Source organism: Micromonospora mangrovicola (assembly GCF_047200535.1).
In the GTDB taxonomy this organism is placed as follows: domain Bacteria; phylum Actinomycetota; class Actinomycetes; order Mycobacteriales; family Micromonosporaceae; genus Micromonospora.
Genome location: NZ_JBJZOG010000057.1, coordinates 1 through 46,023, shown reverse-complemented (window position 1 = coordinate 46,023; position 46,023 = coordinate 1). Strand labels below are relative to the sequence as shown.

39 protein-coding genes and 3 tRNA genes are annotated in these 46,023 nt (G+C 73.2%); 13 read left to right on the top strand and 29 right to left on the bottom strand.

Features of this window, described 5'->3' with window-relative positions; genetic code table 11:
• The 3 genes from ACL02O_RS21730 to leuC form a co-directional block, all read right to left on the bottom strand.
• A partial coding sequence (locus ACL02O_RS21730; RefSeq protein ID WP_412819955.1) for an HU family DNA-binding protein occupies positions 1–399 on the bottom strand: 399 nt, incomplete at its 3' end.
• A gap of 160 nt (positions 400–559) precedes the next feature.
• Positions 560–1,147: a 3-isopropylmalate dehydratase small subunit gene (leuD, locus tag ACL02O_RS21725; protein ID WP_412819951.1), complete on the bottom strand. Its 588-nt coding sequence runs from the start codon at positions 1,145–1,147 to the stop codon at positions 560–562.
• Positions 1,148–1,164: 17 nt separating this feature from the next.
• Entirely contained in the window at positions 1,165–2,607 is a 1,443-nt protein-coding gene (gene leuC / locus ACL02O_RS21720) for a 3-isopropylmalate dehydratase large subunit (RefSeq protein ID WP_412819950.1), read from the bottom strand.
• A 49-nt stretch (positions 2,608–2,656) separates the two neighbouring features.
• On the opposite strand from leuC, the gene ACL02O_RS21715 reads away from it, so the two are divergent.
• Entirely contained in the window at positions 2,657–3,343 is a 687-nt protein-coding gene (locus ACL02O_RS21715) for an IclR family transcriptional regulator (RefSeq protein ID WP_222953191.1), read from the top strand.
• Positions 3,344–3,478: 135 nt separating this feature from the next.
• Here ACL02O_RS21715 and ACL02O_RS21710 read toward each other — a convergent pair.
• The 4 genes from ACL02O_RS21710 to ACL02O_RS21695 form a co-directional block, all read right to left on the bottom strand.
• Positions 3,479–3,554 (bottom strand) — tRNA-Glu (locus tag ACL02O_RS21710).
• 176 nt (positions 3,555–3,730) lie between these two features.
• Positions 3,731–3,803 (bottom strand) — tRNA-Glu (locus ACL02O_RS21705).
• Positions 3,804–3,942: 139 nt separating this feature from the next.
• Positions 3,943–4,014 (bottom strand) — tRNA-Gln (locus tag ACL02O_RS21700).
• Positions 4,015–4,120: 106 nt separating this feature from the next.
• Positions 4,121–4,924, bottom strand: a complete 804-nt coding sequence (locus ACL02O_RS21695) for a fumarylacetoacetate hydrolase family protein (protein WP_412819949.1) — start codon at positions 4,922–4,924, stop codon at positions 4,121–4,123.
• Between the two features lie 177 nt (positions 4,925–5,101).
• Between ACL02O_RS21695 and ACL02O_RS21690 the strand changes: the two genes are divergently transcribed.
• Both ACL02O_RS21690 and ACL02O_RS21685 read left to right on the top strand, forming a co-directional pair.
• A complete protein-coding gene (locus ACL02O_RS21690; protein WP_412819948.1) occupies positions 5,102–6,481 on the top strand; it encodes a hypothetical protein in 1,380 nt (459 codons plus the stop codon).
• Between the two features lie 33 nt (positions 6,482–6,514).
• A complete protein-coding gene (locus ACL02O_RS21685) occupies positions 6,515–7,408 on the top strand; it encodes a 3-methyladenine DNA glycosylase (RefSeq protein WP_412819947.1) in 894 nt (297 codons plus the stop codon).
• 213 nt (positions 7,409–7,621) lie between these two features.
• On the opposite strand, the gene ACL02O_RS21680 is transcribed toward ACL02O_RS21685, so the two are convergent.
• Positions 7,622–8,755, bottom strand: coding sequence for a cellulose binding domain-containing protein (locus ACL02O_RS21680; protein WP_412819946.1), 1,134 nt, complete (start codon positions 8,753–8,755; stop codon positions 7,622–7,624).
• Between the two features lie 109 nt (positions 8,756–8,864).
• Entirely contained in the window at positions 8,865–9,440 is a 576-nt protein-coding gene (locus ACL02O_RS21675) for a GNAT family N-acetyltransferase (RefSeq protein ID WP_412819945.1), read from the bottom strand.
• Positions 9,441–9,552: 112 nt separating this feature from the next.
• On the opposite strand from ACL02O_RS21675, the gene ACL02O_RS21670 reads away from it, so the two are divergent.
• Positions 9,553–11,979, top strand: a complete 2,427-nt coding sequence (locus ACL02O_RS21670) for a low temperature requirement protein A (RefSeq protein ID WP_412819944.1) — start codon at positions 9,553–9,555, stop codon at positions 11,977–11,979.
• Between the two features lie 6 nt (positions 11,980–11,985).
• Here ACL02O_RS21670 and arfB read toward each other — a convergent pair whose 3' ends face one another.
• The 6 genes from arfB to ACL02O_RS21640 all read right to left on the bottom strand — a co-directional run bounded on the left by arfB (position 11,986) and on the right by ACL02O_RS21640 (position 16,748).
• Positions 11,986–12,411, bottom strand: coding sequence for an alternative ribosome rescue aminoacyl-tRNA hydrolase ArfB (gene arfB, locus ACL02O_RS21665; RefSeq protein WP_412819943.1), 426 nt, complete (start codon positions 12,409–12,411; stop codon positions 11,986–11,988).
• A 9-nt stretch (positions 12,412–12,420) separates the two neighbouring features.
• Positions 12,421–12,723 (bottom strand): hypothetical protein, encoded by a 303-nt coding sequence (locus ACL02O_RS21660; RefSeq protein WP_412819942.1) that lies wholly within the window; start codon positions 12,721–12,723, stop codon positions 12,421–12,423.
• 128 nt (positions 12,724–12,851) lie between these two features.
• On the bottom strand, positions 12,852–13,712 hold the full coding sequence (locus ACL02O_RS21655; RefSeq protein ID WP_412819941.1) for a S1C family serine protease: 861 nt from the start codon (positions 13,710–13,712) through the stop codon (positions 12,852–12,854).
• A 44-nt stretch (positions 13,713–13,756) separates the two neighbouring features.
• The gene (locus tag ACL02O_RS21650) at positions 13,757–14,716 is read right to left on the bottom strand and encodes a VWA domain-containing protein (protein WP_412819940.1); all 960 of its coding nucleotides are present in this window, start codon (positions 14,714–14,716) and stop codon (positions 13,757–13,759) included.
• Positions 14,713–15,702, bottom strand: a complete 990-nt coding sequence (locus tag ACL02O_RS21645) for a DUF58 domain-containing protein (protein ID WP_412819939.1) — start codon at positions 15,700–15,702, stop codon at positions 14,713–14,715. The genes ACL02O_RS21650 and ACL02O_RS21645 overlap by 4 nt, the downstream gene beginning before the upstream one ends.
• On the bottom strand, positions 15,699–16,748 hold the full coding sequence (locus ACL02O_RS21640) for an AAA family ATPase (protein ID WP_412819938.1): 1,050 nt from the start codon (positions 16,746–16,748) through the stop codon (positions 15,699–15,701). The genes ACL02O_RS21645 and ACL02O_RS21640 overlap by 4 nt, the downstream gene beginning before the upstream one ends.
• A 579-nt stretch (positions 16,749–17,327) precedes the next feature.
• Between ACL02O_RS21640 and ACL02O_RS21635 the strand changes: the two genes are divergently transcribed.
• Positions 17,328–18,314 carry an endonuclease/exonuclease/phosphatase family protein gene (locus ACL02O_RS21635; protein ID WP_412819937.1) on the top strand — a complete coding sequence of 329 codons (987 nt, stop codon included), beginning with the start codon at positions 17,328–17,330 and terminating at the stop codon, positions 18,312–18,314.
• Positions 18,315–18,342: 28 nt separating this feature from the next.
• Here ACL02O_RS21635 and cimA read toward each other — a convergent pair whose 3' ends face one another.
• A complete protein-coding gene (gene cimA / locus ACL02O_RS21630; protein ID WP_412819936.1) occupies positions 18,343–19,923 on the bottom strand; it encodes a citramalate synthase in 1,581 nt (526 codons plus the stop codon).
• Between the two features lie 356 nt (positions 19,924–20,279).
• Between cimA and ACL02O_RS21625 the strand changes: the two genes are divergently transcribed.
• The 4 genes from ACL02O_RS21625 (at position 20,280) to ACL02O_RS21610 (ending at position 22,791) form a co-directional block, all read left to right on the top strand.
• Positions 20,280–20,840, top strand: a complete 561-nt coding sequence (locus ACL02O_RS21625; RefSeq protein ID WP_412819935.1) for a peroxiredoxin — start codon at positions 20,280–20,282, stop codon at positions 20,838–20,840.
• A 2-nt stretch (positions 20,841–20,842) separates the two neighbouring features.
• The gene (locus tag ACL02O_RS21620) at positions 20,843–21,373 is read left to right on the top strand and encodes a carboxymuconolactone decarboxylase family protein (RefSeq protein ID WP_412819934.1); all 531 of its coding nucleotides are present in this window, start codon (positions 20,843–20,845) and stop codon (positions 21,371–21,373) included.
• Positions 21,374–21,527: 154 nt separating this feature from the next.
• The gene (locus tag ACL02O_RS21615) at positions 21,528–21,992 is read left to right on the top strand and encodes a PRC-barrel domain-containing protein (protein ID WP_412819933.1); all 465 of its coding nucleotides are present in this window, start codon (positions 21,528–21,530) and stop codon (positions 21,990–21,992) included.
• Between the two features lie 49 nt (positions 21,993–22,041).
• Positions 22,042–22,791, top strand: a complete 750-nt coding sequence (locus ACL02O_RS21610) for a tyrosine-protein phosphatase (RefSeq protein WP_412819932.1) — start codon at positions 22,042–22,044, stop codon at positions 22,789–22,791.
• 83 nt (positions 22,792–22,874) lie between these two features.
• On the opposite strand, the gene ACL02O_RS21605 is transcribed toward ACL02O_RS21610, so the two are convergent.
• The 3 genes from ACL02O_RS21605 to ACL02O_RS21595 all read right to left on the bottom strand — a co-directional run bounded on the left by ACL02O_RS21605 (position 22,875) and on the right by ACL02O_RS21595 (position 26,326).
• Positions 22,875–23,888 (bottom strand): DUF7405 family protein, encoded by a 1,014-nt coding sequence (locus tag ACL02O_RS21605; protein WP_412819931.1) that lies wholly within the window; start codon positions 23,886–23,888, stop codon positions 22,875–22,877.
• 108 nt (positions 23,889–23,996) lie between these two features.
• Complete coding sequence (locus ACL02O_RS21600; protein ID WP_412819930.1) at positions 23,997–25,094, bottom strand: branched-chain amino acid aminotransferase; 1,098 nt, start codon at positions 25,092–25,094, stop codon at positions 23,997–23,999.
• 200 nt (positions 25,095–25,294) lie between these two features.
• A complete protein-coding gene (locus tag ACL02O_RS21595) occupies positions 25,295–26,326 on the bottom strand; it encodes a 3-isopropylmalate dehydrogenase (RefSeq protein WP_412819929.1) in 1,032 nt (343 codons plus the stop codon).
• Between the two features lie 221 nt (positions 26,327–26,547).
• Here ACL02O_RS21595 and ACL02O_RS21590 point away from each other — a divergent pair, with 221 nt between their 5' ends.
• Entirely contained in the window at positions 26,548–27,420 is an 873-nt protein-coding gene (locus tag ACL02O_RS21590; RefSeq protein WP_412819928.1) for an FAD:protein FMN transferase, read from the top strand.
• Positions 27,421–27,763: 343 nt separating this feature from the next.
• A complete protein-coding gene (locus ACL02O_RS21585) occupies positions 27,764–28,120 on the top strand; it encodes a hypothetical protein (protein ID WP_412819927.1) in 357 nt (118 codons plus the stop codon).
• Positions 28,121–28,183: 63 nt separating this feature from the next.
• On the opposite strand, the gene serA is transcribed toward ACL02O_RS21585, so the two are convergent.
• From serA to ACL02O_RS21560, 5 genes are all read right to left on the bottom strand, one after another.
• Positions 28,184–29,782, bottom strand: coding sequence for a phosphoglycerate dehydrogenase (gene serA / locus ACL02O_RS21580; protein ID WP_412819926.1), 1,599 nt, complete (start codon positions 29,780–29,782; stop codon positions 28,184–28,186).
• A 505-nt stretch (positions 29,783–30,287) separates the two neighbouring features.
• Entirely contained in the window at positions 30,288–31,301 is a 1,014-nt protein-coding gene (gene ilvC / locus ACL02O_RS21575; RefSeq protein ID WP_412819925.1) for a ketol-acid reductoisomerase, read from the bottom strand.
• A gap of 93 nt (positions 31,302–31,394) precedes the next feature.
• Positions 31,395–31,910, bottom strand: coding sequence for an acetolactate synthase small subunit (gene ilvN, locus ACL02O_RS21570; protein WP_412819924.1), 516 nt, complete (start codon positions 31,908–31,910; stop codon positions 31,395–31,397).
• Positions 31,911–32,030: 120 nt separating this feature from the next.
• Positions 32,031–33,908: an acetolactate synthase large subunit gene (locus tag ACL02O_RS21565; RefSeq protein ID WP_412819923.1), complete on the bottom strand. Its 1,878-nt coding sequence runs from the start codon at positions 33,906–33,908 to the stop codon at positions 32,031–32,033.
• Positions 33,909–34,089: 181 nt separating this feature from the next.
• Positions 34,090–36,552 carry a putative bifunctional diguanylate cyclase/phosphodiesterase gene (locus ACL02O_RS21560; RefSeq protein ID WP_412819954.1) on the bottom strand — a complete coding sequence of 821 codons (2,463 nt, stop codon included), beginning with the start codon at positions 36,550–36,552 and terminating at the stop codon, positions 34,090–34,092.
• Between the two features lie 129 nt (positions 36,553–36,681).
• On the opposite strand from ACL02O_RS21560, the gene ilvD reads away from it, so the two are divergent.
• Both ilvD and ACL02O_RS21550 read left to right on the top strand, forming a co-directional pair.
• On the top strand, positions 36,682–38,529 hold the full coding sequence (gene ilvD, locus ACL02O_RS21555; protein ID WP_412819922.1) for a dihydroxy-acid dehydratase: 1,848 nt from the start codon (positions 36,682–36,684) through the stop codon (positions 38,527–38,529).
• A gap of 61 nt (positions 38,530–38,590) precedes the next feature.
• Positions 38,591–39,313, top strand: a complete 723-nt coding sequence (locus ACL02O_RS21550; protein ID WP_412819921.1) for a hypothetical protein — start codon at positions 38,591–38,593, stop codon at positions 39,311–39,313.
• Between the two features lie 64 nt (positions 39,314–39,377).
• On the opposite strand, the gene ACL02O_RS21545 is transcribed toward ACL02O_RS21550, so the two are convergent.
• From ACL02O_RS21545 to ACL02O_RS21525, 5 genes are all read right to left on the bottom strand, one after another.
• Complete coding sequence (locus ACL02O_RS21545; RefSeq protein ID WP_412819920.1) at positions 39,378–41,111, bottom strand: SulP family inorganic anion transporter; 1,734 nt, start codon at positions 41,109–41,111, stop codon at positions 39,378–39,380.
• Positions 41,108–41,446, bottom strand: a complete 339-nt coding sequence (locus ACL02O_RS21540; protein ID WP_412819919.1) for an ArsR/SmtB family transcription factor — start codon at positions 41,444–41,446, stop codon at positions 41,108–41,110. Before ACL02O_RS21540 ends, ACL02O_RS21545 begins: the two co-directional genes overlap by 4 nt.
• A gap of 219 nt (positions 41,447–41,665) precedes the next feature.
• Positions 41,666–44,122, bottom strand: a complete 2,457-nt coding sequence (locus ACL02O_RS21535; protein ID WP_412819918.1) for a glycoside hydrolase family 2 protein — start codon at positions 44,120–44,122, stop codon at positions 41,666–41,668.
• Positions 44,119–44,961, bottom strand: coding sequence for a carbohydrate ABC transporter permease (locus ACL02O_RS21530; protein WP_412819953.1), 843 nt, complete (start codon positions 44,959–44,961; stop codon positions 44,119–44,121). The genes ACL02O_RS21535 and ACL02O_RS21530 overlap by 4 nt, the downstream gene beginning before the upstream one ends.
• A 32-nt stretch (positions 44,962–44,993) precedes the next feature.
• Positions 44,994–46,007, bottom strand: a complete 1,014-nt coding sequence (locus ACL02O_RS21525; protein WP_412819952.1) for a carbohydrate ABC transporter permease — start codon at positions 46,005–46,007, stop codon at positions 44,994–44,996.
• Positions 46,008–46,023 lie beyond the last annotated feature (16 nt).

The window sequence follows — 46,023 nt, the reverse complement described above, 5'->3', positions numbered from 1 at the left end:
CGCCGGCGCGGCCTTCTTGGCGGCGGCGGCCGTGGTGGTCTTCTTCGCCGCGGCCGCCTTGGCCCCGGTGGTCCTGGCCGCCGCGGCGGCGGTCTTCTTGGCGGCGGCCGTGGCCTTCGGCACCTTGCCGCTGGCCACCATCTCCTTGAAACCGGCACCCGGGCGGAACGTCGGGACGGAGGTCTTCTTGACCTTCACCGCCTCGCCGGTCCGCGGATTACGCGCTGTTCGGGCACCTCGGACGCGCTTTTCGAACGCTCCGAATCCGGTGATTGCCACCTTCTCGCCCTTGGTGACCGCCCCCTGGACCTCGGCGAGGACCGCGTCGAGCGCGGCCGTCGCCGTCTTCCGGTCCCCCAGGCGAACAGCGAGCGCCTCGATGAGCTCGGCCTTGTTCACGACTTCCTCCCGATTGTGCAACTGACTCGACGCGAGCCATTCTGCGCGCACGGTATGCCCTGTGCTGCCTGGACACAAACATTCGGTGGAAAAAAGCCCTTGTGTCGTAACGGATTCGCCCCCACCAGCGGGGCCGGTGGGGGCGAAAAGCTATCTGCGGTCAGGCGACCGAGGGCAGGAACGACGGCCGGGACGCCTCGTACGCGCCGATCTCGGCCTCGTGGCGAAGGGTGAGTCCAATGTCATCCAAGCCTTCCAACAGCCGCCAGCGGCTGTGCTCGTCCAGCGGGAAGGCCCAGGTGGCGTCCCCGGCATGGACCTGGCGGGCCGTGAGGTCGACCGTGATCGGGGTGGTTGGCTCGGATTCCACCAGATCCCAGAGTTCTTCCACGGCTTTCAATTCGAGCTCCACCGGAAGGAGCCCTTCCTTGAGTGCGTTGCCCCGGAAGATGTCACCGAAGCGGGGAGAGATCACGGCCCGGAAGCCCCAGTCCCGCAGCGCCCAGACGGCGTGCTCCCGCGAGGAGCCGGTGCCGAACTCGGGACCGGCGATGAGAATCGACGCACCCGAATGGGCGGGATCGTTCAGAACGAATGACGGATCCTCCCGCCACGCGTTGAAGAGCCCGTCGGCGAAACCGGTCCGGGTCACCCGCTTGAGGTACACGGCCGGGATGATCTGATCGGTGTCCACGTTGGATCGGCGCAGCGGCACGGCGGTGCCGGTGTGGGTGGTGAACTTGTCCATCGGAATCGGCTGCCCTTCTACAGGTCGGCGGGGGCGGCCAGCCGGCCGGCCACGGCGGTGGCGGCGGCGACCGGCGGGGACACCAGGTGGGTGCGCCCACCCCGGCCCTGGCGGCCCTCGAAGTTGCGGTTGGAGGTCGAGGCCGAGCGCTGGCCCGGCTTCAGCGTGTCGGGGTTCATCCCGAGACACATGGAGCAGCCGGCGAAGCGCCACTCGGCGCCGGCGTCGGTGAAGACCTTGTCCAGGCCCTCCGCCTCGGCGGACTCGCGAACCGCCGCCGAGCCGGGAACCACCAGCATGCGTACGCCGTCGGCCACCTGGTGCCCGCGCAGCACGTCGGCGGCGGCCCGCAGGTCCTCCAGCCGGCCGTTGGTGCAGGAACCCACGAAGACCACGTCCACGGCGAGGTCGCGCAGCGGGGTGCCGGCCTTCAGGTCCATGTACTCCAGGGCCCGGCGGGCGGCGACCCGCTCCGGCTCGGTGACGAACTCCTCCGGGTCCGGCACGGCCGCGCCGAGCGGCACGCCCTGACCGGGGTTGGTGCCCCAGGTGACGAAGGGGGTGATCCGGCCGGCGTCCAGGGTCACCTCGGTGTCGAAGGTGGCGCCCTCATCGGTGGGCAGCGTCTTCCAGTAGGCCACCGCGGCGTCCCAGTCGGCCCCCTGCGGCGCGTTCGGCCGCCCCTTCAGGTACGCGAAGGTGGTCTCGTCCGGCGCGATCATGCCGGCCTTGGCGCCCCACTCGATGGACATGTTGGCGATGGTCATCCGGCCCTCCATGGAGAGGTCGCGGATAGCCTCGCCCCGGTACTCCACGACGTGCCCGCGCCCGCCGCCGGTGCCCATCTGGGCGATCAGCGCCAGCACCAGGTCCTTGGCGGTGACACCCGGGGCGAGCCGGCCGCTGACGTTCACCGCCATGGTCTTCGGCCGGGCCTGCGGCAACGTCTGGGTGGCCAGCACGTGCTCGACCTCGCTGGTGCCGATGCCGAAGGCGAGCGCGCCGAACGCGCCGTGGGTGGCGGTGTGCGAGTCGCCGCAGACGATCGTCATGCCCGGTTGGGTGAGCCCCAGCTGCGGGCCGATCACGTGCACGATGCCCTGGTTCTCGTCGCCGAGCGGGTGCAGCCGTACGCCGAACTCGGCGCAGTTGCGGCGCAGCGTCTCGATCTGGGTGCGGGAGGTGGGGTCCGCGATGGTGAGCAGGTCGCCGCGCCGGGACCGGAACGCCGGGTCGTCGTATCCGGTCGGGGTGTTGTGGTCCTCGGTCGCGATCGTCAGGTCGGTGCGCCGCACCGGGCGGCCGGCGAGGCGCAGGCCGTCGAACGCCTGCGGGCTGGTGACCTCGTGCAGCAGGTGCAGGTCGATGAAGAGCAGATCCGGCTCGCCGTCGGCGGAGCGGACGACGTGCGCGTCCCAGACCTTCTCGGCCAGGGTCCTCGGTTGAGTGACTCCCACCATCTGGACATCCTAAATTCTGGGAGGTAAATTTCGGCTTGTGGGACACAGTATGAGCGGTGTCGGCGTTCTCGACAAGGCGGTGGTCATCCTGGCCGCCTGTGTCGACGGCGCCAGCCTGGCCGAACTCGTTGAACGCACCAAGCTGCCCCGGGCCACCGCGCACCGGCTGGCACAGGCGCTGGAGATCCACCGGATGCTGGTCCGGGACACCCAGGGCCGCTGGCGCCCGGGCCCCCGGCTCGGCGAACTGGCCAACGCCGCGCCGGACGTGCTGCTGACCGCGGCCGAACCGCTGCTCGCCGCGCTGCGCGACGCCACCGGGGAGAGCGCCCAGCTCTACCTGCGCCGGGCCGACGAGCGCATCTGCGTGGCCGCGGCCGAACGGGCCAGCGGCCTGCGGGACACCGTCCCGGTCGGCTCGGTGCTGCCGATGACGGCCGGCTCCGCGGCGCAGATCCTGCTGGCCTGGGAGCCGCCGGAGGCGGTCATGCCGCTGCTGCCCCGCTCCAAGTTCACCGGCCGTACCCTCGCCGAGGTGCGCCGTCGCGGCTGGGCGCAGAGCGTTGCCGAGCGGGAGGCCGGGGTGGCGAGCGTCTCCGCCCCGATCCGCGACCGGACCGGCCGGGTCATCGCCGCGATCAGTGTCTCCGGCCCGATCGAGCGCCTCGGCCGCCGCCCCGGCGAACGCCACGCCATGGCGGTCGTCCGGGCCGGCCAACGCCTCTCCGGCCTCTGATACCGCCCGGCTGATCGGCTCGACCTGCCGGGGGCCGGTGCGTCCGCCACCCCACGGGCCCGCCGGCATGCCGCAGGCCGAGTCGACCGACCAGCACGAACGGCCCGTCTCGCTGAGCGAGACGGGCCGTCGGTGTGGTAGCCCCGACCGGATTCGAACCGGCGCTACCGCCTTGAGAGGGCGGCGTCCTGGGCCGCTAGACGACGGGGCCAGGCACTTTTCCTGCTTCAGCACCCTGACGAGCGGTGCGGCAGTAGTCTATCGGCACCGCCACGGGCCGGCCGAGGGGGGTCACCCTTGTCCGGGTGACTGGCGACCGGACGCCGGAGCGGGCGGCGCGGACACGAAACAACCCGCCCCACCAGGTGGGACGGGCTGTCAGCGCTGTAGCCCCGACCGGATTCGAACCGGCGCTACCGCCTTGAGAGGGCGGCGTCCTGGGCCGCTAGACGACGGGGCCAGAACTTCCTGCTCCCCCGCCCGATCCGGGGCGAGGAAGCTGCACTCTATCAGAGATCATCCGCCGCCCCTCTCGCGAGGAGCGGAGCGGAACTCCGCCAGAATCCAGCGTCCGGGATTCTCGCGAATCCGCGGCTGCGCTGGGGTACCAGGACTCGAACCTAGACTAACTGAACCAGAATCAGTCGGGCTGCCAATTACCCCATACCCCATTGGCCCCTTGCGGCGCCGGGAATGAACTTTACCCTCCCCGTGCCGACAGGCCAAATCCAACCCCTCGAACCGCACCTGAACTGCGGAAACGAGGCGTCGGACGCATCAGGCGACCGGCACCACCGGGTTGGTGAGCTCACCGATCCCCTCGATCCGCACGGTGACCGTATCCCCGTCCGTGAGCGGGCTAACCCCCGCCGGGGTGCCCGTCAGCACCACGTCACCGGGGAGCAACGTCATCACGTGGGAGATGTACGACACCAGGGCCGGAACGTCGAAGACCATGTCCTTGGTCCGGCCGAGCTGGCGGACCTCCATCTCCTCCGGGTTGCGACCCACCTCACAGCGGATCTCCAGGTCGGAGACGTCCAGGCCGGTGGTGATCCACGGACCGATCGGGCAGAACGAGTCGAAGCCCTTGGCCCGGGTCCACTGCCCGTCGGAGCGCTGGAGATCCCGCGCGGTGACGTCGTTGGCGCAGGTGTAGCCGAAGATGGCCCGCTCGGCGGCGGCCCGGTCGGCCCGGCGCGCCCCGGGAGCGCCGATGACCACGGCCAACTCCGCCTCGTGTTCCACGTGCTTGGAGAAGACCGGCAGGCGGATCGCGTCCCGGGGGCCGATGACGGAGGTGGAGGGCTTGAGGAAGAGCAACGGCTCCTTGGGCACCTCGCTGCCGTGCTCGGCGGCATGCTCGGCGTAGTTGCGGCCCACGCAGACCACCTTGCTCGGCAGGATCGGCGAGAGCAGCCGGACGTCGGAGAGCGCCCAACGGGCACCGGAGAACTGGATCTGGCCGAACGGGTGCCCGTCGATCTCGGCGATGGTCAGGCCCTGCGGCCCGGCCTCCGGCTCGCCCTCGACGACCCCGAACGACATTCCCTTGGCATGAGCGAAACGAGCGATACGCACGCCGCCAATCTATCCCCGGCGACCCGCCCGGCCACGCCGGACGCGGCCGGGCCCGCCGCAGCCGGGTCGGCGGGCCCGCCACGATACGCCGACCCGCGCCGACCGGGGCGGGATTGGCGGCTTCGTACCCGCCCGGCGGGCCCCGGCCCATAGCTTCGGGTCCGGAGGTTCGTTCGTATGCCTGCATCGAGACGACACCACAGGGCCCTGGCCGTGATCGTGAACTGCCTCGGCGTCCTCGCCGCCGTACCGGCGCTACCGGCGACGGCACCCCGGGCGGTGGCCGCGCCCGCGCACCCGGCGCCCGCGGCACCAGCGCAACGCGCCACCCCGATCCCGACCGGCGTGCCGGCGGCCCCGCCCGCGGTGGCCCCGACGAAGGCGGCACCGATCCAGCTGTCGACGCCGCCGGTCACCGTGGCGGTGACCGCGGCCGGCACCCCGGCGCCGGGATACCGGATCCAGGTGCGCAACGCCGGGAACAGCATGGTGGAGACGACCGTGCGGCAGGAGCTGCCCACCGGCGCGCGGGCGACCACGGTGACCGGCGGCGGCCGGGCCACCACCCCGATCGGATCGACCGGGGCCAACGAGGTGACCTGGCGACTGCGGCTGCCGGCCCAGAGCACCACGACGCTGCACACCGCGCTCAGCACCACCACCCAGGGCCGGTCGGTGACCGCGCCCGCCTGCGTGTACGGCACCGACGGCACCCGGCCGTACGACTGCGCCACGGCGACCTGGACGGGCCCGGGGGTGATCCCGGCGGCGAAGGTGGCGGCGGCGCCCGCCTGGCGACGCCCGCCGGTGCTGCTGGCCGCCCTGACCGCGGCCCTGGTGGTGGTGGTCGGTGGGCTCTGGTGGTGGTGGCGCCGACGCCGGCAGCGGGCCGGCCTGGCGCCGGGCGGCCCGGCGGCGGCGAGCGCCGGCAGCCCGGCCGTCGCGGGCGGGGCGGGTGGCCCGGCGGATCGCGGCACCGTGTACCCGCGCCCGGCAATGCCCGCAGTGGCGGGACGACGGCGCACCCCACCGGTCTGGCTGATGGTCGGGGTCGCGGCGGCGGTGCTGGCCGGCGTGGTCGGCGCGGCGGCGTGGACGGCCACCCAGCGGGTCTCCGCGATCGACACCGCCAAACAGCCGACCAGCGGCGCGTGGATGGGCAGGAGCGTCTCCGGAGCGCTCGGGGTCCCGCTGCGCGAGGCGGCGTTCGAGTTCACCGTCTACCGGGTGGCCTGCGGCGCCGCGAACCTGCCGATGGCCAGGCCGGGTAGCCGGCAGTGCCTGGCCACGGTCGGGGTGCGCAACCTCACCCCGGCCGAGCAGACCTGGCACGGCCAGTTGCAGCGCGCCTACCTGCCGGGCGGCGACTGGGTGTCCACCGACGAGGACGCCACCCAGGTGGCCAACCTCGGCCGGGACGTCTTCGCCAAGCCGGTCGCCGCGGGCAGCCGGGTGCTCCTGCCGCTGGTCTTCACCCTGCACGGCGACGACCCGCCGAAGCAGTTGGAGCTGCGCAGCGGGGTGTTCTCGGCCGGGGTCCGGGTGGACGTGCCCTGATCGGGGGCGGGCGGCGGTCGTACCCTTGGCTCCGTGACCGCCGCCCTCGCCCCCGCCGCCGCCCTCGACGCGGCCGACTGGCAGGTCCGGCGTCGGGCCCACGAGGAGCGGGTCGACGCCTGGCTGGCGCCGCACCTGGCCCGCCGGCGGACCGGGGTGAAGCATCCGGTGGAGGACTTCCTCTTCACCTACTACTCGCACCGCCCCGCCCAGTTGCGCCGCTGGCACCCGGGTGCGGGGGTGCTGTTGCGGGACGCGGACCCGGCCGAGTTCGACCCCGACTACCGGGCCACCGCCGCCGGGCTCACCCTCGACACCGATCGGGTACGCGCCCGGCGCGCCGAGTCGGTCACCTGGGTCCGTACGCTGCTCGCGGCGACCGCCGGCCGCCCCGCGAACTTCGGCTGCTTCGGCATGCACGAGTGGGCGATGGTCTACCGGCAGACCCAGAACGAGGTGCGCCACAACGCCTGGCCGCTGCGGCTCAGCCCGGAGGCCACCGCCGCGGTGGTCGAGGAGCGGGGCGTGCGGTGCAGCCACTTCGACGCATTCCGGTTCTTCACCCCGCCGGCCCGGCCGCTGAACCTGCTCACCCCGACCCGGGACAGCCAGCACGCGCTGGAGCAGCCGGGCTGCCTGCACGCCAACATGGATCTCTACAAGTGGGCGTACAAGCTCTCTCCGCTGGTGCCGTCGGAGCTGGTGGCGGAGTGCTTCGCGCTGGCCCGGGAGATCCGCGCGCTGGACATGCGGGCCAGCCCGTACGACCTGGCCGGCCTCGGGTATCCGCCGGTGCGGGTGGAGACCCCGGAGGGCCGGGCCGAGTACGCCGCCGCCCAGCGTGGCTTCGCCGATCGGGCCACCGTCCTGCGGGCCCGGCTGCTCGGCGCGCTGGACCGGCCGGAGCTGGCCGACGGCGCCGACTGACCGGGCCGGCCCCGACGCGGCACGGCGGCACGGCACGGCGGCACGGCACGGCGGCACGGCACGGCGTGATCGACTCGGGGTGCGCCGAAGCGTGCCTTCCACGAGCTGCGACACGCCAACTTCCCGCACGTCGAGTTGATCACGGGCGCGCCGGGCGACCGGGGGCACCGGCCGGGACCCGCCGGACTCGCCGACGGGGGCCCCGCGCCCGGGTCAGCCGGCGGTGCAGCTCACCAGCGGTGTCAGCACCGGACCGCCGCTGGCCAGGAAGCCCCAGCTGGTCTCGGCGGACGGGGACAGAGCCCCGTTCCAGCTCACGTTCCGGGCGGTCACCGCGGTGCCGCTCTGCGTCACCTCCGCGCCCCACGCCTGGGTGATCCGCTGATCGTCGGGGAGCGTGAAGCGGATCGTCCAGCCGGCGGTCGGCGCGGTGCCGGTGTTGCGGACCGTGACCTCACCCTGGAAGCCGCCCGGCCACTGCCCGACGGTCCGGTAGGTCGCCGCGCAGCCGCCGGCCGGAGTCCCGGTCGGGGTGGGCGTCGGGCTGCCGGTCGGCGGCGGCGTGGGGCTGCCCGTCGGGCTCGGGCTGCCGGTCGGCGAGGTGGTGGGCGTCGGGGTGGTCCGGCGCAGGGCCGCGGTGAGCGCCGGGTACCAGCGGTCGGACATCTTCTGGTCGCCGGCCGCGTTCGGGTGCACCCCGTCGTAGGTGTCGGTGGCCGTGTCGAAGCCGGTCCACTGGTCGACCACCACGACCGGCGAGGCAGCCGCGGTCTTTCCCGCCGCCCAGCCGTCGATGGCGGAGTTGAGCGCGACCACCCGCTGGCCGCACTCGGGGCAGCTGCTCGGGTTCATCGGGATGATCTTCGCGACCAGCACGGCCGTCGCCGGGTTGCTGGCCCGCATCTGGTCCACCAGCTTGGAGTACGCGGTCAGGATGGCGGCGGGCGCGATGTTGCTCCACACGTCGTTGGTGCCGAAGTGCATCAGTACGACGTCCGGACGGGTGGCGGCGAGCCAGCCGGGCAGCAGGTCCTGGTTGGCCACGTTGGTCACCAGGTAACCGCCGTGCCCCTCGTTGTCCCCGTCGTACGGCAGGGCGCAGCCCTGCGGGCCGAGGGTGCCGACGAAGTCGACGTCGGTGTACCCGGTGCTCTGCAGGCGGTTCCAGAGCACCGATCGCCAGCAGCCCGGCGACCCGGTGATGGAGTCGCCGAGCGGCATGACGCGGACCGGGGTGACGGCCGCGGCGGCCGGTGGCGCCGTCGGCATGAGGGCGAAGCCGAGGGCGAGGGCGGGCAGGAGGGCGGCGACCGCGGTCAGGGCGGCGCGCACGGGTGTACGGGGCATGAGGACGGGACTCCTGTCACGTGACGTGGTGGTCGGTGACGGCCCGGCGCTCCCGTAGGTATTGAAGCGGTTCAACGCCGCGCGCTCAACCCGGTCCCGCGCTGCGGGCTCAGCCCTCCGGACACCCCCGGTGCCGCATCCACTCCGGGGCGAGGATCGACATCATGACGGCGTCCGCCCAGCCGTCGCCGTCGCGCAGCACCTGCCGCTCCACGCCCTCGACCACGAAGCCGACCTTCTCGTACACCCGGCGGGCCCGCGGGTTGAACACGAACACGTGCAGCCCGATCCGGTGCAGGCCGAGCTGCTCGAAGCCGTATCCGACGATGAGCCGGGTCGCCTCCGTGCCGAGCCCGCGGTCCCGGCCGGCCGGGCCGACCAGGGTGCGGAAGGTGCAGTTGTCGTTGTGCCGGTCCCACTCGTACAGAACCACCTCGCCGACGCAGTCCCCGGTGGCCCGGTCCACCACGGCCAGGTCGAGCCGGTCGGTCTGGGCGCTGCGGCTGCCGTACCAGTCGCGCAACCGGTCCAGGTCGAACCGCTCCTGCCGCGGGCTGCCGGTCAGCCGGACCACCTCCGGGTCGGCCAGGATCGCCTGGAAGGTGTCGGCGTCGGCGGCGGTGAACGGGCGCAGCAGCACCCGCTCGCCGGTGAGCGTGGGCTTGATCGAGAAGTCGGTCGGCACGCGGCGAATTCTGAGCGGGCCGACGGGGCCGCCTCAATCCCTTTTCACCCGGCCGGCGCCCGCTTCGCGCGATCACCGGCCAGCCCTCCCGCCGGTTGGGCAGAGTGAGGTGGTGGGCGGCGTCGGTCGGATCCAGCTGGCCGGCGACGGGAGCGTCAGCCGGCTGGAGCTCTTCCTGGACCTGATCTTCGTCTTCGCCTTTCTCAACGTCACCGGCGTCACGGCCGAGCAGCTCAACCCGGCGGGGCTGCCGCGCGGCCTGCTGTTGCTGGTGCTGCTCTGGTGGTGCTGGGCTTCGTTCGCCTGGCTCGGCAACACCCTCCGGCTGGACCGGGGCGTCATGCCGGTGGTGATGTTCGGGCTCAGCGCGGCCATGTTCGTACTGGGGCTGACCGTTCGGGAGGCGTTCCTCGACCGCCCCGGCGGGCTGTCCGGGCCGGTGGTGTTCGCGATGGGTTACCTGTTCGTCCGGGCCACCGTGCTGGGGGTCGCCACGCTGGCCGGGACCGGCCCGGGGCGGGGTCGCCGGCTGTTCCTCCAGGCCTGGCCACTGGCGCTGGCCGGTGCCCTGTTCCTGCTCGCCGCCGCCACGGTGCCCGGCCGGATCGAGGACCCGGTGGCCCGGGAGTGGGCCCGTTTCGCGCTGGTGGCCTGCGCGATCGTCGTCGAGTACGGCGGGGCGCTACTGGTCGGGTCGGGCCTGTGGCGGATCACCTCGATCCCGTACTGGGCGGAGCGGCACAGCCTGATCGTCCTGATCGGGTTCGGCGAGACGATCATCTCGGTGGGGTTGAGCCAGGGGGTGGCGGTGGCCCAGCCGTTGACCCCGGCGGTGCTGGCCGGGGTGCTGCTCGGGGTGGGGCTGGCCGGCGCCCTCTGGTGGACGTACTTCGACGTGGCCCGGTTCGTCGCCGAGAAGTCCCTGGAGCGGGTCTCCGGGGAGCGCCGCACGCGGCTCGGCCGGGACGCGTACAGCTTCCTGCACCTGCCGATGATGGCCGGGCTGATCATGGTGGCGCTCGGCCTGAAGGAGGCGCTCGGCGAACTGCGGATGCACAGCGACGAGGTGGGGCGGGGGCTCGTGCCGCTGGTGCTCTACGGCGGGGTGGCCCTCTACCTGCTCGGGCTGATCCTCTTCGAGCTCCGTACGCTGCGCTTCCTGGGCCGCTCGCCGTTGCTCGGCATCGTGCTGGTGGCGCTGCTCGCCCCGCTCGCCCCACACCTGCCGGTGCTGGCCGAGCTGACCCTGCTCACCGCGGCGGCGGCCGCGATGGCGCTGGCCGACGCGACGGTCTTCCGGCACCGGCACCGGCGGCTGCACGCGCAGATCGCCCCGGTGCACGAGCAGGCCGGGGTGACCCCGAAGGAGCTCTTCTTCGACCTGGTCTTCGTGTATGCGTTCCTCCAGGTGGCCGCGCTGATGGCCGACGATCCGACCTGGCGCGGCCTGGGCCGGGGGCTGCTCGTGCTCACCGTGCTCTGGCTCGCCTGGGCCGGATACGCCTGGCTGGCCGCGGTGGTCCGCTCGGAGACCGCGGTGGTGCGCCTGGTGATGGTCACGGTGGTCGGGCTGACCGCGCTGATCACCCTGGCCAGCCCGCAGGCGTTCGTCGGCGCGCTCGGTGGCCTCCCGGGGCCGCTGGTCTTCGTCGGCTGCTACGCGGTCATCCGCCTGCTGCACCTGGCCGCGTTCGGGCTGCTGGCGTGGCAGGCTCCGGGCTGGCGGACGCCACCGGCGGGCACCGCCCTGCCGACGCTGCTCGCGCTGGCCCTGCTGCTGGCCGCGGCGCTGCTGCCCCGCCCGGTCGACGACATCCGCGACTTCACCCCGGCACAGCTCGGACTGTGGCTGCTGGCCATCGCGATCGACTTCGCCGGAAACGCCCGGATCGGCCTGCGACACCTGCGGATCGGCTCGGCGGAGCACTGGACCGACCGGCACGGCCTGATCATCATCATCGGGCTCGGCGAGGCGGTGATCTCCACGGGTTCGGCGGTGGTCTACACGCCCGTCTCGGCCCGGATCATCGTGGCGGTGGTCCTGGGCACCGCCCTGCTGGCCAGCCTGTGGTGGATCTACTTCGGCTGGGACAGCACCGAAGGCGAACGGACCCTGGCGGCGACCGGGGGCACCCGCCGGACCCGACTGGCCCGCGACGCGTACACCTGGCTGCACCTGCCGATGGTGGCCGGGATCGTGCTGGTCTCGCTCGGCCTGCGCAAGACCATGTCGGTGCTGGGCAGCCGGGGTTTCTTCGAGTTCGGGCCGCCGCCGTACCTGGTGGGCCACGTGGCGCTCTTCGCCGGGGTGCTGCTCTATCTGCTCGGCGACCTCGCGTTCCGCTGGCGGATGACGGGACGAATCCGGCCGGCCCGGCTGGTCCAGACGGTCGTGGTCGCGGCCCTGCTGCCACTGACCACCTCGCTGGCGGCGCTCCTGGCGCTGGGCGTGCTCGCCGTGGTCTGCCTGGGCTTCACCGCGTTCGAGGTGGCTCGGGGGCACGAGCGGGCCGGCGTCCGGCCGGTGACCGCCCGCTGAACTCGCTCAGTCCCCGTCCACCCGGCGGTCGCGCTTGCGCTGGGACCGGCGCTTCTTCTCGGCCAGCCGGCGCTCCTTGGCCGCCCGCGACGGGCGGGTCGGGCGGCGCGGCTTCGGGGGCGGTGCGACCGCCTCCCGCAGCAGGGCGGCCATCCGGTCGCGGGCGGCCTCCCGGTTGGCCAACTGCGCCCGGTGCTCGCTGGCCGCCACGGTCAGCACGCCGTCGACCAGCCGGTTGGCGAGCCGGTCGAGGGCCCGGGCACGCAGCGGTTCGGGCACGCTGGGCGAGCCGGCCAGGTCGAAGCTGAGCTCCACCCGGGAGTCGGCGGTGTTGACCCCCTGGCCGCCCGGCCCGGACGAGCGGGAGAACCGCTCCCGCAGCTCGGCGGCGGGGACCACGAGCCGGTCGGTCACCCGCAGTCCGTCGTCCACGCTCCGAGGCTAGCGCCCCGGAGGTGGGCTCGGGGTGTGGGTCACGCCCGGAGTGGGCGCCGGACCGGACCGTTCGTGGTCGGCGCCGGCCGCCGCGTACGCGGCCGCGCCGACCAGCAGCAGGGCGATCACCCCGACCTTGGTGAGGACCGCACGGATCGCCAACCAGGCGGTGCGCCGGGCACCCGGGACGATGTTCTTGGCCGCCCTGTAGTCCGTCCAGCCACGTTTCGCGCGGGCGTAGGCCGCGCCGACGCCGGTGCCGATGACCAGGCCCATCAGGAGGAGGGCCGCGATGACAGCTTGCTCCACCCACGCCAGTATCCATACTCAGCGTCATATTTCCATGGCCCGATGCTCCCACGCCGGATATCCGACAGCCCACCCCTTCCGCCGGGCGGCCCGTCCGAGCCCGCCCAGGTCAGGGCCGCGCCGGGCGGTCAGCCGCCCCGGCCGATGATGGTGTCGGCGGTCTGCTGGACCTGGTCTATCGGGATGGCGAAGCCGATGCCGATCGAACCGTTGCCGTCGATGGTGGCGATGGCCGTGTTCACCCCGACCACCTCGCCCCGCGCGTTGACCAGCGGCCCACCCGAGTTGCCCGGGTTGATGGGGGCGTCGGTCTGCACGGCGGTGTGCCGGCCGTTGCCGATGCGTACCTGCCGGTTGAGCGCGCTGACGATACCGGCGGTCACCGTGCCGGACAGGCCGAGCGGCGAGCCGACCGCCAGCACCGGCTCCCCCACCCGGGTGGAGTTCGGCTTGGCCAGCGGCAGCGGCGGCAACCCGGCCGACGCCGGCACCTTGAGCACCGCCAGGTCGCTGCTCGGCTCGCGGCCCACCACCACGGCACTGAACCGTCGGCCGTCCGAGGTCTCCACCGTGACCGGCCCGGAGCCGCCCCGGGCCAGAATGTGGTCGTTGGTGACGATGTGCTGCTCGTGGTCGATGGCGAAGCCGGAGCCGGTGGCCGAGGAGCCCGACGTGCCGCCGACCATCACCGAGACCACACCGGGCACGGTCTTCTCGGCGGCGGTGGTCAGCTCCGCCGGCACCGGCGCGGCCGACGCCGCGGCCGGCCCGGGCACGTCGCGCCCGGCCACCCAACTGCCGGCCGCCGCGCCGGAGACGGTGGAGAGGGCCACCACCGCCAGCGCGGTCAGCATCCGGCCGCGCCATCCCCGTTCGCCCGGGCCCCGCCGCGACCCGGGTACGTCCCCGCGCCCGCGCCCGTCCGGGTCCAGCTCCGGCGAGACGAACCACGGGCCGCGCGGCTCGCCGAGTCCGGTCTGCACTGCCATACCTGGCTCCTCACGTGTCGTGCTGCCGTCGCCGGCGCCGCGGTTCAGGGCAGCCGGGAGAACCACCGCAGCGATCCGGCGGCCGCGCCCATGGCGAAGACCAGCCCGAGGCCGATGAAGCGAGCGGAGACGTCCTGCCGCTCCTTGCGGTAGCCGACCGACGTGCCGATGTCCTCGTAGACGGCACGCAGCTCGGCGCTGCTGGTCGCCTCGTGGAAACCGCCCCCGGTCTCCTCGGCCACCGCCTTGAGGGTCTGGCCGTCGACCGGCACCCGGATCGCCCGCCCGCCCCGGTCGACGAAACCGGACGGTGTGCCGAACGAGATCGTGTGCACCGGGACCTTGGCCGAGACGGCCTGGGCGGCGGCCTCCATCGGGTCCATCCCGGAGGTGTTCGCCCCGTCCGAGAGGATGATGATCCGGGCCGGCGGTGGATCCTTGGCGGCCTTGGCGTCCAGGCTCTTCACCGCGCCGAGGGAGGTGCTGATCGCCTCCCCGATGGCGGTGCCCTGGACGCCGGTGATCCCTTCGGCCAGGCGGCCGATCCCCTCGTGCAGCGCGTCCCGGTCGATGCTCGGCGGCACCAGCACCGCCGCGCTGCCGGCGAAGGCGACCAGTCCCACGTTGAACTCGTCCGGCAGGGCGTCGACGAACCGGCGGGCGGCATCCTTGGCGGCGGTCAGCCGGTCCGGGTCGACGTCGCCGGCGAGCATCGAGGTGGAGACGTCCACCGCCACCATCACGGTGGCCCGTTCCCGGGGCACCCGCACCTCGGCGCTGGGCCGGGCGAAGCCGACCACCAGCAGCGCGAGCATGGCGAGGAAGAGACCCGCCGGCACGTGCCGGCGCCAGGCCGGCCGCTGCGGCGCGACCCGGTCCAGCAGACGCAGGTTGGTGAAGCGGACGGCGTACCGGCTCTGCCGCCGCTGCATCACCAGGTAACCGACGACGAGCGCGGCCACGCCGAGCAGCAGCCAGAGCCGGCCCGGCGACTGCCAGGTCATGCGGCACCTCCCCGGCTCCCGGCCGGGGCGGCCGCCAGCCGACGCTGGGCGTGCACGTGGCGCACGATGTCGGCGCCCCAGTCCCGGTCGGTCCGCAGCGCCAGGTGGGCGGCGCCGGAGCGGCGCAGCGCCTGGCGCACCTGGTCGCGCTGGGCGGCGGCGGCCTGCGCGTACCGTTCGCGCAGGTTCGGGTCGCCGGTCCACACCTCGCGGTGCCGGCCGGTCTCCGGGTCGACCAGGGTGACCAGGCCGACGTCCGGCAGTTCGAGCTCGCGCGGGTCGGTCACCTCGACGGCGAGCACCTGGTGCCGGACGGCGAGCCGGCGCAGCGCCGCCTCCCACGGCGGGGCGGCGTCCGGCTCGTCGGGCAGCCCGTCGAGGAAGTCGGAGATCACCACCACCAGGCCCCGCCGGGCGGCCGTCCGCTGCACGCCGGCCAGCCCGTCGGCGAGGGTCGGCGAGGCGGGCGACGCGTCGGCGGCCCGCGGCGCGGCCAGCAGGGCGCGCAACAGGCCGAGCAGGTGGGTGCGCCCTCCCCGGGCCGGGAACCGACGTAGGCCGTCCGGGGCGAGCACCTGCGCGCCGAGGCGGTTGCCGATGCCCGCGGTGAGGAATCCCACCGCCGCCACCGCGGCCACCGCCAGCTCGCGTTTGTCCAGTGTGGCGGTGCCGTACTCCATGCTGGGGCTGGCGTCGACCAGCAGCCAGGTGGTCAGCTCCCGGTCGGCGTCGACCTCGCGGACGTGCGGGACGGTGGTCCGGGCGGTGACCGCCCAGTCCATCCGGCGCACCTCGTCCTCACCGGGTCGGTACTCCCGACTGCCGGCCGCCTCGCTGCCCGGCCCGGGCAGCAGGCCCTGGTACTGGCCGTGCAACAGCCCGTCGAGCCGGCGGGTGACGGTCAGCTCCAGCCGGCGCAGTCGCTGGTCGGGGGTGAGGTCCGCCAGGGTCGGCTCGGGCAGGACGGGTGCCGCCCGGCGCCTCATGCCGCCGCCAGGTCGGCCGCCGTCCCGGGGTGGCCGTGCACGGCCCGGGGCGGCGGCACCGCCTCGATCAACCGGCGGATCACCGTCTCGGCGGCAATGCCGTCCGCCACCGCGTCGAAGGAGAGCACCAGGCGGTGGGCGAGCACGTCGACGGCCAGGTCCCGGACGTCCTCCGGCAGCACGTACTCCCGGCCCCGGATCAGCGCCTGGGCGCGGGCGGCGGCGACCAGACCGAGGGTGGCCCGGGGGCTCGCCCCGTACGCCAGCAGGGGCGCGATCTCCGGCAGTCCGAATCGGCCCGGGTCGCGGGTGGCGAGGATGAGCCGGACGACGTACTCGGCGAGTGCGTGGTGGACGAAGACCTGACCGGCCTGGCGCTGGAGATCCCGCAGGCGCGTCGGGTCGAGCACCGGTCGCGCGGTCGGCCGGTCGGTGCTCATCCGGTAGAGGATGGCCAACTCGTCGGCGTCGGTCGGGTAGCCCACCACGATCTTCATGAGGAACCGGTCACGCTGCGCCTCGGGCAACTGGTAGACGCCCTCCGACTCGATCGGGTTCTGGGTGGCGAGCACCAGGAACGGGTCGGGCACCGGCCAGCTCCGGCCGCCGATCGAGACCTGCCGTTCGGCCATCGCCTCCAGCAGCGCCGACTGCACCTTCGCCGGAGCGCGGTTGATCTCGTCGGCGAGCACCAGGTTCGCCATGATCGGGCCCAGCTCGACGTCGAAGCGCTCGGTGGAGGCCCGGTAGATCCGGGTGCCGACGATGTCGGAGGGAACCAGGTCGGGGGTGAACTGGATCCGGGAGAAGGTGCCGCCGACGACCGTGGCGAGGGTCTGTGCCGCGAGGGTCTTCGCCACTCCCGGCACGCCCTCCAGCAGGCAGTGCCCGTCGGCGACGAGGGCGATGAGCAGGCGCTCGACGAGGCGATCCTGCCCCACGATCACGCGCTTGACCTCGAAGAGAGTCTGTTCCAGCTCGACGCCGCTCGCGTCGGCATCGACCGGGCTGGGCACGCTGGTCAGGGTGTCCGAGATGTCCGTCACGGTGCTTGCTTCCCGTGCCGACGGGCGGACAAACGTGGGATTATCAGCGCCTCGTCGACCCATCCCGGGCGGGACGGGGACGACCAACCCGGGCGGGCCGCAACCGCACGGGTGGTACGCGGGCACGCAGCCCCACCCAGACGGCACCGACCCCCGCCGTGGCGGGTCAGTTGTGGATGACCAGGTGGAACGGCTTGTCCGCGGCGGATCCGGTCGAGCTGCGGGTCTGCACGAAGACGCCGTTGGGCGTCAGGTACCGGGGGGGCGACCGCGGGTCGGCTGAGCACTACTGCACGGGAGCCGGGCGCAGCTTGCGACGACAGGTTGGAAAATCCGCTCCCAGCGCACCTTGAATGCCCGTCGGCCATTGACTTAACCCGACTTGAGCTGGGACAACTACGGATAGTCGCGACAGCTCCACCATGGAACGTGGCATCGGAAAATGCAGTCGGTCCATAGCGTCAAATTGCGTTCCGTCGTTTCGGCGCACTCCGGTAATTGCGAAAGGGTGGATTGACGGCTGTTCACGAAATCGCTTTGGGGCCTTCGCGCCGGGTGCTCGGCCGGTACGGTGACGCCGTGCGGCGCGAGAATCGAACGGCGGGCAGGACGACCCGGATCGCGGCGGCGGCCTGCTGGCTGGCGGTGCTGCCGACGGCCGCCTGGGCGGTGTTCCGGCTGGCCGGGCTGGAACGGGGGCCGCTGGTGCAGGCGGTCGCCTTCACCCCGTACGTCGCCGCCGGCTCCGTGGCGCCCCTGGCACTGGCGCTCGTCCTGCGTCGCCGGGCACCGGCGGTGGTCGCCGCGGTCACCGCCCTGGCGCTGCTCGGCGCGGTGGCCCCCCGCGCCATCGGCTCCGACCAGCCCTCGGCCGACGGCCCGACCCTGCGCCTGCTCACCGCCAACCTGCTCCTGGGCGGCGCCGAGCCGGCCGCGCTGGTCGACCTGGTCCGCACCCGGCGGGTCGACGTGCTGGCCGTGCAGGAGTTCACCGCGGACATCGCCACCGAGCTGGACCGGCTCGGGCTGGCCGCCCTGCTGCCCTACCGGGAGCTGCACCCCGAGCCCGGCGCCTCCGGCTCCGGGCTCTACTCGCGCCATCCGCTCAGCGCGGCGGGGGTCCGGCGCAACCAGGGCTTCCCCTTCCGGCAGGCATACGGGACCGTGGCGGTGCCGGGCGCGCCACCCCTGCGGGTGGAATCGGCGCACCCGGCCTCGCCGTACGCCGTCCGGGTGGTGCCGGACTGGTGGACCGATCTGCGTGGGCAGCCGCCGGCCACCCCGCACGGGCAGCTCAGCGTGCTGGCCGGGGACTTCAACGCCACCCTCGACCACGCGCCGCTGCGCGACCTGATCGCCACCGGCTACGTGGACGCGGCGGACGCGGCCGGCGCGGGGCTCGCCGGGACCTGGGGCCCGTACGACGGCGACCGGATCCCGCCGGTCACCATCGACCACGTGCTGGCCGACCGGCGCATCGCGGTCCGCGCGGTCGAGGTGCATCCGCTCCCGGGCAGTGACCACCGCGCCGTCCTCGCCGAGCTGCGCCTGCCGACGGCGCGCTGAGCCCAGCCCGACCGGCGGGGGGCGGTGCTCAGACGCGGGCCCGGTCCAGGCCGTAGGTGAGCGCGTCGACCAGGGCGTGCCAGGACGCCTCGACCACGTTGGGGTGCACCCCGACCGTGGTCCAGTCGCGGCCCGCGCCGGCGGTCTCCACCAGCACCCGGGTCACCGCGCCGGTGCCGTGGCTACCCTCCAGGATGCGGACCTTGTAGTCGGCCAGCTCGAACTCGCCCAGCTCCGGGTAGTGCCGGGCGAGCCCCGTCCGTAGGGCCTCGTCCAGGGCGTTGACCGGGCCGTTCCCCTCGGCGGTGGCGATCACCCGCTCGCCGCGTACCCGGATCTTCACGGTGGCCTCGGAGACCACCGCGCCGTCCTCGCGGTGCTCGACCAGCACCCGGTACGACTCTAGGGTGAACGGGCGCGGCGCGGCCCGGTCCGGCAGCTCGGCGCGGACCAGCAGCTCGAACGAGGCGTCGGCGGCCTCGAACGACCAGCCGCCGGCCTCCAACTCCTTGACCCGCTTGGTGACCGTGGCGAGCGCCTCCGGGTGGCCGGCCAGGTCCAGACCGAGCTCACGGCTCTTGAGCTCGATGCTGGCCCGGCCGGCCATCTCGGTCACCAGGATCCGCATGTCGTTGCCCACCACCGACGGGTCCACGTGGTTGTAGAGCAACGGGTCCACCTTGATCGCGCTCGCGTGCAGTCCCGCCTTGTGGGCGAAGGCCGCGGCCCCGACGTACGCCTGGTGGGTGTCGGGGGCGATGTTGGCGATCTCGGCGATGGCGTGCGAGACCCGCACCAGCTGCTCCAGGCAGCCCTCCGGCAGGACCGGCAGCCCGAGTTTGAGCTGGAGATTGGCGACGACCGCAAAGAGGTCGGCGTTGCCGGGACGCTCGCCGTAGCCGTTGGCGGTGCCCTGGAAGTGCCGGACGCCGGCCTCCACCGCGGCGATGGTGTTGGCGACCGCGCAGGCGGTGTCGTTCTGGCAGTGGATGCCGAGCAGCTCCGGGGCCGTGCCGGTGCGCGCGGTGACGTCCGCGATGGCGGCGGTGACCTGGGAGGGCAGCATCCCGCCGTTGGTGTCGCAGAGCACGAACCGCTCCGCCCCGGCGGCGAGCGCCGTCTCCAGCACGGCGGCGGTGTACGCCGGGTCGTACCGGTAGCCGTCGAAGAAGTGTTCCCCGTCCACGAAGACCCGCCGCCCCCGGCCGACCAGGTAGGTGACGGTGTCCCGGATCATCGCCAGGTTCTCCTCGGCGGTGGTCCGCAGCGCCCGCTCGACGTGCCGCAGGTCCGCCTTGGCGACCAGCGCCACCGCCGGCGTCTCCGCGTCGAGCAGCCCGCGCACCTGCGGGTCGGCCTCGACGGCCACCCCGGCCTTGCGGGTGGCGCCGAAGGCGACCAGGATCGCGTGCTTCAGGTCCAGCTCCCCGCGGGCCCGCCGGAAGAACTCGGTGTCCTTCGGTACCGCACCGGGCCAGCCGCCCTCGATGAAGCCGACCCCGAGGTCGTCGAGCAGGCGAGCCACCGCCAGCTTGTCGACCACCGAGTAGCTGAGCCCCTCGCGCTGCGCGCCGTCGCGCAGCGTCGTGTCGTACACCTGGAAGGTCATGGAATCCTCTTCTCGAGCCTTGGGAGAGCAACAAAAAGACCCCCCGCGGATGCGGGAGGTCTGCGCGCTCGGCGAGGGGGAGGCCGGCGCGCTAGCTGCCAATAATCAGGACGGAGCTGGTCACGATCGGTACTCTGCCACCTCGGCACTGGTTTTGGGAGGCAAAATCCACATGTCGGGACGGTGACGGAGGGTGGCCGCACTGGACGGCGAGCCGGTCCGGAGGACGGGCTCGCCGGTGATCGACTTCACAAGTGATCCAGCCGCCGACCGGCGGGAACGCGGTTGAGGCAATATCTGGAACCGATCCAGTTACCGGCCTCGTGCCGCTGACAAGCCGCTGTCAAGGAGAACCTGTGCTCACTGTCGGTGACCACTTCCCCGAGTACGAACTCACCGCCTGCGTGTCGCTGGACGCCGAGAAGGCGTTCGAGACGATCAACCACAAGTCCCACGAGGGCCAGTGGCGCGTGGTCTTCTTCTGGCCGAAGGACTTCACCTTCATCTGCCCGACCGAGATCGCCGAGTTCGGCCGGCTCAACGGGGAGTTCGCCGACCGGGACGCGCAGGTCCTCGGCGTCTCCGTCGACAACGAGTTCGTCCACTACGCGTGGCGCAAGGACCACCCCGACCTGCGCGAGCTGCCCTTCCCGATGCTCAGCGACATCAAGCGCGAGCTGACCGACGCCTGCGGCGTGCTCGGCGAGGACGGCGTCGCCCAGCGGGCCACCTTCATCGTCGACCCGAACAACGAGATCCAGTTCGCCATGGTCACCGCCGGCTCGGTCGGCCGGAACGTCTCCGAGGTGCTGCGGGTGCTGGACGCGCTGCAGACCGACGAGCTCTGCCCGTGCAACTGGAACAAGGGCGGGGCCACCCTGGACGCCACCGCGCTGCTCGCGGGCGCCGGGGCCTGAGCGTGGGGCTGGACGCGGTCAAGGCGGCGCTGCCCGGGTACGCCAAGGACATCAAGCTCAACCTCGGCTCGACCGTCGGCACCTCCACGCTGAAGCCGGAGCAGGCCTGGGGCACCGCCCTGGCCTGCGCGGTCGCCGCGCGTAACCCGGTGGTGCTGCGGGAGGTCGCCGCCGAGGCGGCCGACCACCTCACTCCGGAGGCGATCGAGGCCGCCAAGGGCGCGGCCACGATCATGGCGATGAACAACGTTTACTACCGGGCCAAGCACCTGATCGGCGACGAGCAGTACGCCTCGATGCCGGCCCGGCTTCGGATGCAGATCATCGCCCGGCCCGGCGTGGAGAAGGGCGACTTCGAGCTCTGGTGCCTCGCCGTCTCGGCGATCACCGGCTGCGGCGTCTGCCTGGAGTCGCACGAGAAGACCCTGCGGGGCACCGGTTTCACCCGCGAGCAGGTGCACGAGGGACTGCGCATCGCCGCCGTCGTGCACGCGGCCGCCGTGGTGCTGGACGCGGAGGCCGCGCTGGCCTGAGCCGTACCGCCTGGTGGGGGCCGGTGCCGCGGGAACGCGGCGCCGGCCTCTCCGTACTCCGGGGTTGAGAACCCGACGAGCGGGTAGGAGTTTCCGGGACAGTGGAAAACGCACTCTCCGCGACGACTGCGACAGTCGGGACAGGAGTTACCTCATGGACAGGCTCGATCCGCAGACCACGCACGGCACCACCGACCCGGTCATCGACGGTGGTCAGGGCGCCTACGCCGGCGGCGCGCCGGCCGGCGCGTTCGACCCGTGGCGGTACCGCGACGAGGCCGGCGTCGCCAGCGCCGACCTGACCGGTTACAAGGTCGAGGCCGCCGACGGCAGCATCGGCAAGATCGACAGCGCCAGCCACGAGGTCAACGACAGCTACCTGGTCGTCGACACCGGCCCGTGGATCTTCGGCAAGAAGGTCATGCTGCCGGCTGGCACCGTCAACCACGTCGACCACGACGAGCGCAAGGTCTACGTCGACCGGGACAAGGACCAGATCAAGGCCGCCCCGGAGTACGACGAGGCCAGCCACGCCGACCCGGCCTACCGGGACAAGCTCGGCGGCTACTACGGCGAGAACTACTCGTCGCTGCCGCCGGACGGCCCGGCCCGGATGTGACGAACTGCGACGGCCAGCGGGGCACCTCGGTGCCCCGCCGGCCGTTAGCGTGTCAGGGGTGGACGCCACTGACACCCCGCACCGGAACCCCTTCCCCGCCCTGTTCAACTTCCGCGACGTCGGCGGCCTGACCGGCCACGACGGGCGTCGGGTCCGGCGGAGCCGGCTCTACCGCTCCGACTCGTTGCACCGGATCAGCGAGACCGACCAGGCGGCGTTCACCGCCCTCGGCATCCGCACCGTCATCGACCTGCGTCGTCCCACCGAGGTGGCCCGCGACGGCCGGGTGCCGGCGTACGACGGCCTCACCTACCGGCACATCCACCCGGAGCACCGGGACTGGGCCGAACAGCAGTACGAGCCGGGCGTCGATCTGGCCCGCTACCTCGCCGACAGGTACGCCGACCTGGCCCGGACCGGCACCGCCGGGCTGGCCGAGGCGGTCGGCCTGATCGCCGACAGCGCCAACGCGCCGGTGGTGGTGCACTGCGTCGCCGGCAAGGACCGCACCGGCATCGTCTGCGGGCTCACCCTCGCGGTGCTCGGCGTCGCCGACGAGGACATCGCCGCCGACTACGCGCTGAGCACCGAGGCGTCGCAACGGTTCCACGCCTGGGTCGTCGCCACCATGCCGGACCTGCCGGAACTGCCGCCGCCGTACCTCGCCTCACCGGCCGAGGCGATGACGACCTTCCTCACCGAGCTGCGCGAAGGGTACGGATCGGTGGCGGGCTACCTGCGCCACGCCGGGGTGACCGACGCTCAGCTCGCCGCGCTGCGCGACCACCTGCTCGACTGACGCCGCTCAGCCGGCCAGCTCCAGCAGCGGAAAGGCCCGGTGCCGCCGGGGCGGGACCAGGAAGTTCTGCCGTCGGGTGCAGGTCAGGAAGCGTTCCAGGCCGTTGTCCTGCTCGGCCACCCGGTGCTTGCGGGCCAGGTCCACCGCGGCCTGGCTGCGCCGCATCCGGGTGAAGAAGTCCGCGGTGGGCACGAAGACGCTGAAGTGCAGCTTCGGCTGGCTGCTGCCGTCCGGCACGTCGAGGGCGTCGAAACCCGGACCGTCCACCCGCAGGTGCACGGGGAGGTGCGCTGGAGGGTGGACAGGTGCCCCATCCGCCGCTCGCCGCGGGGCAGGCCGATGCCCCGCGCGGTGCGCTCCGCGTAGTCCGGCCCCCGGTTCTCGGCGGGCAGGAAGGACGGCCCGCCGCCGTCGGCGAGCTGGTCGGCGTTGCCGGGGTGCACCGGGGGCGCGTGGAACATGTACTGCACCCGCTTGGTGAAGCTGCCGTTCTCGCTGGGCGGGGTGTCCGGGCCGGCCATGTCGTAGAACTGGAGCATGTCGAGGATGACGTGCGACAGGTGCTGGATGCCGCCGTTGTCCAGGTAGTCGCCGGGCCGGGCGGTGGTGAGCCGGGCCGAGGCGTTGCCGGCGAAGGTGCAGATGGCCGGCGGGCCCGAGGCGTTGGTCTGCTGATCGGAGAAGCCCATCCACATCGGGGAGTCGGGCTGGATGAACCGGGCGTACGGCAGTTGGTTCTGCTCGGCCACCGACCGGGGCAGCCCGACCTGGGTGAACATGTGCCGGCTGGAGGTGACGGTGAGCAGCCCGGCGAAGGCCGGGGAGGGCGTCGGCCGGCCGGCCAGGGTGCCGCTGCCGTCGAACCGGGCCAGCACCTCCTGGATCACCGCCGCCCGGTCGCTGCGGAACGTGAAGAGCAGGTCGTTCTGCTCGATCCGGACCGGCACGGTGAACCGTTTCCTGGTGACCCCCGGGTTGTCCGGGTGCACGTCCGTCGGGGCCGGCACCGCCTCCTCCCGCACCGAGCGGGACGGGTCGGCGAGCAGCTTCGGCAGGTGGGCGCCGACCAGCTCGCCGGTGAGACGGACCTTGGTCACGCACCGTCATGAGGGCTTCCACCAGGCCAAACAGCCGACACCGCCAGCGGCGGTGTCGGCTGTCGGACAGTTGCTTGCGCCACCCTGACTCGGGGTGCAAACAGCAGGTCAGAGCACCCGTCGCACCCAGCCGTGCCGGTCCTCGGCCCGGCCGCGCTGGATGTCCACTAACTGCTGCCGCAACGCCATGGTGGAGCGGCCCGGCTCACCGCCACCAACGAGGAACTCCCCGTCCGGGAAGCGCACGCCACCGATCGGGGTGATCACCGCGGCGGTGCCGCAGGCGAAGACCTCGCGGAGCCGGCCGCTGGCCGCGTCCGCCTGCCAGTCGGCGAAGCTGACCGGCCGCTCCTCGACCCGGTGCCCCGACTCGGCGGCCAGGGTGAGGACCGCGTCCCGGGTGATGCCGGGCAGGATGGTGCCGCTCAGCGGCGGGGTGACCAGCGTGTTGTCGTCGTAGACGAAGAAGACGTTCATGCCGCCCAGCTCGTCGACGAAGCGCCGCTCGACGGCGTCCAGGAAGACCACCTGGTCGCAGCCGGCCTCGATCGCCTCGGCCTGCGCCACCAGCGAGGCGGCGTAGTTGCCGCCGCACTTGGCCGCTCCGGTGCCGCCCGGGGCGGCGCGGGTGTAGTCCGGGGAGGCCCAGACGGTGATCGGCTTGACCCCACCGGGGAAGTACGCCCCGGCCGGCGACGCGATCACGCAGTAGAGGTATTCGTTGGACGGGCGGACGCCGAGGAACACCTCACTGGCGAACATGAACGGCCGCAGGTAGAGGCTGGCGTCCTCGTGCCCGGGGATCCACTCCCGGTCGATCTCGATCAGTCGGTGCAGCGACTCGACGAAGGTCTCCGCCGGCAGCTCCGGCATCGCCAGCCGCTGGGCGGAGGCCGCGAAGCGGGCCGCGTTCGCCTCCGGGCGGAACATCGTCACCGCCCCGTCCCCGGTCCGGTACGCCTTCAGCCCCTCGAAGATCTCCTGCGCGTAGTGCAGAACGGCGGCGGCCGGGTCCATCGGGATCGGCGCGCGTGCCTCGACCCGGGCGTCGTACCAGCCCTTCCCGTCGGCGTACCGGATCGTCACCATGTGGTCGGTGAACACCCGACCGAATCCGGGGTTCGCCAGCAGTGCGGCCCGGTCGGCGGCGGATACCGGCGCGGGATTCGGACGGATCTCGAAATCGATCTTGTCACCACCGCTCATCGCGCTGACCTCCCTGCGGGTCCACGGCATGCCGGATCGCACGCCGACGTCACTGGTGCCAGAAACTTACCCCGAACGGTCGTTCAGCGGATACCTCCGCCCCGACACATCGAGACCGCCGGATGGCGCTGCGGCCGTCCGGCGGTGCGGTACATCGGGCCCGGGTCCGGCCGCGCCCGCACCCGGGCCGACCGGCCCGGTCAGGCTACGGCGTACCCGGCGAGCCGGTCGCCGACCTCCTCGGTGCGCAGCGGCGCCCCCGGCGTGCGGCCGGCCAGCTCGCTGGCGACGGCGGCGGTGACCCGGGCGGCGGCGTCGCCGTGCCCGAGCTGGTCGAGCAGGAGCGCGGCGGAGAGCACCGCGGCGACCGGGTCGGCGACGCCCCGGCCGGCGATGTCCGGCGCGGAGCCGTGCACCGGCTCGAACATCGACGGGTAACGCCCCTCCGGATTGATGCAGCCGCTGGCGGCCATCCCGATGCCACCGGTCACCGCGGCGGCGATGTCGGTGAGGATGTCGCCGAAGAGGTTGTCGGTCACCACCACGTCGTACCGCTGGGGGTTGGTCACCAGGAACATCGCGGCGGCGTCGACGTGCTGGTACTCGGTGGTCACGTCGGGGTGCTCGGCGGCGACGGCCTCGAAGGCGCGCGCCCAGAGCGAGCCGGCGTGGGTCAGCACGTTGGTCTTGTGCACCAGGGTCACCTTGCGCCGCTCCCGGCGCCGGGCCCGGGCGAAGGCGTCCCGGATCACCCGCTCCACCCCGTACCGGGTGTTCAGGCTCTCCTCGGTGGCCACCTCGGCCGGGGTGTCCCGGTGCAGCGAGCCGCCGGCGCCGGCGTACAGGCCCTCGGTCCCCTCGCGGACCACGACCAGGTCGACCTCGCCCGGCTTCACCGCGGCCAGCGGGCCGGCCACGCCCGGCCAGAGCCGGGACGGGCGAAGGTTGACGTACTGGTCGAAGGCGAAGCGGAGCTTGAGCAGCAGGCCGCGCTCCAGCACCCCCGGCGGCACGGTCGGGTCGCCGACCGCGCCGAGCAGGATGGCGTCGTGCCCGGCCAGCTCGTCGAGGACCGAGTCCGGCAGCACCTCGCCGGTGCGGTGGTAGCGGGCCGCGCCGAGGTCGTACTCGGTGGCCGCCACTCCGGGGAGCACGGCGTCGATGACCTTGCGGGCCTGCCCGACCACCTCGGGTCCGATCCCGTCCCCGGCCACCACCGCGATCCGTGCCATGGCGCTCCCTCACCTCGTCGTTCTCCGCAACCGTACGTCGCCGTCCCGGGTCCCGGTACGCGCCTTCCACGATCCGGGACGGCCGAACGCTCAGGATGCTCCCAGGTGTCATTCATGGGGCAGTCAACTCCAGCCCCTAGGGTCAGGGCGAGCGGGTCGACGGGGGCCCGGGACCGGCTTCGCCGCGGCGCTGCGGCGTGGCCAGCGAGGGAGCAGGTGCGATGCGGATCGAGCAGCGACGGGCCCGCTGGGACGACGAGCAGCCGCGGACCCGGTGGATCGACCAGTCGGCCTTCGTCGGCCCCCGCCCCGACCTGCGCCTCGGCAGCCGCAGTCACCGGCTGGACCGGGCGGGCGGCACGGCCGGCGACCGGATCAGCGTCCGGCACACCGTCCGCACCTCCACCGCCGGGTACTCGCTGCTGCTCAACGCCCCCGAGTGGCTCGGCCGGCGCGGGGTCGGCGAGGCGCTGCGGGACGCCGTCGCCGAGCTGCGCGCCATCGACCTCACCTACGGGCCGAACCGGCCGGACAGCCTGGTCTCGAGGCTGCGGCGGGGCGAGATCAGCCCCGAGTCGTACCCGCCGCTGGCCGACCTGGTGGACCGCTGCACCGCCATGCGGGCGGCCACCGACGGGTGGTTCGACGCCTGGGCGGTGCCCGGCGGCTTCGACCCGGGCGGCCTGCTCGGCGGTTGGGCGGTGGAGCGGGCCGCGGCGCGGCTGCGCGCCGCCGGCGTGCACGACTACGCGGTGCTCTGCGGCGCAGACCTCACCGTACGCGGTCACGCCGCGCACGGCGGCCCGTGGCGGGTCGCCGTGCACCACCCGACCGACGCCCGCCGGGCGCCGCTGGTGTTGGAGATGACGGCCGGCGCGGTGGGCACCTCCGGGGTGACCGGGCGCCACGGGCACGTGGTGGACCCGCACACCGGCGAGCCGGCCGACCAGCTCGTCTCCGCCACCGTGGTGGGACCGGACCTGGCGGTCGCCGACGCCTACGCCACCGCGCTCTACGCGGCCGGTCCGGCCGGGCTGGCCTGGTTCCGCAGCGACTCGGACTACCGGCCGCTGTTCACCCACCGCCGGCGCTGAGAGCCGGCGCGGGTTCCGCCGCCCCGCCTGCGCATCCGGGACGTCGTCCGCGATCGGCCCCCACGGTCTCGGCAACGACCGTGAGGGCCGGTCAGCGACGAGTGCGCGTGGCTCGCGCAATCGAGGGGTGCGGGCTGGTGGGCCGGACGCACGACCGCGCCACCCGAAGACGGGCCGGGGTCTCAACTCAGCCAGTGACCGCACCGGTACGCTAGCGAATCGACGCAACTCGACGCAAGAGTCTCCACAGCGGACCGTTGTCGCACCCGGGCCGGTCAACGCGGAGTTAACCTGCGGTGGGGCAGGGGTGACGCCACGGACCAGGGATGGCACGCTGTCCGCCGTGAGTTTCGATCTGAGTGTGTGGGCCCTATCGCCCGGGGCAACACCCGACGACGTACGGGCAGCGGTGCAGCGGTGCCGCGAAGGGCGGCACAGCGAGCAGTACCCGGACCCGAGGGTGGTGAATTTCTACCGGGCGATCACCGGCGCCTATCCGGACCACCCGGTCCGCCCGGGCACCCCGTGGGAGGTCGCCCCGCTGCACACCGCCGCCGACCACGTCGAGATGAACCTCTTCCCCGCCTGCGAGGATCAGGTTCTGCTCGACATCGAGCGGCTGGCCGGCGAGCACAACCTGATGCTCTTCGACGCGCAGGACGGCTCGGTCTACCCGCCGCCCGCGCGCGTCAAACCCTGACGGTCCCGCGCACGACGAGGGGCCCGGCCGGCCGGCCGGGCCCCCGATCCGTCCTGTCCGGAGCTACTCGTCGCGCAGGTCGGCGGCGCTGGCCGCGACCGCGCCGATCGAGTCGGCGGCCGAGCTGAGCAGGTCCGCGCCGAGCGCCTGGTCGACGGTGAGCGTCATCAGCGTCTCGCCGCCGGCCTCCCGACGGGCGACCTGCATGGCGGCGATGTTCACGCCGGCCTCGCCGAGCAGGGTCCCGACGGTGCCGACCACGCCCGGCCGGTCGACGTAGCGCAGGAAGACCAGGATGCCCTCCGCGCCGATCTCCACGTCGAAGCCGTCGACCTCGGTCAGCTTGAGGACGTCGCGGGCGCCGCTGTGGGTCACCGTGCCCGAGACGCTGACCGTGCGGCCGTCCGGCAGCGCGCCGCGCACCGTCACCAGGTCGGGGTGGTCCACGGTCTCGGCCTGGCTGGCCAGCGCGACCTCGACGCCCCGCTCGCCGGCCAGGTGCGGCGCGTTGACGTAGGTGACCTGCTCCTCCACCACCGAGCTGAACAGCCCCTTGGTGGCGGCGAGCTTGAGCACCGAGACGTCGTGGTTGACGATGGCGCCGCGCACCTCGACGGTGACGCTGGCGGCCACCCCGCCGGCCACCGCGGTGAAGGCCCGGCCGAGCTTCTCGGCCAGCGGCAGCAGCGGCCGGACGTCCTCGGCGACCACGCCGCCGGCCTGCACGTTCACCGCGTCCGGCACGAACTCGCCCTGCAGCGCCAGCTTGACGCTCCTGGCCACGGCCAGGCCGGCCTTGTCCTGCGCCTCGTGGGTCGAGGCGCCCAGGTGCGGGGTGGCCACCACGTTGTCGAAGGCGAACAGCGGCGAGGAGGTGCAGGGCTCCTTGGCGTACACGTCGATGCCGGCGCCGGCGACCCGGCCCTCGGCGATCGCGTCGGCCAGGGCCTGCTCGTCGACCAGCCCGCCGCGGGCGGCGTTGACGATCCGCACGCCGGGCTTGACGATCGCCAGCTCCTTCTCGCCGATCAGGCCCACCGTCTCCGGGGTCTTGGGCAGGTGGATCGAGATGAAGTCGCTCTCCCGTAGCAGCTCCTCCAGCCCGACCAGGCGAACACCGAGCTGGGCCGCACGGGCCGGCTGGATGTACGGGTCGTACGCGATGAGCCGGGTGCCGAAGGCCGCGATGCGCTGCGCGAACAGCACACCGATGCGGCCGAGGCCGACCACGCCGACGGTCTTGCCCTGGATCTCGACGCCGGTGTACTTGGACCGCTTCCACTCCCCCGCCTTGAGCGCGGCGCTGGCGCTGGCGGTGTTGCGGGCCACGGCGAGCAGCAGCGCGACGGCCTGCTCGGCGGCGGAGACGATGTTGGAGGTGGGAGCGTTGACGACCATGACGCCCCGCGCGGTGGCGGCCGGCACCTCGACGTTGTCCAGGCCGACGCCGGCCCGGGCGACCACCTTCAGCCGCGGCGCGGCGGCGATCGCCTCGGCGTCGATCTGGGTGGCACTGCGTACGATCACCGCGTCGGCCTCGGAGAGGGCGGAGAGCAGGGCCGGGCGGTCGGTGCCGTCGACGTGGCGCACGTCGAAGTCGTGCGCGAGCACCTCGATGGCGGCGGGAGCGAGTTCTTCGGCGATCAGTACGACAGGATTCATCGGTCCTCGTAGACGCTCGTGTGCGGTCGGCCCGGGACGTCGGGGCGCCGCACTGCGCCCTGCGCTGATCCGTGCCATGGCCGTAAGGTGCCGGCTGGGGCACCTACGAAGGATGGTAGGGGGCGGTCCGGGCGACGTGTCCCGGACCGCGGGGTGAGGGCCCTCACACAGGGTCGTCGCACGCTTGTCACCCCCCGTTCATCCGGCCCGCGTCACGCCCGGCCGGTCGGGCCGTGCGGGCCGAGGCGTCGCTCACCCGGTCCCACCTGGTGGACCACGCCGAGATCGACTCGGGTCGCGGCAGGTCGGAATCACCCCGAGCGGGAAGACCGCGGGATGCCGCAACCGGAGCCGATCACGGTCGGGCGGACGGCCCGGGACACGGGTGCGGGGGGGGGGGGGGGGGGGGGGGGGGGGGGGGGGGGGGGGGGGGGGGTGTTGGGGGGGGGGGGGGGGGGGGGGGGGGCCCCCCCCCCCCCCCGGGCCCCCGTGCGGGGAAAGGTCGTCAGGCGGTCTCGGTGATCGGCCGGTCGACCCAGCTCATCATGGCGCGCAGCTTCTGCCCGGTCTCCTCGATCGGGTGCGCCGCGCCCTCGGCCCGCCACTTGGCGAAGTTCGGCCGGCCCGCCTCGTCCTCGGCGACCCACTCGCGGGCGAACTCGCCGGACTGGATCTCGCCGAGGATCTTGCGCATCTCCTCCTTGACCCGGGAGTCGATGACCCGCGGACCGCGGGAGAGGTCGCCGTACTCGGCGGTGTCCGAGATGCTGTAACGCATCCGGGCGATGCCGCCCTCGTACATCAGGTCGACGATCAGCTTCAGCTCGTGCAGGCACTCGAAGTAGGCCACCTCGGGCGCGTAGCCGGCCTCGGTGAGCACCTCGAAGCCGGTCTGCACCAGCGCCGCCGCGCCACCGCAGAGCACCGCCTGCTCGCCGAAGAGGTCGGTCTCGGTCTCCTCGGTGAAGGTGGTCCGGATCGCGCCGGCCCGGGTGCCGCCGATCGCCTTGGCGTACGCCAGGGCCAGCCCGAAGGCGTTGCCGGTGGCGTCCTGCTCGACGGCGACCAGGCAGGGCACGCCCTTGCCGTCGACGTACTGGCGGCGGACCAGGTGGCCCGGGCCCTTCGGGGCGACCATCGCCACGTCCACGTCCGCCGGCGGCTTGATCAGGCCGTACCGGATGTTGAAGCCGTGGCCGAAGAAGAGCGCCTTGCCGGGGGCCAGGTTCGGGGCGATCGCGTCGGCGTACAGCGCGCGCTGCGCGGTGTCCGGCGCCAGGATCATGATGACGTCGGCCTCGGCCGTCGCCTCGGCCGGCGTGAGCACCCGCAGGCCCTGCTCCTCGGCCTTCGGCCGGCTCTTGGAACCGGCCGGCAGGCCGATCACCACGTCGACGCCGGAGTCGCGCAGCGACAGCGCGTGGGCGTGCCCCTGGCTGCCGTACCCGATCACGGCGACCCTGCGGCCCTGGATCAGGCCCAGGTCGGCGTCGTCGTCGTAGTACACCTCAACGCTCATTGACTTCCCTTTCGTACGGCGGTGCCCGGCGGCCCGTCGTGAATCCGTGCGGTGCGGGTCCGGGTGGCGCGACGCCGCGCCCCCGGGTCGTGCTCAGGCGGCGCGCAGCGCGGGGCCGGCGGTGATGGACCGGGAGCCGCGTCCGATCGCCACCGTGCCGGACTGGACCATCTCCTTGATGCCGAAGGGCTCCAGGTCCCGCAGCAGCGCGTCGAGCTTGTCCGGGGTGCCGGTGGCCTCGATGGTCAGCGTGTCCGGGGCGACGTCGACCACCCGGGCGCGGAACAGGTTCACCGTCTCCAGCACCTGCCCGCGGGCGTTGCGGTCCGCCCGGACCTTGACCAGCAGCAACTCCCGGGCCACCGCGACCTGCGAGTCCAACTCCACGATCTTCAGTACGTTGACCAGCTTGTTGAGCTGCTTGGTGACCTGCTCCAGCGGGGACGACTCGGCGTTGACCACGATGGTGATCCGGGAGACGTCCGGGTTCTCGGTCTCCCCCACCGCGAGGCTGTCGATGTTGAAGCCGCGCCGGGAGAACAGCCCGGAGACCCGGGCCAGCACGCCCGGCTTGTTCTCCACCAGCACGGAGAGCGTGTGCATCGTCATGGCAATGCCTTCCTCGTCATGCCCTCACGGCCCTCGCTGCGCTCGGTGCATTCGGTCATGAGGATGCCTTCCTCGTCATGCCCTCACGGCCCTCGCTGCGCTCGGTGCATTCGGTCATGACTACAGCTCGTCCTCGTCGAAGGCGGGGCGGACACCCCGGGCGAACATGATCTCGTCGTTGCTGGTGCCGGCGGCCACCATCGGCCAGACCATGGCGTCCTTGCCGACCACGAAGTCGATCACCACGGGGGCGTCGTCGATCTCCATGGCGGCCGCGATGGTCTTGTCCACGTCGGCGGCGTTCTCGCAGCGCAGGCCGACGCAGCCGAGCGCCTCGGCGAGCTTCACGAAGTCCGGGATGCGGTGCTTGTGGGTGCCCAGCTCGGTGTTGGAGTAGCGCTCCCCGTAGAAGAGGGTCTGCCACTGCCGGACCATGCCCAGGTTCCCGTTGTTGATCACGGCGACCTTGATCGGGATGCCCTCCAGCGCGCAGGTGGCCAGCTCCTGGTTGGTCATCTGGAAGCAGCCGTCGCCGTCCACCGCCCAGACCGTGATGTCCGGCTTGCCGACCTTGGCGCCCATCGCCGCCGGCACGGCGTATCCCATGGTGCCGAGGCCGCCGGAGTTGAGCCAGGTGTGCGGCTTCTCGTACGAGATGAACTGGCTGGCCCACATCTGGTGCTGGCCGACGCCCGCCACGTAGATGGTGTCCGGGCCGGCGATCTCGCCCAGCCGCTTGATCACATACTGCGGGGAGAGGGTGCCGTCGGCCGGCTCCTCGTAGCCCAGCGGGTAGCGCTTGCGCAGGTCGTCGAGCTGGGTCCACCAGTCGCCGAGGTCGGTGGCCGGCCGGGCCGCCCGTTCGGTGCTGGCCGCGGCGATCAGCTCGTCGATCACGTGCCGCGCGTCGCCGACGATCGGCACGTCCGCGTGCCGGTTCTTGCCGATCTCGGCGGGGTCGATGTCGGCGTGCACCACGGTGGCGTCCGGGGCGAACGAGTCCAGCCGGCCGGTGACCCGGTCGTCGAAGCGGGCCCCGAGCGCGACGATCAGGTCCGCCTTCTGCAGGCCGTAGACCGCGGCGACGGTGCCGTGCATGCCGGGCATACCCAGGTGCTGGCGGTGCGAGTCGGGGAACGCGCCCAGCGCCATCAGGGTGGTGACCACCGGGATACCGGTCAGCTCGGCCAGCCGGCGCAGCCCCTCGGTGGCGCCGGCCTTGAGCACGCCACCGCCGACGTAGAGCACCGGACGGCGGGCGGTGGTCATAAGCCGGGCCGCCTCGCGGATCTGCTTGCCGTGCGGGTGCAGGGTCGGCCGGTAGCCGGGCAGGTCCAGGGTGGGCGGCCAGGCGAAGGTGGTCTGCGCCTGGAGGACGTCCTTGGGGATGTCCACCAGGACCGGGCCGGGCCGGCCGGTCGCGGCCAGGTGGAACGCCTCCGCCAGGACCTGCGGGATCTCGTCCGCGGTCTGCACCAGGAAGTTGTGCTTGGTGATCGGCAGGGTGATGCCCTGGATGTCGGCCTCCTGGAAGGCGTCCGTGCCGATCGAGGGGCGCGCGACCTGGCCGGTGATCGCCACCAGCGGCACCGAGTCCATGTACGCGTCGGCGATCGGGGTGACCAGGTTGGTCGCGCCCGGGCCGGAGGTCGCGATGCAGACCCCCACCTTGCCGGTGGCCTGCGCGTACCCGGTGGCGGCGTGTCCGGCACCCTGCTCGTGGCGGACCAGGATGTGCCGGACGCTGGAGTCGTAGAGCGGGTCGTACGCCGGCAGGATCGCCCCGCCCGGGATGCCGAAGACGACGTCGACGTCGAGCGCCTCGAGCGACCGCACCAGCGAGCCGGCGCCGGAGACCTGCGTCGGGACGGCCTGCCGTACGGCCGGGGCGGACCCGTTGCGGGGGGTGGGGGCGTGGTCGGCGTCACCAGCCGGCTCGGTGGCCGGGCGGGCTCGCCGGACGGAGTGGGCGAGAGTCTCTGGCGTGGGTCTCGTCATGGCGGTTCAAGCCTTCGGCTGGAGTGGGTTCTGCGCTTCTCAGGATGGGACGGCGGGCGTCCCGACGATGGTCCGACGGCAACAAAAAAGCCCACGTGCAGTTGCACGGGGCCAGCGCACTCTCGAAGAGGGAGAGTGCGCTCAGGTAAGTACTCGCAGCGACCGGTTCGACGACATGGGGCTAAGCCTGACGCATCTCACGCGATGAGTCAACTGATCCCACATTCTGGTTCACGGACGTGGGCGTGTCGGGCCCCGACGCACCCTCGACGGCCGGCGCCACCTGCGAAGATCCCTCGATCGAGGTACGCGGGACGGGCACCGACGGGGGTGGATCGGAGCGGAGCCGGGGCAGCAACGGCGACGGGGCGGGCCGGGCCGGCGGGGGCGGGGGCGGGGGCGGGGGCGGGGGCGGGGGCGGGGGCGGGGGCAGCGTGGCCGGGCGCGCCCCCGGTGAGCTGGCCGCCTCCAGCATCGCCTCCAGGTGCTCGGCCGGCACCCCCCAGCCGAAGAGCGCGCCCTGCCCGAACCGGCAGCCGGCGGCGACCACCGCGGCCAGTTCGGTCGGGTTGGTGACGCCCTCGGCGATCACCTCCAGGCCGAAGTGGTGGCCCAGGCGCATCACGATGTCCACCATCGGGGCGAACGCCGGGCCCTCCCGGCCCACCGGCCGGACCGGCTCGTGCTCGGCGACCAGACCGTGGTCGATCTTCAGGATGTCGATCGGCAGCCGGCGCAGCTGGTTCAGCGACGAGTAGCCGGCGCCGAAGTCGTCCAGCGCGATCCGCACCCCGGTGCGGCGCAGCGCGCCGAGCCGGCGGATCAGCTCGTCCAGGTCGGTGGCGACCGCCTGCTCGGTGACCTCCAGCACCAGCCGCTGCGGCGGCACGTGGTGGGCCCGCAGCGCGTCGGCGACCTGGACCACGTACTCCGGGGCGTGCAGCTCGCGGGGGGAGACGTTCACCGAGACCCAGACGTCGTGCCCGTCGGCGAGCCAGCGGGAGAGCTGGTAGCAGGCCTGGTGCAGCACCCAGGCGCCGAGTTTCGAGATCATCCCGCACTCCTCGGCGAGCGGGATGAACTCGTCCGGCCGGACGTTGCCCAGCTCGGGGTGGTGCCAGCGGAGCAGCGCCTCGGCGCCCACCGGGCGGACCGACGGCAGCGACGCCACCGGCTGGAAGGCCAGTCGCAGCTCGTCGCGCTCGATCGCCCCGCGCAGCTCGTGCTCCAGCACGGTCCGCCGGCGCAGCAGCTGGTCGTACGCGGCGTCGTAACGCTCGATCCGGTTCTTGCCCCGCTGCTTGGCGTAGCGCAGCGCCAGGTCGGTGTTGCGCAGCAGCAGCTCGACGTCGGTGTCCCCGGCGTTGGCGGCCAGCCCGATGCTCACCGAGAGGAAGACCGGCCCGTCCGCCTCCTCGTACGGGCGGCCGAGCACCCCGAGCAGCCGCTCGGCGACCGGGCCCGGGTCACTCCCGCCGTGCATCAGCACCGCGAACTCGTCGCCGCCCAGCCGGGCGGCCAGGTCGCCGGGGCGCAGGTTGCCGCGCAGCCGCCGGCCCACCTCGGCCAGCACCGCGTCGCCGACGTCGTGGCCCCGCATGTCGTTGACGTTCTTGAAGCCGTCCAGGTCCATCCCGAGCAGCACGCAGGGCACCCCCGCCTCGGCGCACCGGTGCAGCGCCCGCAGCAGCCCCCGCCGGTTGGCCAGGCCGGTCAGCGGGTCGGTGTGCGCCAGCTCGCGGAAGTGCGCCTCCCGCTCGGCCAGCCGGCCGGCGTAGCCGCGCACGTCGTTGAGGGCCAGGTACTGCCGGGCCACCAGGGCGAAGCCCTCGACGCTGCCGGCCACGATGCCGAACGCGTCGAACCGGCCGCCCTCGGCGAGGTGGTACATCGCCGAGGCGGCCATCGCGAACATCGGCACGAAGGCGTACTCGCCGTCACGGCGGATCAGATCGATGTGAACCTGCCCGGGCAGGTCGACCCGGTGCACGGCCAGGGCCACGGCGAGCAGGCCGGCGGCGAGCAGCGCCGCGCCGGTGGCGGCCATGCCCGGGCCGGCCTGGCAGAGCCCGGCGGACAGGCCCAGCCCACCGCCGGTCACCCCGCTGACCCCGGCGCCGAACAGGGCGAGCCGGCCGCGCGGCGGCACGGCCCGGAGCAACATGATCAGGGTGAGCCCGACGGCCAGCGCGGCGGTCACCGTGGCCAGCACGATCGGCACGCAGGCGACCGGGGTCACCGCGCCGAGCAGCCGGGTGGGCTCGCTGAACACCACCCAGCCGACGAACCAGAGCGCGCTGGCCATGATCAGGCCGTCGAGCATCAGCCGGGCGGTGGCGGCCCGGGTGGCCGCGGCGCCGAGCAGCCGGAGCAGAGCGACACCGAGGGCGCCCCCGCTGATCGTGGTGCCCACCGAGGCCAGCGTCGCCCAGCCGGTGCGCTGCACCTGCTGATGCGCCCAGTGGTCACCGGCGACGAGCACGCCGGTGAGCCCGGTCAGGAGGCTGAGCAACGCACCCCCGGCGGCCGCGGCGAGCAGCGCGTACGCCTGCCGGTGCGGCCCACCCCGGCGGCGCGCGGACGCGGCCAGCAGCGCGGTGGCGAGGGCGGCGACGAGTCCGCTCAGCACCGCGGCGGCGAACATGCCCGGGGGAAGGTGCACGACATCAACTGTGCCGGATGCGCGCATCCCGCGGGGCACCGGGTGCGCAACTGTTGGGACACGGTCCGCGCGCCGCACGGTGGCGGGGCCGGCGGTGCCAGACTGGTAGGCATGCCAGAGCTGCGGTCGAGGACCTCCACCCACGGTCGGACGATGGCCGGCGCCCGAGCCCTGTGGCGGGCCACCGGGATGACCGACGACGACTTCGGCAAGCCGATCGTCGCCATCGCCAACAGTTTCACCCAGTTCGTGCCCGGTCACGTACATCTCAAGGACCTTGGTGGCCTGGTCGCGGACGCGGTGGCCGATGCCGGCGGAGTGGGTCGGGAGTTCAACACCATCGCCGTCGACGACGGCATCGCGATGGGGCACGGCGGGATGCTCTACTCGCTGCCCAGCCGTGAGCTGATCGCCGACGCGGTGGAGTACATGGTCAACGCGCACTGCGCGGACGCCCTGGTCTGCATCTCCAACTGCGACAAGATCACGCCGGGCATGCTGCTGGCCGCGCTGCGGCTGAACATCCCGACGGTGTTCGTCTCCGGCGGCCCGATGGAGGCCGGCAAGACGGTGGCGATCGAAGGGGTCGTGCACTCCAAGATCGACCTGATCGATGCGATGATCGCCGCGTCGAACGAGGCGGTCACCGAGGACCAACTCGGCGCCATCGAGCGTTCCGCCTGCCCGACCTGCGGCTCCTGCTCCGGCATGTTCACCGCCAACTCGATGAACTGCCTCACCGAGGCGATCGGCCTGGCGCTGCCCGGCAACGGCTCGACCCTGGCCACCCACGCCGCGCGGCGCTCGCTCTTCGTCGAGGCCGGCCGCACCGCCGTCGAGATCGCCAAGCGCTGGTACGACTCCGACGACGCCTCGGTGCTGCCCCGGGCGATCGCCAGCCGGGCCGCGTTCGAGAACGCCGTCGCGCTGGACGTGGCGATGGGCGGCTCGACCAACACCGTGCTGCACCTGCTCGCCGCCGCCCGCGAGGCGGAGCTGGACTTCGGGGTGGCCGACATCGACGCGATCTCCCGCCGGGTGCCCTGCCTGGCCAAGGTCGCGCCGAACTCACCGCAGTACCACATGGAGGACGTGCACCGGGCCGGCGGCATCCCGGCCATCCTCGGCGAGCTGGACCGCGCCGGCCTGCTCAACCGGGACGTGCACGCGGTGCACTCCCCCGACCTGACGCGGTGGCTGGCCGACTGGGACGTGCGCGGCGGCGCGGCCGAGCCGGCGGCGGTGGAGCTGTTCCACGCCGCCCCGGGCGGGGTGCGCACCACCGAGCCGTTCTCCACCACCAACCGCTGGTCGTCGCTGGACACCGACGCGGCCGGCGGCTGTATCCGGGACCGGGAGCACGCGTACAGCGCCGACGGTGGGCTGGCCATCCTGCACGGCAACCTGGCTCCGGACGGCTGCGTGGTGAAGACCGCCGGAGTGCCCGAGGAGTGCCTGACGTTCCGCGGGCCGGCCCGGGTCTTCGAGAGCCAGGAGGCCGCCGTGGAGGGCATCCTCGACAAGTCGGTCGCCGCCGGGGACGTGGTGGTGATCCGCTACGAGGGACCGAAGGGCGGCCCCGGCATGCAGGAGATGCTCTACCCCACCTCGTTCCTCAAGGGCCGGGGGCTGGGCCGGTCCTGCGCGCTGCTCACCGACGGCCGGTTCTCCGGCGGCACCTCCGGGCTGTCCATCGGACACGTCTCGCCGGAGGCGGCCTCGGGCGGCCTGATCGCGCTGGTCCGGGAGGGCGACGAGATCGCCATCGACATCCCGGCCCGGTCGATCCAGCTCAACGTGCCGGACGACGTGCTCCAGGCCCGCCGCGTGAAGGAGGAGAAGCGGGAGCGCCCCTACACCCCGACCGACCGGCAGCGGCCGGTCTCCGCCGCGCTGCGCGCGTACGCCTCGATGGCCACCTCGGCCAGCGACGGCGCGTACCGGCGGGTGCCGGAGTGAGCGGTCGGGCGGCGGGGCGACGCCCCCACGGGCCGCCACGCCGCCGGTATGGTCCGGCGGCGTGGAGACGACGGTGAGCTACGCGCGGCTGATCCGACCGGTCATCGACCGGGTGTACGTGGGCGCCCGCTGGGCGGCCCGGGCCCGGATGGAGGCGTTCTACGCCGAACGGGGCGTCGACCTGGGCTACGAGAACAGCCTATTCTCCGGGGTGCTGGCCCGGCCGATGCCGGCCGACGCCCTCGCCGACGCGCTGGTGTACACCTCCGGCAGCATGGACACCGAGCTGGCCCAGGGGGTGGCCAAGGTGGACGCCGAGGGCACCTGGCACCTCACCGAGCTGGGCCGGGAGCTGGCGCTGTTCGGGCAGCGGGCGACCGCCGAGGCCGCTGAGGAGCTCTGGTCAGCCGGTCCGAGCATGCTGCCCGGCCTGGCCCCGGTGCCGCGCCTGGCCGAGCTGGTCGGCCGGGTGCTGGAGCACGGCCTCGCCACCGGCGGACCGGCCTTCCGGGCGATGGCCCCGCCCTACGAGCCGGACGGCGCCGCGCCGGCGATGCTGCTGGTCACCCGGCTCGGGTCGCTGCGCCACCACCGCGCCGACGCGCACCGGGCGGCGTGGCGGGCCGCCGGGCTGACCGCGGCCGGGATCCGGGCGCTGCCCGACGGCCCGGAGCGGGCGGCGATCGAGGTCGAGACCGACCGCCGTGACGAGCCCGCGTACGCGGTGCTCAGCGGGGCCGAACGGTGGGAATTGCTCGCCGGGCTGGGTGCCCTGCCGGGCTAGGACGACCCCTCGAGGCGGTCGAGCCGGTCGAGCGGGGCGCGCGTTCGCGGAGCCTCGACGCCGGTCACGCCTCGGCCCCGAGCAGCCGGGCCGGGGCATCCGCCGGTGCGTTGCCCAGGGCGATGGTCCGGGCGCGCCTGATGGCGGCCGGGGTGTCCGGGAAGACCAGGCCCGCACGGCGCAGTTCGTCGGCGACGCCGAGGGCACTGAGCACCTGGTCGTGGTCGGGGGTGATGCCGGAGAGCAGCACCGCGATCCCCCGGCCGCGCAGCCGGGCGATGGCGTCGCCGAGCACCTGCGCGCCGGTGGCGTCGACGGTGGACACCCGGGACATCCGCAGGATGACCACCCGCACGTCGGCCACCTCGGCCAGTTCCAGCAGGAAGGTGTGCGCGGCGGCGAAGAAGAGCGGCCCGTCCAGCCGGTACGCGACGATGTGCTCGGCGAGCAGGGCGTGCTCCTCGGCGCTGTGCTCGCCCTGGTCGAGCGGCACCTGTTCGAGCCGGGCGCTGCGGGCCACCGCCCGCAGGGCGAGGACGACCGCTACGACGAGCCCGACCGCCACCGCGGTGACCAGATCCCAGATCACGGTGACCGCGAAGGTCGCCACCAGCACCACGGCGTCGGCCCGGGTGGCCCGCAGCAGCGCTCGTAGCGACCCGGCCTCCACCATCCGGACGGTGGTGGCGAGCAGCACCCCGGCCAGGGCGGCGAGCGGGATCCGGCCGACCAGCGGGGCGGCGGCCAGGACGATCCCGGCGAGGGCGACCGCGTGGGTGAGCGCGGCGAGCTTCGAGGACGCCCCGGCGCGCACGTTGACTGCGGTCCGGGCGATGGCGGCGGTGGCGGGAATGCCGCCGAAGAGCGGGGAAGCCAGGTTGGCCAGGCCCTGGCCGAACAGTTCCCGGTCCGGGTCGTGCCGCTGGCCGACGGTCATCCCGTCCGCCACGGTGGCGGAGAGCAGGCTCTCCAGCGCCGCGAGGGCGGCGACCGCGACCGCGCTGGGCAGCAGCGTGCCGACCGCGCCGAGGTCGAGGAAGTCCAGCGAGGGCGCGGGCAGTTTCTGCGGCAGGGCGCCGATCCGGACCAGGTCGACCGGGGCCAGCTCGGCGAGCACGGTGGCGATGGCCACCCCGAGCAGGGAGAACGGCACACCGGGCCGCCACCGGGCGCCGAGCAGCATGAGCGCCGCCACGCCGAGCGCCATCGCGACGGCGGCGGGCCGGGGATGTGCGGCGAACCGGGCGACCGCGTCGGCGGCCACCGCCCAGACCCGATCGCCCCGGGCGTCGGTGACGCCGAGTGCCGCCGGCACCTGTTGCAGGGCGATGACGACGGCGATGCCGGCGGTGAAGCCCTCGATGACCGGGGTCGGCAGGTAGCGGACGTACCGGCCGAGGCGGGCCAGGGCCAGGGCGATCAGCACCAGCCCGGCCAGGACGCCGACCATCAGCACGCCCTTTGCGCCGAAGCGCTGCACCACCGGCACCAGGACCACGGTCATCGCCCCGGTGGGGCCGGAGACCTGCAGGTTGGAACCGCCGAAGATGGCGGCGACGGCCCCGGCGACGACGGCGGTGACCAGGCCGGCCTCCGCCCCGAGCCCGGAGGTGACGCCGAAGGCGAGCGCGAGGGGCAGCGCCACCACGGCCACGGTGAGGCCGGCGAGCAGGTCGCGTCGGGGTGAGCGGCGCACCGCCGCCCAGTCGGCCCGGCCGGGCAGCAGCCCGAGGACCCGCTCGCCGATCGGCAGGGTCCCGCCGGCCCGCGGCGTCTGCTCGACCGTCCCGCTGCTCATCGGTCCGTCCCGGCGGCGCGCAGCTCGTCGAGGAGGGCGTCCCGGTCGGTGAGAACCGCGCCGAGGATGCGCCGGCCGGCGGCGAGCAGGTCGGCCACGTCGGGAGTGCTGAGCTCGTACATGACGAGCGTGCCGTCCCGGTGCGAGGTGACCATGCCGGCGCGGCGGAGCACGGCGAGCTGCTGGGAGAGATTGGACGCCTCGACGTCGATGGCGGCCAGCAGGTCGCGGACCGGCTTCGGGCCGTCCTGGAGCAGTTCGAGCACCCGGATCCGGACCGGATGCCCGAGGGTGCGGAACAGCTCCGCCTTCGCCTGGTACAGCGGCACCGACATGAAGATCCCTCCCCGAGGCCGCTGAAGACTTTAGCACTTGCAGAAATCTTCAAGTCGACGGCGGTCCCTGGCCGCGATCCCGGACAGTCGCGGTTCGCCGCGAACCGCAACTGTCCAGGACCCGGACTCACTCGGGGAGGACCTCCAGGTCGTGCGCGCCGGCCACCCCCGTCCCGGCCGGCCCGGTCAGGGCCGGTGCCACGCCGGCCGGCCGCCGCCTCACGCCGCGCCTCTGGTGATGTCGTTGACGCAGCGCAGCACCGGTCGGCGGGTCAGCGCCGCCGGGTCGAGCGGGACGCCCGCGCACACCAGGAACGTCGCCGACTCCCCCGGCAGCAGGGTGACCAGCGCCCGGTCGACCTCGGCCGACGGGTCGAGCCGGTCCGGCAGCAGGGTCAGGTCGCGCAGCACGGTCCGCGCGGTCACCCGGACCCGCTGGCCGCCATCGGCCGGCTCGACCGCCGCGTCCAGCTCCGCCGCCGGCCACTCGACGTCCCGGTCCTCGGCGAAGAACCACAGCGCCCGCTCCGCGGTGTCACCGGCCTCCGCGACCAGCAGTTCCCGCCGGGCCTCGTCCGGCCGTGCCAGCTCCGCCGGCAGCGCCAGCACCACCGAGGAGTACGCCGGGACGTCGAGGTCGACCGAGGTCTTCGCCCTCGGCTCCCCGGCCAGGGTGAGCCGGGTCACCGTGGCCGGCGCCTGCCACGGCTCGCCGGTCTCGTTGACCGCCACCAGCGCCAACCCGCCGTCCCGGGGCTGCACGGTGAGCAGCCGGGCGGCGTACGCGCGGCGCAGCGCGTACCAGAGCGGCTTGCGCCGGCCGTCACCGTCGACCGCCGCCCACGAGGTGACCGGCCAGCAGTCGTTGAGCTGCCAGACGATGGTGCCCGCGCAGACCGGCCGGTGCGAGCGGAAGTGCTCCACCCCGAGCTGGATGGCGCGCGCCTGGTTGAGCTGGGTGAGGTAGTGCCAGTCGTCGAAGTCGGCGGGTGCCGGCAGGTGGGCGTCCAGCCCGCGCCGGAGCTTCAGGTCCCCGTCGATCGCCTTCTGGTGGTGCGCCATGCCGGGCGAGTCGTGGGCGAGCGGTTCGTCCGAGAGGGCCCGCCGCAGGGTCGCGTACGCCGGGGGCGCCTGGTAGCCGAACTCGGCCACGAAGCGGGGCACGTACTCCCGGTACCCGGTGTAGTCGTCGGTGTTCCAGACGTCCCAGATGTGCATGGTGCCGTGCGCCGGGTCGTTGGGGTGGATCTCCTCGCTGCCCGACCAGGGGCTGCCCGGCCAGTACGGCCGGGTCGGGTCCAGCTCCCCGACGATCCGGGGCAGCAGCTCCAGGTAGTAGCCCCGCCCCCAGGTCCGGCCGGCGAGCGCCTCCTGCCAGTCCCAGTCGTGCCAGCCCCAGATGTTCTCGTTGTTGCCGGTCCACAGCACCAGCGAGGGGTGGGCGGCCAACCGGGCGACCTGCTCCCGCGCCTCCGCCTCGACCTCGCTGCGGAACGGCTCCTCCTCCGGGTACGCGGCGCAGGCGAAGAGGAAGTCCTGCTGCACCAGCAGGCCGAACTGGTCGGCGAGTTCGTAGAAGTCCGCCGACTCGTACCGGCCGCCGCCCCAGACCCGGAGCAGGTTGACGTTCGCGCCGACCGCCTGCGTGAACCGCTCGGCCAGCCGCTGCCGGGTGACCCGGTTGGGGAAGGCGTCGTCGGGGATCCAGTTGACGCCCCGGACGAACACCGGCACGTCGTTGACGTGCAGGGTGAACGCGGAGCCGTGCGCGTCGGGGGCGGTGTCCAGGCGTAGCGCGCGGAAGCCGATCCGGCGGGACCAGCCGTCCAGCTTCCGGCCGTCCTCGGTGCGGAGGGTCACCTCGACGTCGTACAGCGGCTGTTCGCCGTACCCGACGGGCCACCAGAGCTCGGGGTCGCGGACGGTGAGGGTGGCCACGGCGGTGCGCTCCCCCGCCGGGACGGTGACCGCGACGGCCGCGCCGGCCACGGCGGCGTGCACGGTGAGCGGGACGTCGGCCGCGCGCTCGACCTCGACGTGCAGCTCCACCCGGCCGATGTCGCCCTCGACGGTGACCAGCGGCCGGACGCCGGCGAGCCGGGCGGTCGACCAGGCGTGCAGCCCGATCTCCTGCCAGATGCCGGCGGTGACCACGGTCGGCCCCCAGTCCCAGCCGAAGTTGCAGGCGGTCTTGCGGATGAAGTTGAACGGCTCCGGGTACGCGTTGGGCCGGTCGCCGAGCCGCTCCCGGTGCGCCTCGGCGTAGCGGTACGGCGAGTCGAAGCGGACGGCCAGCGTGTTCGTGCCGGGCCGCAGCAGTGCCCCGACGTCGAACCGGTAGCCGCGGTGCTGGTTCTCGGTGCGGCCGACCTCGGTGCCGTTGAGGGTGACCGTGGCGACCGTGTCCAGCCCGGCACAGACCAGGTCGACCCGGTCGTCGTCGCCCGGCCGCCAGCCGAACGTGGCCTCGTAGACCCAGTCGGTCCTTCCGATCCAGCCCAGCCGGTTCTCGTTGTCGTCGAGGTAGGGGTCGGGGATGAGGCCGGCGGCCAGCAGATCGGTGTGCACGCAGCCGGGCACGGTGGCCGGCACCGCCGCGTCGGCGACCTCCGGCGGCACCTGCGGACCGGGTACGGCCCGCAACGTCCAGCCCTCGTGCAACGTCTCCCGGGTCACGACTTCACCGCGCCTTCCATGACTCCGCGGACGATCTGGCGTCCACCGACGAACAGCATCACCAGCAGGGGGACGGTGGCGATGAACGCGCCGGCCAGCACCCGCCGGTAGATCACGTAGTTTCCGCTGGCCAGGTCGGAGACCGCCACCATCGAGGTCGGGAAGTCGGTGCCGCCCAGCGTGATCAGCGGCCACTGGAAGTCGTTCCAGGTGGCCACGAAGGTGAGCAGGCCGAGCACGGCCAGGGCCGGGCGGATCGCGGGCAGCACGATGCTGGCGTACACCCGCATGGTGGTCGCGCCGTCCACCCGGGCCGACTCGACCAGTTCGTCCGGGACGGTGTTCACGATGAACTGCCGCATGTAGAACACGCCGAACGCGGTGACCAGGCCGGGGGCGATGACCGCGAGCAGGGTGCCGTTCCAGCCCAGCTTGCCCATCACGATGTAGAGCGCGACGATGCCGAGCTGGTTCGGCACGGTCAGGGTGAGCACCACGAAGAGCATCAGCGCGCCGCTGCCCGCGAAGCGCAGCTTGGCGAAGGCGAATCCGGCCAGCGAGCAGAAGAAGAGCACCGAGGCCGTCACCACCGTCGACACGATCACGCTGTTGACCAGCGAGGCGGCGAAGTAGACGTCCTGCAGGGAGAAGACCTCGTCGACGTTGGTCAGGAACCGGTCGCCCGGGATGATCGCCGGCGGCAGCTTGGCGAGCGCCTCGTCGTTGCTGGTCGCGATGACGAACATCCAGTACAGCGGGAACGCGGCGAACATCAGGGTCACCGCGAGGAACAGGTAGGTCCAGAACCCGGCCGGGGTGTCCTGCGGGGCCCGGGCCATCAGCCGCGGCCTGCGGCGCGCCGGGGCGGCGGTCATTTGTGCCCTCCGGACAGTCGGTTCGTCACCAGGTAGTTGATGCCGGCGACGATCAGGATGATCAGGAAGAGGGCCCAGGACATCGCGGCGGCGTAGCCGAGGTTGAGATCCTTCCAGCCGACCTTGTAGATGAGCTGGGCGATGGTCTGCCACTCGCCGTTCGGGCCACCGGTCGCGGCCTGCGCGTTCAGGTCGAAGAGCATCGGCTCGGTGAAGAGCTGGAGCCCGCCGATGGTGGACAGGATCACCGTGAACAGCACCACCGGCTGGATCATCGGCACGGTGATCCGCCAGAGTTGCTTCCACGGGCCGGCGCCGTCGATCGCCGCCGCCTCGTAGACGTCGCGCGGGATGGACTGCATCGCCGCCAGGTAGAGCAGCGCGTTGTACCCGATCCACTTCCAGTTGACCATCGTGGCGACGGCGATCCACGAGTGCAGCTTGTCGGCCCGCCAGTCGATCGGGTCGTCCGGTCCGCCGAGGCCGAGCAGGCCGAGCGCCCAGTTGGCCATGCCGAAGTCGCGCGAGAAGAAGACGCTGAACACCATCGTCGAGGCGACGATCGGCGTGACGTACGGCAGCAGCACGCCCACCCGCCACCAGGTCTGCGCCCGCAGCCTGCGGTTGAGCAGCGAGGCGACCACGAGCGCGAGCAGCAGCTGCGGCACCGAGGAGAGCAGGAAGATGCCGAAGGTGTTGTACAGGGCGTTCCAGAAGTCCTCGTCGCCGACGAGCCTGCTGAAGTTCCCGGCGCCGGCCCAGTACGGCAGCGTCGGGTCGTCGAGCCGGTAGTTGCGCAGCGAGACCACCGCGTTGAACAGCAGCGGGAAGAGCCCGAACACGATGAAGAGCACGAAGAACGGCGCGATCATCAGGTACGGCATGTAGCGCATGTCGAAGCGGTACAGCCGGTGACGCCAGGTCAGCCGCCGGTCGTCGCCCCCAAAACGGCCGCGCCTGGGCGCGGATCGGTGGCTCGACGGCGCGGGCGCGGCACGGGTGGTGGGCATCGGATCACTCCAGGGA

Bases quoted from the DNA above. Each gene is read 5' to 3' on its own strand.
- ACL02O_RS21600 (WP_412819930.1), bottom strand. From the start codon at position 25,094: ATGAGCGGTGGTGACAAGATCGATTTCGAGATCCGTCCGAATCCCGCG.
- ilvN (WP_412819924.1), bottom strand. From the start codon at position 31,910: ATGACGATGCACACGCTCTCCGTGCTGGTGGAGAACAAGCCGGGCGTG.
- serA (WP_412819926.1), bottom strand. From the start codon at position 29,782: ATGAATCCTGTCGTACTGATCGCCGAAGAACTCGCTCCCGCCGCCATC.
- ACL02O_RS21715 (WP_222953191.1), top strand. From the start codon at position 2,657: ATGAGCGGTGTCGGCGTTCTCGACAAGGCGGTGGTCATCCTGGCCGCC.
- leuD (WP_412819951.1), bottom strand. From the start codon at position 1,147: ATGGACAAGTTCACCACCCACACCGGCACCGCCGTGCCGCTGCGCCGA.
- ilvD (WP_412819922.1), top strand. From the start codon at position 36,682: ATGCCAGAGCTGCGGTCGAGGACCTCCACCCACGGTCGGACGATGGCC.
- cimA (WP_412819936.1), bottom strand. From the start codon at position 19,923: ATGACCTTCCAGGTGTACGACACGACGCTGCGCGACGGCGCGCAGCGC.
- ACL02O_RS21545 (WP_412819920.1), bottom strand. From the start codon at position 41,111: ATGAGCAGCGGGACGGTCGAGCAGACGCCGCGGGCCGGCGGGACCCTG.
- leuC (WP_412819950.1), bottom strand. From the start codon at position 2,607: ATGGTGGGAGTCACTCAACCGAGGACCCTGGCCGAGAAGGTCTGGGAC.
- ACL02O_RS21540 (WP_412819919.1), bottom strand. From the start codon at position 41,446: ATGTCGGTGCCGCTGTACCAGGCGAAGGCGGAGCTGTTCCGCACCCTC.
- ACL02O_RS21565 (WP_412819923.1), bottom strand. From the start codon at position 33,908: ATGACGAGACCCACGCCAGAGACTCTCGCCCACTCCGTCCGGCGAGCC.
- ACL02O_RS21595 (WP_412819929.1), bottom strand. From the start codon at position 26,326: ATGGCACGGATCGCGGTGGTGGCCGGGGACGGGATCGGACCCGAGGTG.
- ilvC (WP_412819925.1), bottom strand. From the start codon at position 31,301: ATGAGCGTTGAGGTGTACTACGACGACGACGCCGACCTGGGCCTGATC.
- ACL02O_RS21645 (WP_412819939.1), bottom strand. From the start codon at position 15,702: ATGAGGCGCCGGGCGGCACCCGTCCTGCCCGAGCCGACCCTGGCGGAC.
- ACL02O_RS21560 (WP_412819954.1), bottom strand. From the start codon at position 36,552: ATGTTCGCCGCCGCGGTGCTGAGCGGACTCGTCGCCGCCCTCGCCACC.
- ACL02O_RS21590 (WP_412819928.1), top strand. From the start codon at position 26,548: ATGCGGATCGAGCAGCGACGGGCCCGCTGGGACGACGAGCAGCCGCGG.
- ACL02O_RS21680 (WP_412819946.1), bottom strand. From the start codon at position 8,755: ATGCCCCGTACACCCGTGCGCGCCGCCCTGACCGCGGTCGCCGCCCTC.
- ACL02O_RS21530 (WP_412819953.1), bottom strand. From the start codon at position 44,961: ATGGCCCGGGCCCCGCAGGACACCCCGGCCGGGTTCTGGACCTACCTG.
- ACL02O_RS21615 (WP_412819933.1), top strand. From the start codon at position 21,528: ATGGACAGGCTCGATCCGCAGACCACGCACGGCACCACCGACCCGGTC.
- ACL02O_RS21655 (WP_412819941.1), bottom strand. From the start codon at position 13,712: ATGGCAGTGCAGACCGGACTCGGCGAGCCGCGCGGCCCGTGGTTCGTC.
- ACL02O_RS21650 (WP_412819940.1), bottom strand. From the start codon at position 14,716: ATGACCTGGCAGTCGCCGGGCCGGCTCTGGCTGCTGCTCGGCGTGGCC.
- ACL02O_RS21525 (WP_412819952.1), bottom strand. From the start codon at position 46,007: ATGCCCACCACCCGTGCCGCGCCCGCGCCGTCGAGCCACCGATCCGCG.
- ACL02O_RS21690 (WP_412819948.1), top strand. From the start codon at position 5,102: ATGCCTGCATCGAGACGACACCACAGGGCCCTGGCCGTGATCGTGAAC.